General features: G+C 42.9%; 22 protein-coding genes and 1 pseudogene (1 of these 23 cut by a window edge). 4 read left to right on the top strand and 19 right to left on the bottom strand.

Going from position 1 to position 40,394, the window contains the following annotated elements; genetic code table 11:
• Window positions 1-121 precede the first annotated feature (121 nt).
• The 13 genes and pseudogenes from rbr to BACCELL_RS09120 form a co-directional block, all read right to left on the bottom strand.
• Window positions 122-700, bottom strand: a complete 579-nt coding sequence (gene rbr / locus BACCELL_RS09180; RefSeq protein ID WP_007211450.1) for a rubrerythrin — start codon at window positions 698-700, stop codon at window positions 122-124.
• 194 nt (window positions 701-894) lie between these two features.
• A complete protein-coding gene (locus BACCELL_RS27330) occupies window positions 895-2,514 on the bottom strand; it encodes a family 43 glycosylhydrolase (protein ID WP_369796088.1) in 1,620 nt (539 codons plus the stop codon).
• Window positions 2,515-3,462 (bottom strand): annotated as a pseudogene (locus BACCELL_RS27325) (glycoside hydrolase family 27 protein); the annotation flags it as partial.
• Between the two features lie 147 nt (window positions 3,463-3,609).
• Window positions 3,610-4,680, bottom strand: coding sequence for a glycoside hydrolase family 43 protein (locus BACCELL_RS09170; RefSeq protein ID WP_007211448.1), 1,071 nt, complete (start codon window positions 4,678-4,680; stop codon window positions 3,610-3,612).
• A 40-nt stretch (window positions 4,681-4,720) separates the two neighbouring features.
• The gene (locus tag BACCELL_RS09165) at window positions 4,721-6,754 is read right to left on the bottom strand and encodes an NPCBM/NEW2 domain-containing protein (protein WP_007211447.1); all 2,034 of its coding nucleotides are present in this window, start codon (window positions 6,752-6,754) and stop codon (window positions 4,721-4,723) included.
• 37 nt (window positions 6,755-6,791) lie between these two features.
• The gene (locus tag BACCELL_RS09160; protein WP_007211446.1) at window positions 6,792-9,413 is read right to left on the bottom strand and encodes a glycoside hydrolase family 31 protein; all 2,622 of its coding nucleotides are present in this window, start codon (window positions 9,411-9,413) and stop codon (window positions 6,792-6,794) included.
• A 15-nt stretch (window positions 9,414-9,428) separates the two neighbouring features.
• Window positions 9,429-10,790: a glycoside hydrolase family 43 protein gene (locus BACCELL_RS09155; protein ID WP_007211445.1), complete on the bottom strand. Its 1,362-nt coding sequence runs from the start codon at window positions 10,788-10,790 to the stop codon at window positions 9,429-9,431.
• A gap of 17 nt (window positions 10,791-10,807) precedes the next feature.
• Window positions 10,808-12,748: a glycoside hydrolase family 97 protein gene (locus BACCELL_RS09150; RefSeq protein ID WP_007211444.1), complete on the bottom strand. Its 1,941-nt coding sequence runs from the start codon at window positions 12,746-12,748 to the stop codon at window positions 10,808-10,810.
• Window positions 12,749-12,761: 13 nt separating this feature from the next.
• Complete coding sequence (locus BACCELL_RS09145; protein ID WP_007211443.1) at window positions 12,762-14,387, bottom strand: glycoside hydrolase family 43 protein; 1,626 nt, start codon at window positions 14,385-14,387, stop codon at window positions 12,762-12,764.
• Between the two features lie 39 nt (window positions 14,388-14,426).
• The gene (locus tag BACCELL_RS09140) at window positions 14,427-16,871 is read right to left on the bottom strand and encodes a glycoside hydrolase family 31 protein (protein ID WP_007211442.1); all 2,445 of its coding nucleotides are present in this window, start codon (window positions 16,869-16,871) and stop codon (window positions 14,427-14,429) included.
• Between the two features lie 130 nt (window positions 16,872-17,001).
• Window positions 17,002-20,097 (bottom strand): glycoside hydrolase family 2 TIM barrel-domain containing protein, encoded by a 3,096-nt coding sequence (locus BACCELL_RS09135; protein WP_044153732.1) that lies wholly within the window; start codon window positions 20,095-20,097, stop codon window positions 17,002-17,004.
• A 5-nt stretch (window positions 20,098-20,102) separates the two neighbouring features.
• Window positions 20,103-22,001, bottom strand: coding sequence for a glycoside hydrolase family 97 protein (locus tag BACCELL_RS09130; protein ID WP_007211439.1), 1,899 nt, complete (start codon window positions 21,999-22,001; stop codon window positions 20,103-20,105).
• A gap of 339 nt (window positions 22,002-22,340) precedes the next feature.
• Entirely contained in the window at window positions 22,341-24,758 is a 2,418-nt protein-coding gene (locus BACCELL_RS09120; RefSeq protein ID WP_007211437.1) for a glycoside hydrolase family 127 protein, read from the bottom strand.
• 270 nt (window positions 24,759-25,028) lie between these two features.
• On the opposite strand from BACCELL_RS09120, the gene BACCELL_RS09115 reads away from it, so the two are divergent.
• The 3 genes from BACCELL_RS09115 (at window position 25,029) to BACCELL_RS09105 (ending at window position 31,618) form a co-directional block, all read left to right on the top strand.
• On the top strand, window positions 25,029-26,948 hold the full coding sequence (locus BACCELL_RS09115; protein WP_044153729.1) for an alpha/beta hydrolase-fold protein: 1,920 nt from the start codon (window positions 25,029-25,031) through the stop codon (window positions 26,946-26,948).
• 194 nt (window positions 26,949-27,142) lie between these two features.
• Complete coding sequence (locus BACCELL_RS09110) at window positions 27,143-29,227, top strand: hypothetical protein (protein WP_007211435.1); 2,085 nt, start codon at window positions 27,143-27,145, stop codon at window positions 29,225-29,227.
• Window positions 29,228-29,245: 18 nt separating this feature from the next.
• On the top strand, window positions 29,246-31,618 hold the full coding sequence (locus BACCELL_RS09105; RefSeq protein WP_007211434.1) for a glycoside hydrolase family 127 protein: 2,373 nt from the start codon (window positions 29,246-29,248) through the stop codon (window positions 31,616-31,618).
• 8 nt (window positions 31,619-31,626) lie between these two features.
• Here BACCELL_RS09105 and BACCELL_RS09100 read toward each other — a convergent pair whose 3' ends face one another.
• The 4 genes from BACCELL_RS09100 to BACCELL_RS09085 all read right to left on the bottom strand — a co-directional run bounded on the left by BACCELL_RS09100 (window position 31,627) and on the right by BACCELL_RS09085 (window position 38,289).
• Window positions 31,627-33,534 carry a glycoside hydrolase family 97 protein gene (locus BACCELL_RS09100; RefSeq protein ID WP_007211433.1) on the bottom strand — a complete coding sequence of 636 codons (1,908 nt, stop codon included), beginning with the start codon at window positions 33,532-33,534 and terminating at the stop codon, window positions 31,627-31,629.
• A 17-nt stretch (window positions 33,535-33,551) separates the two neighbouring features.
• Window positions 33,552-36,659: a beta-galactosidase, LacZ type gene (gene lacZ, locus BACCELL_RS09095; RefSeq protein WP_007211432.1), complete on the bottom strand. Its 3,108-nt coding sequence runs from the start codon at window positions 36,657-36,659 to the stop codon at window positions 33,552-33,554.
• 129 nt (window positions 36,660-36,788) lie between these two features.
• Window positions 36,789-37,634, bottom strand: coding sequence for a DUF2059 domain-containing protein (locus BACCELL_RS09090; RefSeq protein ID WP_007211431.1), 846 nt, complete (start codon window positions 37,632-37,634; stop codon window positions 36,789-36,791).
• A gap of 433 nt (window positions 37,635-38,067) precedes the next feature.
• Window positions 38,068-38,289 (bottom strand): hypothetical protein, encoded by a 222-nt coding sequence (locus tag BACCELL_RS09085; protein ID WP_007211429.1) that lies wholly within the window; start codon window positions 38,287-38,289, stop codon window positions 38,068-38,070.
• Window positions 38,290-38,661: 372 nt separating this feature from the next.
• Here BACCELL_RS09085 and BACCELL_RS09080 point away from each other — a divergent pair, with 372 nt between their 5' ends.
• Window positions 38,662-39,042, top strand: a complete 381-nt coding sequence (locus BACCELL_RS09080; RefSeq protein WP_007211428.1) for an MmcQ/YjbR family DNA-binding protein — start codon at window positions 38,662-38,664, stop codon at window positions 39,040-39,042.
• 40 nt (window positions 39,043-39,082) lie between these two features.
• Here BACCELL_RS09080 and BACCELL_RS09075 read toward each other — a convergent pair whose 3' ends face one another.
• Window positions 39,083-40,165, bottom strand: a complete 1,083-nt coding sequence (locus BACCELL_RS09075; RefSeq protein WP_007211427.1) for a hypothetical protein — start codon at window positions 40,163-40,165, stop codon at window positions 39,083-39,085.
• Window positions 40,166-40,176: 11 nt separating this feature from the next.
• Window positions 40,177-40,394: the 3' portion of a hypothetical protein gene (locus BACCELL_RS09070; RefSeq protein WP_007211426.1), read on the bottom strand. The gene runs 190 nt beyond the window's last position; the window shows 218 of its 408 coding nt (coding positions 191-408); its start codon lies off the right edge, out of view — the gene reads right to left on this strand; the stop codon is at window positions 40,177-40,179.

The raw sequence follows: 40,394 nt of genomic DNA, 5'->3' as shown, positions 1-40,394 counted from the left end.
GCCAGAAAGAAAGTAATTCCGCCAACGGGTTAAGGAGTTATCTCCTTTATTAATGCCGAACGCCCGGATGTTTCTTCAAGCGAAACACCCGGGCGTTCTTTATCATAGAAATAAGAATTTCTTAATAGTTTTCTTTTTTCACTTCGAAATAAGCCTGCGGATGCAAACATGCCGGGCAAACTTCAGGAGCTTCTTTACCTGTGAAGATGAAACCGCAATTACGGCATTGCCATACTACTTCACCTTCTTTAGCGAATACTGTAGTATTCTCGATATTGTTTACGAAAGCCAGGTATCTTTCTTCATGACCCTTCTCGGCAATTGAAATGTTGCGGTACATAGCAGCGATTTCATAGAAACCTTCTTTTTCCGCTACGTCAGCAAAGTGGGGATAGTCCAAAGACCATTCTTCGTGTTCACCGGCAGCAGCTTCTTTCAGGTTATCCAGTGTGGTGCTGATAACACCGGCAGGATAGCTTGCTGTAATTTCTACCATACCACCTTCCAGATACTTGAACATACGTTTAGCGTGTTCTTTCTCCTGATCAGCCGTTTCAGTAAAGATAGCAGCAATTTGTTCGTAACCTTCCTTCTTAGCTACACTTGCAAAATAAGTGTAACGCATTCTTGCTTGTGATTCTCCTGCAAATGAGGTCAACAGATTCTTTTCTGTTTGAGTTCCCTTAACACTTTTAGCCATAGTTCTTTTTCTTATTTAGTTAGTAAATTACGTATCAATTGTCGTTAGTCATTCTTATTAACAACACAAAAGTAAGGATTTTGTTTGATATTTACACACTTTTTATTCATCGGATTTATCTATACAGACATAGATAACATCTATTTCCGATACAATCTATTCAAGCAATAATGAACTAAAGCCTTAACTGTCCGCTATCTGATAAACTTCCAACAGTCGAAGTTAAATAGCTCATCTTCGCCGCCTCTAAAGATGAAGTAAACATCGTGCACGCCTTTTACTTTATCAACCTGAGCCTGGAAAGTCTTCCAACTTTCCGGACCACCTGTATTGCCAATAACGCAGGTGCCGATCAGCGTACCTTCTTTGTCATCCAAACGAATTTCTATTTGCCCACCGGAAGAAGACGATGCAGCAACTGCTTCAAATGACTTCGCCCCTTTCTTGAAATCGACATTGCGCACACGAATATAATCCCCGTCGTGAATAGCCGTAACATACATACCTGCCTCGCTCTTTTCTGTCTTCAAACCCTCACTCCAGGCTATTGTCTCGGCTTCAACGCGACGGTAAGGATCGAGCTTGCCCACCGGATCTACGCCTTTTGCCGTCCAGAACGGAAGTTGCTGAATTGTGCCATCCGGATTAAAGGTCAGTTTCTCCACACAAATAGAGCGTCGCTCATAGTGCTGGGAAATCTTGGAAAAATGGATATCATAATTGAAGCCAAAGACATACGTATTCCCTTTATAGTCAATAATACCCGGATGATTGCCATTTGATCTTCTGTCACCTTCCATAATCATACCTTTATATACCCAGGGACCAGTTGGAGAGTCACTCATCGAATATCCCATGCCTTCGGGACAGCAGGTGGACGCGAACGCCATGTAATACTTATTCTTTCTCTTGTAAGCCCACGGCCCTTCTTCATATAAAGTGGGGCGTTTCTGATTCCCCTTCCGTTCGCCAAAAGCCTCATGTGTCATCTGCTCATGCACTACTTCACCATCACAGGAAATCATATCTTCATTCAACTTCACATAATATAAATCCGGATTTCCCCAATACATATAAGCCTGCCCATCATCATCAATCAGCACCGTAGGATCTATATCAGCATAACTGTTTTTCACTAATGGCTTTCCGATGGGATCTATAAACGGCCCATAAGGACTATCGGCAACCAGCACACCGATGCCTATCCCACCGGGCATCGGACAATACATATAGAATTTCCCGTTGCGTTCAATACACTGCGGTGCCCAGGCACCATTGTCATAAGGAACCCATTTGAAGTCTTTCAGCGAGGCAACCACTCCGTGATCTGTCCAATTCACCATATCAGTCGAAGTATAAAGTAACCATTCGCGCATAACAAAGCCTTTCGCATTGTCATCGTCGTGACTTGAATAAAGGAATACAGTATCATTGTGCACCATTGGTGCCGGATCGGCTGTATATTTAGTCTGAATAATCGGATTGTTAGTCTGTACTTTCAACTTTTTCGAGATCCTGTACAACCCTGCGCCGTGATAATTGATGACAGGTGAGAACTCCGTTCCTGAGAAATTGCCAAGATCCTGATTCCTCCAGATATCACGTACTTTGGCAGCTCCGCCAAATCCTAATTCTTTCAGATCTACAGTCACTTTCCGATTGGCAGGATGTGACTCCCGGGGTTCTTTCTGATCTACATAGAACAGTGCCAGATATTTATCTCCATTTCTGGGATCATCAGCTGTCCAGGCTATAACGCCATCTTTATTATACCATTGCTTGTTGTTTACAGAGTTCCTATGTACATAGAGCACTTCTTCATTCGTTATCAGCGAATTGGTGAATTTATCATTATCAGGTAAGTGCCCACCGAACATCAGCGGCGACTTGAACATAGCAAACAACGTCATAACCATATATTGTTCATCCCGCGTAAACTTACTCATACGGGCGTTACCTCGAAGATCAATATGCCCCAACGGCAACATATCGGCATCGGGCCATGCGCCACGACCTATATAAGGCGCCCATTTGGGACATACTTCAAACTGATGGTAAAGATGCGGCCAATTGTCCCAGAAATCATCTACTGTACGCCACATATTAGCATGCCCTACAGCGTGATCCGCCTTATTCACATCGGTTTCTCCCGGTGACATGCTCAATACAATCGGCCGTCCGGTACGGTCAATCGCCTTACGTATCATCTCTATTTCCGCCTGATGATAAGGGCGGGAAAGATCATCAATCTTAACAAAATCCACTCCCCATGAAGCATACAGATCGAAGATTGAATTATAATATTCCTGCGCTCCCGGTCTGTCGGCTACAATCGTGTAGTTATCTCCCAACCAGGGGCATTTCCAGTCGGTAGAATAAATATCAGCAGCCGTTACTCCACCGGCATCTTTCACCGGCAATTTCTTCTCTACGGCAAGTGTGGGTACACCGCGCATCAGATGGATACCAAACTTCAATCCCTTACTGTGGACATAGTCAGCAAGAGGCTTAAATCCATTTCCGTTGCCAGCTGATGGAAAACGGTTCACGGCAGGCATATAACGGCCGTATTCATCAAGCACATATTTAGGATCTTTGAAGTTATAGTAACCGGTAGTCTGATTTTCCACAAACCAGCGGATATCCACAACAATATACTCCCAACCGTAGTCTTTCAGGTGCTCCGCCATATAATCGGCATTGGCTTTCACTTCCGCCTCAGTAACATTAGCCCCAAAGCAATCCCAACTATTCCAACCCATAGGCGGTGTTTCTGCCCATTTATGGAAATCAGCGTTCCGATTTTGATTATTGTTCTGCGATTGTACCCCACAAACCGTTAAAAGGGTAATGAGAAATAAAGTTATTCTCTTGTTCATGATATATAATATTACTTGCTCAATTTACATTCAATTCGCTATTACTTCTTTTTCTACCACAACTTCTTTTTCGTCAGTGTATGGATTTACAATCTCAGCTACTTCGGCGGCAGTCTTCGGCTTCACAGTAATACCTTCTTTGGTCTGCTCAACATACGCCATACGTCCGTCAGGTAGATAATAAAGATAGTCAACGCACACGCTTCGGCGCCCTGTGGCACCCGATTTTCCATCTATGGTAAGTATTGCATTATGATAGAACAGATAGTTTTGTCCCTTGAATTCAATGATTCCCGGATGTATGGTAAAGCTATTTTCTGCCATTCCTGTCAAGACTCCACGATAGGTCCATGGACCTTCCATACTTGGTGCCGTGGCATAACTAATGGTTTCACGCCCCTTACCCATCGATGCATACGTCAGATAGTAAAGATTTTCACGCTTATGAATCCATGGCCCTTCCACAAATTTCGGCATTTTAAGAATCTCTATGTTTCCGTCCAGTTCTGTCATATTGGGTTTAAGTTTCACTAAGAAGCAGGTACCGTTACCCCAGCTCATCCATGGTGTGCCGTCATCATCCACAAAAACGGTCGGATCGATATCGTTCCACCATCCACGAGGACCGTTAGGAGTCATATCATCTGTAATAAGCGGTGTACCCCGAGCATCGATGAAAGGGCCTGTCGGACTATCCGACACTGCAACTCCTACCACCTTACTATTATATGGCGCACCCGCCTGTACCGTTGTATAATAATAGAATTTCCCGTCTTTCTCTACAACCTGGGAAGCCCATGCTTCGCCAACTCCCCACGAGAAATCGGTAGGCTTCAGCACACTTCCATGATCAGTCCATGTTTTCATATCTTTTGTTGAATAACACAGCCATTCGGTTATGTTAAAGTCCTGTCCTTCTTCAGCCTCATCGTGACCCACGTAGAGGTACAGTCTACCATTATGCACCATAGGTGCCGGATCAGCGGTAAACTTATCCGTCACTATCGGATTACTTTCCGAAATAAACTTCACTTCATTACTTTTCTCGCCGCAAGCGGATAAGATCAGATATAAACTAACAATAAAAAGAGTGTTTCTCATGATAAAAACAATTAAGTAAGTAATTCTATTTTTTTACATTTCATTGAACCGGTGTAAATTTATAAAGAAGTACACCATGTGCCGGAACATTGAGTGACAATGGCTTCCGTCCTGTATCCAAGGTTCTTATATCCTTTTGTCTCCAGAGATCACGCACAGTTTGTTTACCCGTAATATTCAGTTTATCAAAATTACGGAAAGAGATATCAGCCTTTTCCCGGTCGAAATTACAGAAACCAACCGCCTTACTGCCATCTTCTAGTTCTTTCACATAAATACGTAATTCCCCTATTGAATATACACATGTGGCCTGTTTACCCAAAGGATCCTGATTAACAGCTATTACCTCATTGTTAGTCAGCAGACTCAGGGTAAAATCATCCATTTTCTCCAAGTCACAACCTATCAGAAGCGGTGCAGAGAATAAACTCCAAAGACTGAAATGGAGATACTGCTCATCAGGTTTAAGCTTGGTTTGGTGAGGATTTCCCCAACCTACAATACCTAGAACCAGCATGTCCGGATCATTCCAGTTACCGGGTTTCGCCCATGCAGCTGCACGGTCCTGAGAAAGAGCGATGCCTTTTACACTTTCCCAAGTATCGGTGATATCGTTAGTCGTGCGCCAGCACTGGCCGCCAACGGCATCTCCCCATTTCCAGACATCTCCCATGCCATACTGACACAGGTTATAAACAATGTCCCTGGGCTGCTGACGCAAATAATCGCCCATAATCTTAAATGGCTTTCTACCGGCAATTGAATCCCCTCCCCCTTGAAACGCCAAGGAAGACACGCTGTAAGGATCCTTATCCAAATCACGGTCAAGTACTCCCCCGTAACTGCACCAGTCATATTTCAAATAATCAAGCCCCCATTCGCCATACATATCGGCATCTTGCTTTTCATAACCATAACTGCCTACGCAACCTCCGCAAGTCCACGGACCGGGTGAAGAATAAATACCCACTTTCAGTCCAAGTGAATGTATGTAGTCCGTTAACCCTTTCATATCAGGGAATTGGGCATTAGGTATAATATTACCCTGATCGTCACGCAACCGTCCACCTCTGGTCCGGTCGTTGGGATCTCTGTGATGTTGCCATGAATCATCTATATTGATATAAGTCCAGCCATAATTCACTAAACCACTTTCAATCATAGCTCTTGCCGCTTGTTTCACTTTCTCAGCCGAGACTTCGTGTCCGAAGCAGTTCCAACTGTTCCATCCCATCGGCGGAGTAAGAGCAATTCTGTCACCACACTCAATACGAAGTTTTCTTTCTGCCGTTCCTTTCACATTTTTCGCCTGTAAAACCACTTCAAATGTACCAGCCTTGGTTAGCTTACCCGTAATCAGACCCGTTTCCGGGTGAATCTCCAATCCTGCCGGTAATCCCTCCGCTGCAAATCTCATCGGACGATCTCCTGTAGCCGCTATCTGATATTGGAATGGCGAACCGGGACGCACTCCAAACACAGAGGCCCCATTAATTCTCGGCGTCGCGGGAGCGGGTGGAGTCAGTATATAAGGTTCCGTAGCAATGAATTTAAGTGTAGGAAAACTCTTCTTTCCTTTTGATATTATCTTTGCATCCGCCCAGTCGGCATGGTCATAGTAAGGCCCGTCACCACCATCAGCAACTATCAGCTCAAGCCTTTTGACTCCATCCAATGAAACCGAACATAATTTAGGCGCATCTCCTGCCTTTACAATCCCACTGGACCAAAGCCTGGCTCCATCTCCTATTACAATAAATTCGGCAGACGTTTTATGCTCGATGATCTCATCATCCAGCCCTACCTGAGCCGTAAATGATACGGCTTTGCCATCCAATTGAATTGCTATCTCACTGACTGAATGAGTACCTACTCCACGTTCAAACGTTTGTCCTCCGATTGTCAAGGTTTTGCCATCAACCGATTTATTTTTCATAGCTACTCCATTACCTTGAGTCATAGCTGTCAGATCCAAATCATCAAGCCACACAGTATGGGATTGACCACATCCTGTAGTAATGGACGCTATTACAAACCCTACGAGGGCCAAAAACGACTTCATATTATTCTTCATATTTTAAGATATTTCCAAATCATTGCCTCAAGAAACACTACAGTGATATCACCATTGACTTTCCCTCATAGACAATGCTCTTATTCACTTTTGACTGATAAATTCCAGTGCCTGACTCCGGCGTTACAATTACAATATTGAAGTCCATTCTTTCCTTCATTCCTGCAAACGAACCTTTTCTGTCACTGATAGTAAGTGTCTTATCCGAATCATTCCACTTCAGATCAAACGTGCAGAACTGACCTTTCTCATAATTGTAATTGATTCCTTCGTCTTCATAAACAGAATAAGAACCATCAGCTCCCGGATAAATACGGATTTCCCACGGTTGTTCCGTCTCCTCCGATGCATATTGCTTCTGAGGTCCCAACGGCAATATAGAACCCGCTTTCACAAATAAAGGAGTCTTCATAAGATCCACATTTACATCTGTGAATATACCTCCCTTATGAGGTGTGCCATTCCAGAAATCTACCCAGCCGGCCGAACATTCCGGAAGATAAACCTTCATCCGGTTAACACCACTTTCTACCACCGGAGCCACCAATATAGAAGGTCCGAACATGAACTGATAGTTTTGTTCCAGTGCAAAACGGTCTTCAGGGAAATCCATCACCAACGGACGCATCAAAGTAGAACCATTGAATGAAACCGCAGCATTTTGTGAATAGATATAAGGAAGAAGCCTATAACGTAAATCCAGATATCGGGCAATGATATGTTCCACCTTTTCTCCATATCGCCACGGCTCGGTATTACTCATATAACCATGCACACGCATCAGTGGGAAAAATGTTCCTGCCTGTATCCAGCGGATCAACTGTTCATGATATCCGGTATTTGTATACTGGTCGCCCGGACGGAAGAACCCACCTGCATCATAAGTCCACCAAGGCAGTCCTGTCGCCATCTGCCCCAATCCCCCTACGATTTGCCGACGTAAGGTTTCCCAGTCATGTCCTACGTCTCCCGACCATGTGGCGGCTGCATAACGTTGCATTCCTGAAAATCCACTGCGAGTAAAAATCATAGCTCGCCTGTCAGGATCATCCTGACGTAAACCTTCATAGATTGTCTTGCTAACATACATCGGATATACATTCCGGTACACCTCTCCCGGAGTTTGTTCACGATTAATGCGACGGTTCTGCAAATCATCATTCTCCGGTTCAGTAGCATCCTGCCACCAAGCATCAATACCATATTTCAATAATCCGGTACGGAAATTCTGCCAATAGAAAGCCGCCGCGTCCGGATTGAAAAAGTCAATCCAGTCACTGCCCGGTATGTAATATCCCTTTTCCTTGGCTTGTTTTCCCACTTCGGACTGAGCATCGATTTTAGACCATACAGAGATCATCAGACGCACATCCATCTCATGAAGTTCCTTCATCATACTTCCCGGATCAGGATATCTGTCTTCATCAAACTTCATGGCATTCCAACCATATTTTCCCCAATATTGCCAGTCCTGTACAATCATATCGATAGGCAATTTCCGTTCCCTGAATTCACGGGCATTCTCCAGCAATTCTGCTTGAGTATTATAACGCTCCCGACAATGTATATATCCCAGACTCCACAAAGGCATCATGGGGGCAGGTCCGGTCAGTTCCCGATAGCTGGCGATCACTTCATCTCCGTTACCAGCGAAAACCGTATAATCTAACATTTGGGCAACCGGAGAACGGAATACAGTCTCTTCTGAAACAGGACGCCAATATAACACAGGCTTATCATTACGTTCACCTTGTACTTCTATATCGTGCTTACCGGCTGTCAGCTCCACAATGGCAGAAGTAGTGGGAGGCAACCATAAATTATTGACATCCACAATCTTTTGTCCGTCAATAACCAGATAATATTTCCGTGCCATTCGCTGTCCCACATCCAGCAACAAAGAATAACTACCGGAGCGAGGTACATCCACCGAAGCTGTAAACGAATAGGTTTGTCTGGTTTCCCTTACATTTCCACTCGTACCGGTGGTATTTACCGTAACAGCCTCTCCACTTGCATTGGTGGGGGTCAACTCCACAAATTGATCTGCCGGATTGAAATCCGTCAATCCATAGTTGTTCCACAGCAACCCATAGCCTTTACTTGAAAGAATAAAAGGAATAGAAATCTGTGTATTCACCTGCGTCAAGCGCCGTGTCAACCCCCGGATATTTAGATAACCATCCTGAAACTGCCCTGTACCATATATGTATTCATCTTTCGGAGAAACAAAACGCTGTTCCACCTGATAGGTAGGTTCATTCTGTACAGAAGAAACCTTCATAAAACGTCCGCCAACTTTCTCTTGAAGAATGATACGCTTATTCGCATCTTTAAAAGTCAAGACTTCCGTACCTTTGTCGAATTCCACTGAAATTCCATCCAGAGATAAAACCAGCGATTGCTTATCTTCTGTAACTTCATATTCAGGAACAGGAAGTTTTTCTGTATAGATAAGCTCTTCCATAGGCGCCGAACCCGGTTGGGAAAACTGTACCCGGACAGCATTCTGATTTAATGGTATCAGCGAAAGTAATCCCTGTTTCAGTTCAAGAACGACTTTCTCTTTTTGCTTTGAAACACATGCCGTATTCAACAAAGCAACACAGAACAACAGGATGATTCCTGTTGTTCTGATATACTTCCTTTTATTCCTCATAGTATTTAGTACAAGTTATTTAGAAAACATCCAATAATCAAAATACATAAGATTGGTAGCAGGCCGCCCCTTTACTACAAAATACAAATCATGTACTCCTGTCACTTTTGTAATGTCAATAGTCCGTAAGTCCCAACGATCACTTCCTCCTGTACGCGGTACCTTCATTGTCCCTATCAGTTGCCCATCAACACCATCCAGACGGATTTCCAGATTTACGGGATCATTATGTGTAGTTCCTATTCTGGCACTGAACTTCGTTGCACCGGTTGCCTTGAAATCTACACCGCGAACACAAGTATAACTGCCATTCTTCATTGCCGTAACAAAAACACCCACCTGATCATTTTTGAAAGACTTGAACCCTTCAGAAAAAGCAATAGTCTCCGCTTCCGTTTTTACATACGGATTCAGTGTCGTAATCCCTTTTGTAATACCCTCAGTCATCTTCAGTTGAGGAATAGATCCGTCTTTGTTGAATTTAAGCTCTTCCACACATACTGAACGATTGAATCCACCACCTCCGGACAACTGTCCGTTATGATAGAAAAAGTAAGTTTTACCCTTGAAATCAATAACTCCCGGGTGAATGGTAAACGCTCCGCCACCGGCAGGCATCACTACTCCACCGTATTTCCACGGACCTGTAGGAGTATCGCTGGTTGAGTATCCGATATGCTCGGGCAGCGGACCTCCCGGCCAGAATAAATAATACTTCTTATCCCGCTTATAAAGCCAGGGACCTTCTTCATACAGAGTGGCTCTCTGAGCATCGCCTTCGCGTTTACCAAACGATTCCGCTACCAAAGGTACACGTACAATATCCCCACTATAAGAAATCATATCTTCATTCAACTTCACATAATACAGGTTGGGATTTCCCCAATACAAATAAGCCTGTCCGTCATCATCAATAAAAACAGTCGGATCAATGTCTCCCCATTCACTCTGGACCAGTGGTTTCCCAAGCGGATCATAAAAGGGCCCGTAAGGACTGTCAGCTACCGCCACACCGATTGCACCTCTGTTGTTTATATTCGAAATCATGGGTACGTACATATAAAACTTACCATCTCTCTCAATGCATTGTGGAGCCCATGCATCCCCTTTTGCCCAACTAAAATCAGTATATGATAACACAGCGCCATGATCCGTCCAGTTCACCATATCACTGGTCGTATACAAGCGCCAGTCGTTCATCGTAAACCAGGTAGAATTATCCTCATCATGGGTAGTATAAAGATATACTTTATCATTATATACCATTGGGGCCGGATCAGCCGTATAATTTGTCTGAATGATTGGATTTTGTGCCAATCCCGAAGTACTCACCACCACCAATAGCGATGAAAGGAATAAAGATTTCATTTTATCCATATTGCTTTTTAGTTTGATTATTCTACAATTAATATTCCACCATTGCAAGGAATTGCCAATTGTAACTCCTGTTTCTTATTTACCTTTATTTGTTTTACATTTCCTTGCAATTCTTCATTATCAGTAAATACCCTCACTTGATCACCAGGCATAAACATCGGTAAAGCAATCTTCAACTTTACGGTCTCTTTCTGCGCATTAACTCCTGCAACATACCATTTATCTCCATGCCTGCGTGCCATAACTACATATTTACCGGGATAGCCATCAATAAAGCGTACTTCATCCCACGTAGTGGGGACTTCTTTCATGAAGCCTATCGCCCATTCCGGAGCATCTGTCAGATTGTTCGGAGCCAAGGCAAAATGTTGTACCGGACTTTGGAACAATACCGCAGTAGCTAAAGCAAACACATCAGAAGTCATACGCCGGCTTCCGCGTGGAGCATTATCCGCATTATAATATTTATTCAGTGCACTGCCGCCAAAGTCCATGCTACCCACCGTATTACGAATAAATGGATGCAGACAGGCATTGAAAGCTTCATTGTCACAACTTCCCTGAGAGAAATGCAGGTTCTCACTGGCCAATACAGCTTCACTCGACGCAAAGTTAGGATACATACGTTCCCAACCGCGAGGCAAAGTACACCCGTGGAAAATCACCAGTAACCCATATTCATTGGCATCAGCAAGAATATCTTCGTACAGCTGCATGGTGACTTGCTTATCACCACCAAAGAAGTCAACCTTTATACCGCGTATTCCAATGCTTTGCATCCATTTCATCTCCTTGCGTCGGGCTATCGCATTGTCCATGATACCACGCGGTGATTGTGGGGCATCATTCCAATATCCATTAGAATTATACCACAGATAAAGCCCCACTCCTTTTTCCGCACCATACTTAGCCAGCTTTTCAACTTTGTCATAGCCTATTTGCGTATCCCACAATGCATCTACCAATACAGACTGGTATCCCATTGCCGCAGAGAAATCAATATAACGTAATTGCTCTTCATACTTCGTACTTCCATCCATACCAATAATCCAGCTCCAGGAACCTCTGCCGTATTCATATTTTCCGGATGCTTCATACAGTGGCTTTACAACATCAAAGGAAACTGTCGTTTCAACAATCGGAGCCAAAGTTTCACCCAAAGTGATCGTTCTCCAAGGCGTTTCTCCCGGCAGGGCAAGTCCGGGTGCAGTTGTACCATTTCCATTCATTTCACCCTCCTGAGGAAAACCGATTGTATACAAGCCATTTTCATGTCCCAGTAAGCGACTTCCACAATATTTGCTATCTACACCTGTTTCTGAAATAAGTATCCATCCCTTATCACCATTACGGAACAGACAAGGGAAAGTATAACCTTCACCCCATCCATTTTTGCCCATGGTATCATCTGCTTTATACGGTGTCTCATAACTGGGAGAAGTACGGGCAAATCCTCCCATAGGTTTGCTTTGCGGACACAAAAAAGTCGTACTCCCATCAGGAAGCACAAAACTTGTCGCCTCCTCTTTCACAATGCAGGATAAAGTATTCTTTTGAGGATACATTTTATACTTGAAAGCAACATCCCGGTCGCTTACACGAAATATAACATCGTAAATCATCTTACCTTGCTGACTAAACCGGTATACACCCTCTGTGGCTACATAGTGCACATTACTCTGCTTTATATTGGGCAATGTATAGGTCTCGTCAATTCTATTTGACTGAACATCGTGTTCCAAAGACATTTCCCGGGAAAAATCACCTATATTCGTAATAAGCCCCAAAGAAGAAGAATTGATAAAAGGAGTATCCTTATAATTGATGCGATAGGAAGGTTGTCCATTCTTATCAGAGATGGTTACTACTATTTTCCCATCCGGACTTGCTATCTGTTTTTCCTCCGCTTTTATTGTGGAGCAAATCAATAATGCCGTTATAACTAAAAAATATTTCATGAATATCAAGATATTATTTATTAATAGTCACCCTATCATTAGCCCTCTCGTAGTCAAAGTAATCAACGTCGACATAACCTCCCAACGATTTTGTTGCATAGTTAAAGATGGCAAACTTACTTCCCATAAACAGTTTTGTATAATCAAAACGCATTTTGAAATCCGTTCCGATCTTCTTCCATTCCTTATTGTCCAGGCTGTAATAGAAAGTAGCAATATCCCGCTTCGGAGTAAAATCACCTTCTATACGCAAATAAATGATATTCTGATTAAGTTCTACCTGTTCCTTTTCCTCTATATCCACACTTGCGATAGCTTTATTTGGAGTATTATCAAAGTTGACTACATTGGTAGACATTACAAGTCGTTTTGCATCTCCCTCCTTCACCACAGACAAAAGCCCGGAATGTCCATTGAATGCACTAAAACCTGCCACATCACCATCCTTCATATTCGAAATATCAAGCGAGACAGTAGCCTTACATTTCGGTCCCTCCATACGCTGCGTAATTGTATTCGGAGCAAGATACAGATTATCAACCACCCGGCTGGTTTCTAAACGTAAATATCCCGGCCGTTCTGTGAGCGACCACTTATCATCCACCGGGTTGTGATTCCATTGCCAATAGAGTGAAAGTTTCTCTCCGTTGAAATCATCACTTCCAAGTATTCCTTTGGTATTTTCAGTCGGATATATCTCTTTTTCCATCGTCAAGGGCACATGTCCATTTTCATCTCCCAGCATCGGCCATCCGTCTACCCAACGGCAGGGCATAAGAGTAGGTACACGGCCTATTCCTCCGCGGTCTTGAAAAATAACCCCATACCAGTCTCCTTCTTCCGAGTCAATAATACAACCTTGACCTACTCCTCCATAACCATCAAAATCATGCTCCAGGATAACCTTCTTCTCATAAGGCCCTGTTATCTTGTCTGCACGATAACATACTTCCCTGCGTACCCGACCGGGGATACTCCAATCCATGGAAATCATCAACAAATAATACTTTCCGTTATGTTTCACAACCTGGCTTCCTTCCAGCAAGCCCTGTTCATCAGCATCCCGTTCAAAAATCTTCATACTGACTCCATCGGGTTTCACATCCGACAAGTCACTCTTCAACTCCTTCAGCTCACCGGTTCCATAGAATACATATACTCGGCCGTCATCATCAAAAAACAAAGAGGCATCATGAAAATGCTGTGTTCTTGATAATAGTTCCCACTTCCCTGCCGGATCTTCCGCCGTGAATATATACGACCGATAGGGTACATCGTTTGGCGAGAACAATACATAGAATTTCCCATTATGATAACGTATGGAAGATGCCCATTGTCCGCGTCCATAAACAGTTCCACCAATCAAGTCATACTTTGAGTTATCAGTCAGCTTATCGAAGACATAGCTCACTGTTTCCCAATTCACCAAGTCTTTTGATCTCATAACAGGTCCACCGGGCATTAAATGCATAGTGGTACTTATCATATAATAGTACTCTCCTGCACGCGTAACAGACATATCCGGTACATCAGCATAAATTACAGGATTACGATACGTCCCCTTCACCGACGTTTCCGAACCGGAACACCCCATCAGTAATGAAGCAACAGTCAGCCATGTTAACATCATCTTTTTCATGATACTCTTAGTCTTTAAAATCTATATTTCCAAATAACACTAGAATTTCACACTAACTCTTTTCCCTTTGTAGTCAACAACTTTCCGAGTTCCGTCTTGAAGTACGATTGTGAACTTTCTATTATTTAACATTCCCTTGTATGCACCTTTTCGAGCTCCTATGATCAACTGGCGTGATGCATCATTCCATACGACAGGAATCTCTGTATATGCTCCCTGCTCATAATTATAATTATCAAATTCATCCTCATACAGAACAAAAGAACCATTGGCACCGGCATATACTCTCAATTCAAGATTATCCCACGGTTTCTCCGTTGCATACTGCACTTTAGGCCCCATTGGAATAATACTACCAGCTTTGACATACAAAGGAATGACATCAATAGTCGTTTCCTTTTCTATTTCTTGTCCACCGTCATACTTCTCATTCGTCCAGAAATCATACCAGGTAGTACCCGCCGGTAAATATACCTTTGCAGACTTAGCCTGCATAAAGTCTACCGGAGCTTTATTCTCAAACTTCTGAACGTTATTCTTATCCCAACCATCATTTTCTTTTAGTTTTACCAGCTTCTCCTGAGTATATTGCGCATTAACTATCGGTGCTACCAAAATGGATTTACCGAACATATACTGGTCTTTTATATCCCATACTTTCTTGTCAGCAGCAAAGTCCATCACCAACGCACGCATAAAGCTCGACTGTCGCTCGGTCACTTCCCATGAAGTGGAATAGATGTAGGGCAACAATGCATAGCGCAGATGAATCATTTTTTCAATAGCATCATATATTGATTCGCCTTTTTTCCCGAATTGATAAATCTCCCTCGGTGTATCAGCCCCATGTGAACGCATCATCGGCGTAAACGTACCGAATTGCAGCCAACGCACATACAGTTCCTGATACATCGGATTCTTGGGGGCACTTCCGTCATTCCAACTCTTATTATAGTTTCCGGCAAAGAAGCCACCAATATCTGAATTGAAGTTAGGATTTCCGGTAAGAGTAAAATTCAAGCCTGCCGGAATCTGATTGCGCAGTGATTCCCAAGAAGAACCGATATCTCCCGACCATACATTGGCTCCGTAACGTTGCTGTCCGGCAAAAACAGAACGTGTAAGAATAAAGACGCGTTTATCTGAAGTTACGGCACGCTGATTATCATAAACGCCACCCACCGTCAACAACGGATAAGCATTACGCACCTTGCGGAATGACCCCAAATAGGTCTTCGTATCAAAATCCTCCGGCTTCCAATCGAAATGGTCAGGTTCCGTAGAATCCATCCACCAGCCGTCCATACCCAACTTGAAGATACCTTCATTCAGATATTTCCAATAGATATCACGGGCTTTCGGATTATAGGCATCGTATACGCGTACTCCGGAAGGATATTCCATATTGGGCGGCCAAGTATCGAGTCCCGACTGGGGCCATGTAGAAAAGTTAAACAGCATACCATTCTTGTCCAATTCCCTGTAAGGCTTGGTCATGGGTCCAAACGAAGACCAGATAGAAATCAGCATATGCGCATTCATTCCATGCACATCATCAATCATCTTTTTAGGATCGCTGAACGAAGGGTTCTTAAAGTCCATAGCATTCCACAAATAGTTGTGTCCCCAGTATTGCCAATCCTGAATGATTCCATCAAGAGGCACACCTAATTCACGGTATTTCCGTACCACTCCCACCGTCTCTTCTTGGCTCTTATAACGTTCCTTACTTTGGAAATAACCGTAAGTCCAGAGGGGGAACATGGGAACCTGTCCGGTCAGTGCACGCATTTGCGCAACTACACCATCGGCATCTCCACCGTACATGAAATAATAGTCGATGCAATCTCCCACTTCAGACTGGAAAGAGGTTCCTTCCGGTTTATCGGCAAAATTGGTTGGTGAATAGTTATCCCAGAAAAGACCGTATCCTTTCACGGACTGCACAAATGGAACCACGTCTTCCACATTGCCCTGTACAAGACGTTTAGTCTGATTACGTTGCGACATCTTTCCATTCTGGAGAATGCCCAACCCATAAAGAGGCTCATCCTTATCTAAAAGAAACGTTTGCTTAACAGTGAACGTTTTTGTGCCTGCATCATTAAAATCGGTAAACTCCGGCTTTCCATTTTCACTGAGCAACGGCTCTCCTTTCGCATTAAAGAAAGACACAACACCAGATTCCAAATTAAGAGCAACCCCCATTTCACTACTTTTCAGGCTTACAATATTGCCTTCCTGAGTAACGGCAGTCTTCACCTTCTGAGGAGTTTCTATTACAGAAAGACTCTCCTTTGTATACTTCCACCCATTAGGAGATTTTAGTATTCTTACAATTGACGGAGTATAGAATTGTAATTCTACATCTACAGAATTAATGGTCGCCTTAATTCCCTCAGGAACTTGCTGATAATCTTGCCCTGTAAGCGGGATACAACAACACAGCGCCATTAATATAAATACACTTTTAATTGGTTTCATGGTACTTATTACATTTAATGATTAAAACTCGCATTCCATAACTTTGCACGATACAAAAATAGCTGCATATCTTTTACACCTTTTTCAATATTAGATATTTGACTTTCAATATTAGATAAATAAATGGCTATCAATCAGAATATTCCATCAAATAACCATAATAATAAGCTTGATTGCCATCCATTGTATATTCATCCAATGTTCTTGCTCCCCAAGAATCAGCACCTCCTACGCCATGAATATTCAAATCAATATTCACATTCACATAATCGCGTACGGGTAGTTCATAAGCATGCCTGTTCTTTTCCAAATCTTCCTCACCATACGGCCACACACGAAAGCAGAGCGGTTGCAAACCTGTCACTTTTATCGTTCGACCCTCCTTATCATTCAGTGAAAACCAACGGACATCACATCTGTTTGCATTATCCTGTGGAAAAGCATAATCCGTGACAAAACTATTGAGATCCGTTGCATAACAACCGACTAAAGTAGCCGTTTTCCTATCCGGATAGTTCTCAAATTCACCACGACCATACCATTTGACATAATCCATGAAAGAAGATAAACGCATCCTCATTCCAAACTTAGGCATTAATGGAATCTTTTCTTTTTCCGGTTTATAGAAAGCTTCAACTTGTATTTTTCCGCTCCCATTTACAGTATAGCGCAATTGATAAGCAGCACCTACCACAGGCAACGACATACTAACCTCCACTACAGCCAGCCCATTCTTCACAGAATAATCCACACCTTCGACTACACGTTCACCAGCAGCGTTTCTCCATATTCCTAAACGGTTATTATAACCATTATTCATCTGATTACTGTTCGCCGGTTTCCAGAAATAAGGTTCCAAAGGGGCATATAGAATTTCCGTTCCACCATTTTTCCAACTTGTCAAAGCACCGGATTTCACATCTACAATGAAACAATTCAATCCAGCCATTATCTCAATAGCAACCGGTGACGCATTCACTTCAACACTTCCCCCTTCCGAAGCAATAGACTCCGGTTTGGCCATATTCACCAAAAATTGCTCCTTACTAATAACAAAGCCTTTTTCAGCCCAGCATGTACTCTGTTTCAGCTTGGCAAATACATTCAGGAAAAGCTCACCCGATCCCGTGAAAGCGGGAATATCCAAATGATCTCCAGCTACAAGCGGTACTTCTCCCGACTTTACAAGTTCACCATTCTGCAACCATTCATACTCATAATCGAACTCATCCAAAGCCGTAAATTCATACTTATTGGTGAGACGTACCTTATTCGGCCCTTCAAGTGAAAAACCAATATTCTGATACACTTTCTGAACCTGATAATAGTGTGGGTGAGGAACACGGTCAGCCCCAATTAAACCATTAAAACAGAAATCCCCATTATTAGGAAAATCACCGAAATCTCCTCCATAAGCCCAGAATTCACCTTCCTTCAATAGCAAAGAACCTGAATTCTCCACTCCTTTCTTATATCCCGGATTTATCTTCTTTGCAATTCCCTGATCGACCCAATCCCAAATAGCCGCACCTGAAACGTGGTCATTAACCTCAATGACATCCCAATACTCCTGCAAATTGCCTACTGAATTTCCCATGGCATGAGCATACTCACGCATAAAGATAGGTTTATCACGTTTTTCCCGGGCATATTCCTTAAACTTTCCGGGAGTATAATAAGAAGGATCATTAAAAGCCGATACAGAAAGATCGGTATCGCTAAAAATAATACGTGAAGCATCTATGGCCTGTATTGTATCTGCCATAGCCTGCATATTGCGTCCGGCACCTCCTTCATTACCCAAAGACCAAAAGACCACACAAGGGTGATTCTTATCTCGTTGTACCAATGCAAGTGCCCTGTCTACATGCGCTAACGTCCATTCCGGGTTATCACCAAGTATTTTATTACCTAAACCATAATCATGACTTTCCTGATTAGCCTCATCCATCACATAGAAACCATATCTGTCACACAATTCATAAAACAACGGGGAATTAGGATAGTGTGCAGTACGGATCATATTAATATTGGCTTGTTTCATCAGTCTCAAATCCTTTTCCATAGTCTCCCTGTCCACAAGTCGGCCGGTGCGTGGATGATGTTCATGGCGATTCACTCCCTTCAATTTAACAGGCTGTCCATTAAACTTAAATACATTTCCATCAATCTCGCATTTCCATATTCCTATATGTGATTGAAACTCCTCAACCACCTTCTTACCATCGTAAAGCCTAATTTCAACATCATACAAGTTTGGCTTTTCCGCCGACCATAGCTTCGGATTTTCCACAACAGATGACAAAGTATAGCAGCCTGCGGATGTTGCCGGCAAATTCTTTACAGGAGTGATTAACCGTTTCACAAATCTCTCCTCATTCCGATTCTTCCCTTTTAATAGAACCTCAAGACTCAGTTTTCCCGATTTACTGTCCGACAAGTTTCTTAACCAGACTTTTGCCTTAAAACCGGCAGACGAAAAATCATCTGCCAGATCGGTAGTCAGCGAATAGTCTTTTATATGGATTTTAGGGCGTACCCATAACTCTACCGGGCGATAAATCCCACTAAAACGCCACATATCCTGATCTTCCAGATAGCTGCCATCCGACCAACGGTATACCTCTACCGCCAGACGGTTTTGCCCCTCATTTACATATCCGGTAATATCAAACTCCGCCGGAGCCATGGAATTCTGGCTATATCCTACTTTTTTCCCGTTAATCCATACATACATAGCCGACTTAACTCCTTCGAAGTGCAGATACAATTGCTTATCTTTCATATCCTCCGAAACATCAAAAGTTGTCACATAAGACCCCACCGGATTGCGATTCTCATAACTAAAAAAATGCTTGGGAGGTTCTCCTGTCACTTTTGGTTGGTCTTTCTTAAAAGGATATGTCCAATTGGTATAAATAGGTTTTCCATAGCCTTGTAACTGCCATGTCCCCGGTACAGAAATGTTATCCCAGCCACTCACATCAAAATTATTTTTATAAAAGTCCGACGGCCTACTTTGCGGATCGGGAGACCAGTAAAACTTCCACCTCCCGTTCAAAGACACAATCTCTTCACACGAGGATTTCCCGGACGGCAACGTCAATGTACTGTGATACTCCTCTTTATTGATACCTACTACGCGAGGATTTTCCCAATCAGGCACTTGCTGTGCACGCATCTGAAAGGTAAAACAAACAGTTAACAGAAATATATAAATTCTCATACTCATCATTTTATAACAGCTACAAATCCTCCACGCGGCAAACATTTTATTTCCAAAGTCATTTCGTCTTCTGACAAAGGAAGATTTTCTTCAATAGCAAAGCTTCTGTCATCTGTACCATCCTCAAATAAAGTTATCTTCTTACCGGCAACGGAAAGGTCTTTCAGCGAAAAACAAAGGGTTCTCGGTTCATTGGTTCCATTAATCCCTGCAATATACCATACATCCCCTTTGCGCCGTGCCATAACAACCTCCATACCCGGATAGCCGGTCAAAAGCTTCGTATCATCCCAGGCTGCCGGCAAATCCGATAATAACTTCTTTACAGGTTCCGGCATATCATAGTAAACCGAAGGCCTGTCTGGCATATGCTGCAAGGCCGACTCAAAAATTACCGGTAATGCCAATTCATGACCGTAAGAGGTGATATGCGGATGCTGAGAATCAGAGAAAGTGCCCGGAGTATAATCCATTGGACCTACGACATTTCTCGTAAAAGGTAAGGTAGCATTGTGTTCCGCAGCCCGATTCGTCAAAACCGGAGTGTTATTGTACCATTCCGCCCCATATACTCCCTCCACCGACATCATGTGAGGATACGTACGTTGCCATCCGCGAGGAATAGTGGCACCATGAAAGTTAAGCATCAATTTATACTTCACGGCATCTTCAAGCAGATCTATATAATAATTCATTGTAGAAACACTATCACCCGAGAAGAAGTCAACTTTAATGCCGGCAACTCCCATATCGCTTAACCATTTATATTCCTTTTCCCTGTCTGCCTTTTTATTCAGACGAAAGAGAGGACCGGGACCTATCCAATTCGTGCTCGAATTATACCAGACCAAAGGTTTAACACCTTGACTCAAAGCATATTTCACGGCATCTTGGATATTTCCCCCATTTCTCATTACATCCCATTCCCAATCGATCAGATCATAAGGCCACTTCATCTTGACTGCCAGGTCAATGTATTCCTTCACGATTTGATAATCTTGAGAACCATGGTTGTATGCCCAATAAATCCATGACACCATTCCGGGTTTTATCCATTCCGTATCCTCCACCTTAGAAGGGTCAGACACATCCGTCACCAGTGTAGACTCAGTAATATCAGCTAAAGAACCAGCAATAAGCAATCGCCATGGAGACTCCCACACACCGCTAAAAGCAAGTTTTTTATCCCCCAATCGCACCTGATAATTATCGCGATTATCCCCATTATACAGAAAAGAGCCACAATGCCCCCGTCTGATATTAGCCTCCGTAATCAGCACAAACACAGAATCCCGTGGCTCTATAAGCGCCGGATATCCCCAAAGGTCAACCTCTGGGCGATTGGCAAGCTTACCATCAGTAGACAGCGGGAAAAACTTTTCATAACCCGGATCATATTGTTGTATCCATCTTTTACTCCCTTGTGGCAAGGCGTACGCCGTATATTCATTAATGATATGTTCTTCATCCGAAATAGCCTTAAGCCCATACTTAAATGCAATCCCATCGTTATACACCCTAAACGTTACCTCCAAAGTTTGCCCTTTATCGTTTTCCAGAGAATAAACCCGTTCGGAAGCCTCATTCACACAATGGCTCCGTTTTCCCGTAATCATCCTATAATCATCAATCACGGATTTCGGTTCCGAAACTGATTTCAGTCTTAAGTTACCGGCAAACTTTTGCGCATCTGTTTCCAATCCCAGTTCGGAACGAAAAAGAATACTATCTCCCTTGTAATGCACAACGAAAGCGGCTTTTCCATAATCGCCATCCTTTGTTGTCACTACACCAACCTTTAAGGTTCCGTCAGGAGAAATAATATCAAATGTTGCCGAGTGACACGAACTGATTATAACAGCTATTACAATCCCCCATGTTTTTCTAAGTAAGTTCATAAACATACATATTTAGTTAGTACAACGACCCTTATTTTGTTAACCCAACAAAAGTAGGGAAATACCTCTGTACATATTTGCAATTTTAGATAATCCATTTGTGATTTTAGATAATATCGTCCTTCTATCCCACTGTAAAGCAAGAAAAGCCCGAAGCATATTTCTATCGCTTCGAGCTTTTCAATCATTTGTTATTCCTTTCCCAAAAACTATTTACCATTAAATTCCTATCAAAATAAATGCAAAATTTAACCTCTAACTTTATCTAACTTAATTTTTTCCTACCACTAATTCACTGCATTTTGAAATACAGCGATATTATATCCTCTGATGTCATGCGACCATTTATTTATCCATTACCATTGATTCGGGAACCAACAATCGTACTGCAAAAATTCCTCCTGCTGTAGTATCCGGCTTACTCTGGAACCTAACCGTAATTTTATCTTTCGATTTCAGCAAAGTGGCCGGAATATTATATTCCACATTACAGAACAAGTCTTTCTTCCATTTCCCGACAATATTTTCCGTAACGATAGTTTGACCGTCAACCAGAATATCAAAGCTCCTGCTACCAGACTCAGCTCCCCAATAACGGACCATCAATGAGAGATTCTCATTCCCTTTCGTGGTCAGTGTATATTCGAAATATCCCCCATTACGGGCATCACGCCAAGCCTCACCGGCATGTACTCCACGATGTGAATCCTGAGTTTTCATTGCATGATCCGACTCAGGTTGTTGCTCACCCGATGATACCATATCCACAGTACGCTTGTCGAGTATCATTCTCCCACGTTCTTCAGCTTCCACAGCTTGTTTATATTCCCTGAATGCGGGCTCGGACATTGATAACCAATACATCATATAGCGGCTATCATGAATTCCATAGAATGGTTCAAGTATCAGATTCTTATATTTTTCCTGAGTAAACAAACCGGGAACAGTAAAACTAAAAGATTTTCCTTCGACAGGCCTCATATTATTCAATTTATTCAGAATATCACTTCTTTCCCCTATAATATAAGGTGCGTCAAAAAGTGAAACCAGCGATCCGTGCGCAATATGCTCCCAACGCCCGTCTCCGGCAATTAATCCGGGCATATTTTCCGTTCCCGTCCTCGCACCTAACAAAATAGGGCCACGCATGATCGAGATAGCGTTAGGTACATTGGGCAGTTCTTCAATTTTCACGGTCATCGGAGTCTTTACTTCTACCACATCTCCTTTTGACCATTGGCGATCAATGGCTATATAAGAGCCTGGCTGCGCACTTTTTGCATAATCAACCCCGTTGCAGACCACCTGCATTTTTCCCTGCTCCACCCACGATGGATAACGTATCAGCAGTTTAAACTGTGTTGCTTTGGAAGGATTAACAGTCAGCGTAGTCCCCTCTTCATTCGGAAAGTCCGTTTCTTGTACAATCTTAATCTTCTTCTCTTTCCAGTTCAATTCAGAAGGTATAAAAAGATTCACATACAGAGCATTATCCGCCATATCATGGGTATAAATAAACTGCCCGTATTTACCATGATTCTCCATACCGGTACCCACACAACACCACATTGCTTTTCCCGGTGCCGAATAAACACGATAATGCGAGGGGCAAGCAGGTGTGAAATATACATATCCCCCATGTTCAGGATGCTGAGTAGAAAGGATATGATTATACATAGCACGTTCATAAAAATCGGCATATTCCACTTTGGGATGCATACGGAACAGACCTTCGGTAAGTTTCAGCATATTGTTAGTATTACACGACTCCGGTCCCTGACGTTCGTGCATATAATCGGAACATTTTCCTGCTTCGGGAAAATGCTCACCCCGACTGTTTCCGCCTAATGACAAAGAGCGATGAGAAACTACAGTCTCCCAGAAAAATTCAGCAGCAGTCATAAAATCATTGTAATCCGGAGCGATTTTCGAATTAAGTTCAGCCACACGCTGATATCCCACGGCTTTAGGCACTTGCGTATTGGCATGCTTGTTATCCAGATTATCAATGCGCCTTGCCATACTGTCGAAAATCTGCTTATGTGAGAAGCGTTTCGCCGTATCGAGGTATTTGGGATTGCCGGTCATTTGCCAGGCATCCGCATATACTTCATTCATACCGCCGAATTCATTATCCAGCATACGCTCCATTTGCCGGTCGTCTAAATTAGAAATAACGTCGACGCCCCAGTCACAAAACTTCAGGAAGATCTTTTTCGCTTTTTCATTTTTACCGTAAAGCCAGGCATCCCGCAGTCCGGCATAGGTTTTATGCATATTATACCAGGCAACCCAATAGTTCCATACAATGCCTACATTCCCTTTTCTTATTTCTTCTGCAAACTTTTTACTGTTTGGAAAACCGCAAATAGAGCCGTCACCATTAGCCTGCTGTACACGTGCAAATTCAGAAACCATATAATCCATGCGTTTTTTGCATTCCAGATTACCTGTAGCGGCATAATGAATGGCTAAAGCAGTCAGATAGTGCCCACCGATATGCCCGTCAAGACCGTCTTTTTCCCAATTACCATACGTTTCCGCTTTCTTAGGTAATCCTGCTTCACGCAGGAAAGGAGCCAGCAAACGATCGGTATCATACTGAAGCAGAACCTTAACGTTCAAATCACAAGCATGCTTAAAAGGACCTGCGGTTATTCTCACATCTCCCAGAGGGAAAGTGTTCGGATAAAGCGCGTCCTGCGCAGTAAGGCTTGTAAAACTAATCGTTATCAGTAACAATAGAATCCATTTTTTCTTCATTTCCTAATCCTTGATTTATTTCCACTTATAATCATACTTTCATATGATCTGACACAATGCAAAAATAGGCCTATTATGTTATAGTCATTGTCAATTTCAGACATTTGATTTTAGATTTCAGATAAAACTTCTTTCGTAGCCTCACCGCAACTCTACCGTACTTACTCCGTACATTTTTCAAAAGATGTAACATCATGAAAGAAACGTGTAACATCATTATTGGGCTGAGAAAACAGAATGCCGTATGTTTGCGACATAAAATTCAGAACCATGAGAAACATTGCAATCATCTTAGTATGCGCATTGGCGTATTGCTTCGGGGTACAGGCACAAAGTAGTATCCCCCACTCCCAGGCTGGTTTCGACGTAGAAAAAACAGGAATAGCCCAAGGGAAAATAGAAACGGTGACTTATAACTCTAAAACCGTCGGTACGAAGCGGAAAGCATTGGTTTATACCCCTCCCGGCTTCAGCAAAAGCAAGAAATACCCCGTACTTTATCTTCTGCATGGTATCGGTGGCGATGAACAGGAGTGGTTCAATAATGGCAAACCGCAAGTCATTCTCGATAACCTGTATGCCGAAGGCAAACTAACGCCGATGATCGTAGTACTCCCCAACGGAAGGGCCATAAAAGATGACCGCGCTACGGGCAATATCATGGCTCCGGATAAAGTAGAAGGCTTCGCCATTTTTGAAAAAGATCTGTTGAACGACCTGATTCCCTTTATTGAAAAGACATATCCTGTAATCAAGAATCGAGAGAGCAGAGCCATCGCAGGCCTGTCAATGGGTGGCGGGCAATCTCTAAACTTTGGTCTGGGAAATCTGGATAAATTCGCCTGGGTAGGAGGATTCTCATCCGCTCCCAACACCAAAGCACCCGAAGTGCTTGTCCCGAATCCGGAAACTACCAAACAGCAACTGAAACTGTTGTGGATATCCTGCGGAGATAATGACAACCTAATGTCCTTCAGCGAGCGTACTCACCTCTACCTGCAACAGCATCGGATTCCCCACATCTTCTATGTGGAGCCCGGAGGCCACGACTTCAATGTATGGAAAAACGACCTCTACCTGTTCTCTCAATTGCTATTCAAGCCTGTAGATACATCAAGCTTCGATAAATACGGCCTTCACGGGACACGCGCGGAATCCAACGTACGGAATTCCAAATATCCGCAACTGACAGCAGACCACCGCGCTATTTTTCGCATAAAAGCCCCGGATGCACAGAAAGTACAGATAGACCTAGGACGGAAATATGATATGGTCAGACAGGAAGGGGGCATCTGGGAAACGGTAACCGATTCTTTGGGTGAAGGTTTCCATTACTATTCACTATTGATTGACGGAGTGGCGGTAGCCGATCCCGGAAGTGAAACTTTCTATGGCATGGGACGCATGGCAAGCGGCATTGAAGTTCCTTTCAAAGGTGGAGAATATTATGCACTGAAGGATGTGCCGCACGGTGATATCCGCATGAAACGTTACTACTCGGAAGTAAGCCGTTCGTGGAGACGCTTCTTTGTATATACGCCTGCCGGATATGACACCCACACGACTGAAAAATATCCTGTTTTATATCTGCTGCATGGTGGTGGAGAAGATGAACGCGGCTGGGCTACGCAAGGTAAAACGGACCTGATAATGGACAACCTGATCGCTGAGGGAAAGGCTAAACCGATGTTGATAATAATGCTAGACGGCAATATGGCTTCTGCCGGATTCAATGCCGGTGCCTTGAAAGCATTCGAAGCCGAGCTGATGCAGGCTGTCATTCCATTTGTAGAAAAGAACTATCGCGTCAGAAAAGAACCGGACAGCCGCGCACTTGCAGGCCTCTCTATGGGAGGCATACAGACACTTTATGCCGGCCTATACCATACAGATATGTTCGCTCATCTCGGTGTATTCAGTTCCGGATGGCTACCTTTCTACCAGAAAATCGCAGATGACCAATACGAGTTTATCAGCAAGAATAAAGCAGCGATAGACTCTCAACTCAGATTACTCTGGATTGCCATGGGAGGTAAAGAAGATATAGCCTATCAGAACTGTCAGAATATGCTTAAAGAGTTTGATACGCTAAAACTGAAGTATACATATTCCGAATACCCGGGTGGACACACCTGGCCGGTATGGAGGAATAATCTGTATCATTTTGCACAATTGTTATTCAACAAATGACAAAAGACACATTAGAAAACAATCTATCTTCTTACTCAATACTTACAAGGATTATCACAAATATATCTGATTTTGAAATTCAAATATCTAATATCAAAAGCCACTCATCCTTCGATAGCTTACTTTTGTCGCATGGTGTCTTATTGAACAAATAATAACATAAATATTTACGTATAAAAAAGATTAGATTGGTTATGAAAAGAATTCAAGTCGTTTTATTATTGTTTGCTATTGTCCCTATGTTTGCAATAACAAAAGCAATAGCCGGTAATAATAATCAGCCCAAAACGTCCAAGTTTGTTTATCATGGAGCCGGTAATCCGTATCTACCGTTATGGGAACATTTGCCGGACGGAGAACCCCGTGTTTTTGAAGATCCCGACAATCCGGGAAAATTTCGCGCTTACATCATCGGTTCGCACGATGTCCGCTTCGGCAGTTATTGCGGGCCGGACATCAGAATGTGGTCGGCACCCGTAGAAGATTTATCAAGTTGGCGTGACGAAGGGCCTATCTTTACCTATCAGGTAGAAGGACAATGGGATGTGATGTACGCTCCCGACCTTGTTGAAGTGAAAAGGAAGGACGGCACAAAAGAATATTATCTGTACCCGCATAGCCGCGGTAGAGACAGAGAAGCGATGGTTGCCAAAGGAAGCCGCCCCGACGGACCCTTTACCCCCATCAACCTGACTGCTGATGGTACAAAAACTCTGCCCGGAAGTATTCTGGGATTCGACCCATCAGTATATATCGAATATATTACGGATCCGAACGATCCGGATTATGAAATCGGATTCAGAGCCTATGGATACTGGGGATTCCAACGTTCATTAGCCGCTCAACTGGACCAAAACACCATGTATTCCGTACGCCCGGGAACAGAGGTTATTCCTTATTTCATGCCGGCAGGCGTTCGCAGAGGTAACAATCGCGGTCCGAAGAATATTTCATATCCGCATATCTTTCCCGGAGAGGACCTCGAAGCATTCAACTTCTTTGAAGCTTCATCCATACGTAAGATCGGAAACAAATACGTGACCATCTATAGCGGACATTCAGGTCCCGACTATGGATTGGGCAGTTCCAACTCCACTTTGCGTTACGCTTATGGTGATTCTCCACTGGGTCCATGGAAAAGCGGCGGCGTTCTGGTCGATTCGCGTGCCCCGGTGTTAAATCAGGATGGTTCACACCTGCAAACAACTAATGCAGGACACAATACACACGGAAGTATAGAACTCATTAACGGACAATGGTATGTATTCTATCACCGTCCGCCACGGGGATTCGGCAACGCACGCCAGTCAATGGTAGCCCCAATCCATGTAGAATGGGATAAGAAACCGGTGTCGGAAGGCGGTAAAGTTTCCATCAGAGCCTACGATCCGTATGCAAAAAATAAAATCTGGACAGCCAAAGACAGCCAAGGAAATGAATACAAAGGAGCAGAAGTAACCTCGGAAGGATTCCATATATTCGGCCTTGATCCCTATCAGTATTATTCCGCGGGATTTGCATGTTATCTCTCCGACGGACGTATCCAGCAGGATTCATGGGACATCTGGGATAATCATGCCCCCATCACAAACGTGAAAAACGGCAATATAATAGGATATAAATACTTCGGCTTCGGCGGATTGAATAAAGACAAACTGGGTTTGAAAGCTTTCGAAGGAACCAAAAAGGGAAACCAAACAGCCTTCAACCTCTTCCTTACACCCAAAACATCAAAAACGTTTAAAGTGAACGTTTGGTTAGATGGTCCGTGGGATAACGAAACCTGGAAAGGGACGAAGATAGGCGAAATTGTTGTTCCCGCCAACTCGGCGCAGAAAACGGAACAGTTTACAATTGATGTATCGAAGTTTGTTGACCACCTGGACAAGAAACATGCAATCTATCTCGTTGCTGAAAGCGAAGAAACGGGCAATCTTTTCGATTTAGCCGGCTTGGGATTCAGCTCAAACAAGAAGAAGATCACTCGCCCTATTGTCCCCAAAGTAAATATAGAGGTCAATGGAAAAGCAATCGAAGTACCGGCAACTCCTGTACGCTCTACTGAAAGCAATGGTATTACCGGCTATGACATCTATGAAGCTGTTTACAAACTTCCGGCCGGAACTACCGGAACCCCTACTGTATCGGCATCAGCGACTGATAAGAATGTGAAAGTAGAGATTATCCAGGCAACATCGGTTTCCGGAACTGCTATTGTGAAATTCGATTATAAAGGGGTAGTTAAAACATATAAGGTTGTGTTTACTCCTCTTGCATAAGAATATCAGAATGTAACCATGAAAAAAACATTTACTATTCTATTATTTATATGTGCAGCCACAGGGATAAATGCACAAGATAAATTGTATTCCAACGAGTTTCCGCTCTCACAAATAACACTCCTCGAAGGGCCGTTGAAACATGCCCGGGACTTGAATATCGAGACATTGCTCAAGTACGACTGTGACCGTTTGATGGCTCCCTATCGAAAAGAGGCAGGGCTGACACCCAAAGCTAAATGTTATCCCAACTGGGACGGATTAGACGGACACGTCGGAGGACATTACCTCACAGCTATGGCCATCAATGCAGCCACCGGCAATGAAGAATGTCGCAAGCGTATGGAGTACATTATCAGTGAAATTGCCGAATGTGCCGAAGCCAATTCCAAGAATCATCCCCAATGGGGTATTGGCTACATGGGCGGAATGCCTAACAGCCAGAATATTTGGAATGGCTTTAAAGACGGAGACTTCCGCGTATACAGTGGCTCATGGGCACCGTTCTACAATTTGCATAAGATGTATGCCGGCTTACGCGACGCATGGCTATATTGCGGCAATGAACAGGCAAAGAGTCTTTTTCTACAGTTTTGCAATTGGGCAATCCACATCACATCAGGATTGTCGGATGAACAGATGGAACGGATGCTTGGCAACGAGCATGGCGGCATGAACGAAGTACTTGCTGATGCGTATGCCATTACTCATGAGCAAAAGTACCTTGACTGCGCAAAGCGTTTCTCCCACAAACGGTTATTTACTCCTATGTCGCAGCGGCAAGACTGCCTCGACAATATGCACGCCAATACGCAAGTACCCAAAGTTATCGGCTTTGAGCGTATATCAGAGCTGTCGGGAAATGAGGATTATCATGTGGCAAGTTCATTCTTCTGGGATATCGTAACCGGCGAGCGCAGCCTTGCATTTGGCGGAAACAGCCGTCGTGAGCATTTCCCTGCTAAGGATGCTTGTATGGACTTCATCAACGACATTGACGGTCCTGAGAGCTGTAACACCAACAATATGTTGAAACTTACAGAAGACCTCCACCGTCGTAATCCGGAAGCGCGGTATGCCGACTACTACGAGCTTGCCACATTCAACCACATACTCTCCACCCAGCACCCGGAACATGGAGGCTACGTCTATTTTACGCCTGCCCGTCCCCGCCACTATCGCAACTACTCCGCTCCTAATGAAGCAATGTGGTGTTGTGTCGGCACCGGTATGGAGAACCATGGCAAGTACGGACAGTTCATCTACACCCATGCAGGTGATGCCCTTTTTGTGAATCTATATGCGGCTTCACAGCTCGACTGGAAGGAACGCGGCATCACGTTACGTCAGGAGACGGCTTTCCCTTATTCTGAAAACAGTACTATTACTATTGCGGAAGGTAAAGGCACATTCAATCTCATGGTGCGCTATCCGGGATGGGTACATCCGGGCGAATTCAAGGTCAGTGTAAACGGAAAGCCTGTCGACATCATTACAGGCCCGTCATCCTACGTCAGCATCAATCGCAAATGGAAAAAAGGCGATGTAGTAAACATCAATTTCCCAATGCACTCATCCCTGCGCTATCTACCCAACGAACCGCAGTACGTTGCTCTCATGCATGGACCTATCCTTCTCGGAATGAAAACCGGTACAGAGTCGATGGCTTCACTTATAGCGGATGATAGCCGCTTCGGGCAGTATGCAGGTGGTCCAAAGCAGCCTATTGATAAAGCTCCAATCCTCATCAACAATGACATTACCAGTATCCCGTCACAGCTCACTCCTGTGTCTGGCAAACCGCTGCACTTCACACTCAGCACCCGCACGGAGAACAAGATTGAAGGAGAGTTGCAACCATTCTTCGAAATTCATGACTCTCGTTACATGATATATTGGCTTGCCCTCACCGAAGGTAGCTACAAGCAGTATATCGATAACATTGCCAAGCAGGAACAGGAGCGTCAGGCACTCGAAGCAAGCACTGTCGACAAAGTGCAGCCAGGCGAACAGCAACCGGAGACCGACCACCAGATGGAGACCGACGAGTCATACACCGGTAACACAAATAATGTCTTCTATCGCGATGCCCGCAACGGACATTATTTTAGCTACCTCATGCAAACCGATGGTCTGACTAACCTCAAGCTGCGACTCAAGTATTGGGGAGTGGGCGAATGGAAAAGCCATGAATTCGATATCTATATTGATGATGTGCTTCTCCGTTCCATCAACAACACCGGCAAATATCGCATATCAGAGTTCAAGGCAGAAACCTATGACATTCCGGCTACTCTTTTGCAGGATAAGAAACAAGTACGCGTCAAGTTTGTGGCAAAACCCAACAAGCAAATAGGTGAAATATATGAAGTAAGATTAATAAAACAGTAGCTGGATAGCTACTGTTTTATTTCTTTTCCAATACGGATACAAGCTCCGCCACCCGGCGCTAACTTTATATTCAGAACTTCATTCCGCGTTACTTTCTTTTTCGAAACCTTAATCGTTTCTCTGTTACTCAAATAATGGGCATTCTCCCCATCTTCTACAATTTCCGCTTCATAGTCTCCTTTACCTAAGAAAGACAGCGGCACACGTAAAGTTCTACTTTCTTCGTTAGTTGCAGCTCCTACCAAGAATGCTCCATCTTCCGCTTGACGCATCATTACGATATATTCCCCTATTTCGCCATCCAAAGTCTTACTTTCCAGCCAAGGCATCTTCTGTGCAGACAAAAAGCGGAGTAAAGCAGGATATTTACGATAATATTCAGGAATATCCGGAATAATCGTTGCGCCGGAGAAAGTGATCAATGTTCGTGCAGCTTCCGATACCACCGTTGAAGGTACCTCCTGATTATTATCCGAACGCGTCGTTTTCCCCTGTCGCAAGTCAAACATACCATTATTCATATCAATCGGGCCGGCTATCATATTCACAAATACCGAAGTAACAAAGGTCTTGGGATAGAAAATCTCATGGCCGTCCAATTGAGCCTTGCAATATTCACGTGTCACAGCATTGGGCCACGTCCGCATCTGCCCATAGGGATGCACCGGATAATCATGAAAATCTACCAATAATTTATACCGTGCACACATTTCAGTTATACTCTTCGTTCTGGTATTCTTCTCTTCGCCATCTCCAGCCATAAAACCATACTTCACCCCGGCAGCTCCCCATGCGCCATATTGCTTCAAGGTTTCCTCCAACGGATAATTACGTCCTCCTACATCATTCAGATACAGCCAAATGCCTACTCCTTTCTGTTTTCCATATTGAATCAACTTTCGTACATCCCTGGCCTTATCTCCCTTTACAGGATCTGAGCCTTGCTCAAACTCAGGTCCATACCAGTTGGCATCAAGAACCAGATAGGCAAAACCCTGTTCGGCGGCAAAATCAACCATTCTTTCCCAAGAAGGATAAGACATTGTATAATGAAATCCTTCCCATTGAGCACCATTGATACGCCAGTCCCACAATGCAACTCCCGGCTTTACCCATGAAAAATCATAATCTCCGGAAGGTTCCGGATTCAATAATTCCAAGAGATGAGAATCTACCAGATCGCCCGGACGATTGCCGCAAAGAACCACACGCCATGCCGATTGATACCCCGCATGAAGCAAATGCGGCTTTACAGACACAGAAAACAAACATTGCCCTTTTTCCGACTTTAGTTTCAAAGGTTCCCCTTCATCCAGACAAGCTTCATGGACAGCCAGATATAAATCATCCGCAGCCTTCACCGTCATCACAGGCAAGCGCTCACCATCAGTTTCCGTCAATCGTTCCGGACCGATATTATGCCTTTCACCATTATAAAACCATGCAGTATAATCGCCTGCAAAATTAAAAGTAGTAAGTTCCAATGCAGAACCTGCATCTTGAGGCGACACATAGCGAAAAGCCACACCTTCATTATAAGCCCGTGCCACTACTTCCAAAGCATCCGATGATTTCGCTTCATTCACAAAAGACAGCTTCATCTCATTGTATTTATCGGGTACCACGGCACGCTTTCCCCACAAAGGCTTCCAAACAGAATTCACTTTGTTACGAGTAACCTTTCCCATTTTCCATCCCCGGAAAGGAAAAGTCAGCCCATCTTCCGTTTTAAACCCCAATGCAGAAGCATCAATCACTTGTTTACGCTTCACGGATAATTGATAAGTCAGCTCACCGGCATCCGTTTGAATAATCGCTAACTGTATCTTTCCGTCAGGCGAATCAACCGTATATTTTCTTTCACCGGCATAACAATAGGTTCCTATCAATAAGAACAACAAACACAATCTTCTCATAATCCGATTTTATCACATCAATAAACTTTATTAAATACCGGCTTCATTATAAAACTGAATTCATAATTACCGTACGGCAAGCGGTATTGCGGATAAGCGATAGCTCCCCAACTATTTTCACAAGCCAGCCCCAATTGAGCCTTGTCTATGCAAAGATTCGTATAATCCACCGGGATTACTTCCGGCGAATGACGCTGATCTTTATTCAATCCGTCGTCCAAAGATTCAATCGTATAATTCAGAGCCGATGCCGAGAACGGTGCTTCCGCAACAAATTGCAACCCGGACCCCGCTTCATTCAGTTGTCTCCACCAACGTATATCAGTCTTAGTACCCGTTTCTTGCGGACGGATATATGGATAGAATTGTTCAGCCACCGTCTGACGATAAATTCCCAAATCCGTTGCATGATTACGGTCCGAATAGTTTTCCACAGGACCTCTGCCATAATAGTTGATTCTATAGAACTCGTCAGGCATCTGCATCTGCATGCCGAAGCGGAACATATCGGGCACTTTCTCTGCTTCACCGGCAACCATTTTCTGGGTAACTTTTATCTCACCTGTATTATTTATCACATAAGTCAGATATAATTTAGCAGATACATCAGGCATTTCATATCCGGCCTCAACTACAATCGTTCCATTTTCCTGCTTATTGGTAAATGAAGTTCTTTTCAGTTTTGGATTCAACCATACTCTGTATTTATGCTGCAACCTGGCACCATAATCGTTGTCAGTAGGCGCACGCCAGAAATTAGGCACGAGTTGTCCGCCATCATTCATTAATTCTTTGCCTGCAACCTTATATCTGCTCAGGAAACCATTGTTCTTCGCAAACTCGATAATGAAATCCTCACCTTCAATGATCAGATAATTGCCATCATTATTATTCACGGAAGGAGCAAGCGATTCTATATTCGCTTTCTTCACATTCACTAATGCCATATCGGGTGCTTTATAGGGAATGACGGACATTTGAGCTTTTGCAACAGTAAATCCGGGAGATAATAAGGTTTCAGCCTTTTTAAGTTTATAAGACACATTCAGTAATAGTTCTTTATCTTTATACGAATTTACATCGGAGATGTCCAGTTTTAGTTTCGCCTTTTGTTGAGGAGCAACATTCAGATTGCTAACAGTGCCGGCTTCTACCAATTCACCATCTGCCAATAACTGCCAATCCAGATAATAAGCGGAAAGATCACGGAAGAAATTCTCATTAAAGATTTCTATTTCTCCATTTTGCAGGTTGACGGGATGTGTCCAAATGGACTGATAAAAGTAACCCACTTCGTACATGTGCGGATTCGGTACCCTGTCAGGGCTTATCAGACCATTATCACAGAAATTATTGTCAGAACCATCGTACTTATTAAAATCTCCGCCATACGCATATATTTCAATACCATCTTTATTTTTCCAACGCACAGACTGGTCAACAAAGTCCCAAATAAACCCACCCTGGAATTTCGGATATTTACGTATCAGGTCCCAATATTCTTTGAATCCACCCATAGAATTACCCATAGCATGCGCATATTCACACTGTATAAGCGGCTTAGTAGCATTACTCTTGGCATAATCCTCACACGCACTGTACCACAAATACATTGGGCAGAAAATATCGGTATAATAATCATGACCGGCCTGTTCATACTGCACGGGGCGTGTCGCATCTTCCGCTTTTATCCAACGGTAGCAAGCCTCAAAGTTAGGGCCGGGACCAGTTTCGTTGCCCAATGACCAAATAATAACCGAAGGATGATTGTAACTGCGCTGCACATTACGCTGGTTACGTTCCAGATGTGCTTTGGCAAAAGAAGCATGTTTAGAAAGCTGATTATTAGTATATAACATTCCGTGCGCCTCTACATTAGCCTCAGCTACGACATACAAACCATACTCATCGCACAATTCATACCAAAGATTATCGTCAGGATAATGACACGTACGCACAGCATTAATATTGAATTGTTTCATAATCCGAATGTCCTGCAACATACGCTCCCGTGAAACAACATATCCATAATCGGGATCCATTTCATGGCGGTTGGCACCTTTAATAAGTACAGGCTGTCCGTTCACAAGCAGCTGAGCATCCTTAATCTCCACTTTACGGAACCCCACTTTTACCGGAATAACTTCTAAAATATCATTGCCATTCTTTAAAGTAGCGGTCAGGCAATAAAGATTGGGCATTTCCGCACTCCATTTAAGAGGATTCTTAACCTCCATAACAGTCGAAAGACTGCCCGAACCATTCAACCGGGTGTTTGCAACCACATTGCCTTTCGCATCCGACAGTTCTAACTCTACGGTACCCCGTCCTTTCACCTGGAGAGCAATGTCCAGTGATCCGTTGGTGTATTGCTGATCCAAATCGGGAGTAACTCTTATGTCCTGTATACAAGTCTTGTTGCGAGTATATAAATAGCAATCACGTCCCACACCCGAAAAGCGGAAGAAATCCTGATCTTCAAGATATGACCCGTCACACCAACGGAACACCTGAAATGCAATCAGATTTTTTCCCGGTTTGAGATAACCCGACAAATCAAACTCCGCTTCCAGTTTGCTGTCTTCACTATACCCAACATACTTACCATTTACCCACAAATAGATATTAGAAGTGACAGAACCAAAATGCACAAAGATTTGCTTATTCTTCCATTCCGCCGGTATGACAATCTCTTTTCGATAGGATCCTACATGATTGTTGGCTACAGGTATTTTCGGAGGATCAGTTCTGAATTGGTTCTTCCATGGGTACCCTACATTGACATAAATAGGATCACCATAACCATTTAACTCCCATACAGCAGGTACTTTCAGTTCATCCCACGCACTATCATTATAACCCAACTGATAAAAATCATCCGGACGCTGGTCAGCATTCCTTACCCAATTAAATTTCCACATCCCATTCAGAGACAGAAAATTATCAGATTCTTCCTTAACACCTGTACGGGCAGCATCGTATGATTCATAAGCAAAATAATTAGCGTGCATCGGAGCACGATTCACAGCATTTACCTCCGGATCTCTCCACTCATTCTTTTGGGATAAAGCAACCGTTTGCAATCCAATAGCCAACGCAAATAGGCTGAATAGTCTCTTCTTCATATCATTATTATTTGAAATTATCCTATAGGATACAAATGTAGAGCTTAACCTGCCCACAGACTTTCAAAATTAAATATATGATTTTTAAAATTAGATATATCTCAGACTCCTTCCTCCTATTTATAGCTTTTAATAATATATCTTCTTGCCTCTCTTATTGGAGAAGGAAAGATAATCTTTTACCTTTACATCATAGTATGACTTTGCAATTCCATCATCATTGGAAGGCAATTTGTCTTTTTCATGCGGCAACTCAAGAATATCAATTACCTCTACACTCTTTTTCAGTTTAGGGAAAAGCAGACTGACATAGATATATTTGGAGTTAAAACCTTCCACAGTCAATAATCGATCTTGGGGAGCTCCTCCGTCATATCCTCTCACATGGTATTCATCACCCGTTTTTCTGTCTATTATCACAAAACCGGGACTGTAATACAACCATTGCCAATCAAAGTAAATAGGTTGAAGAAACGTTACTTTCGTGTCTTTTGCTCTTCTTTCAATGGAATATAATAAAGGTTTTGTTCCTGTTGCTCTGTTATAGGGTCTGTCAGCAACCTCAATGCTATCTTTAGGAAGCGCATAGGCTGCATCATATATTTCCTGATCCCGATTTCTTGTTTGATCCACTACCTCCGTACTCCTGCCAATTTCCGGATGCAATTCCTTTCCCATATCCATCTGTAGCCTATTAACCAACAGCGGCATGGCTTCGCGCATAATCCCCATTGCCGACTCTTTATACCGCTCGCCCAAAGGAGATTCAAATTCAGACACATTCATCTTTGCCACAGACAGAGTATACGATAGAACCTCATCAATAGAAGCCGACGCGCCGGTAACTTCCATCAACTTTTTCAAAGATACTTCGTACTCATTCGTCTTATCAGGCTGCTGCGCAGAAACCGGCAGAATGAAAGTCGACAATATGATTATACACATCACTACTCTAAAAATAGTTTTGTTTCCCATGATATCATTTTTAAATAGTTCATTATATTTATTGCATAGATAGTGTTTTTATATGAGAAAAACTAATTAAAAGCGGAAATCACATACTGTCGAGTTTACATCAATCTTTCCTACATCCTACACCAACTATCATTTTCATTTGATTATCAAACAGATAGGCGGTGTAGGAAGTGGTGTAGGAAGTGGTGTAGGAAGTGGTGTAGGAAAGTGTAGAAAAGTTCCATCCTACACCCAAAAACAGATAAAAAAGATGTTTTTTAAGTTTGTAATACACTAGTTTTCAAAATCTTAATACGTACAATACAAACTTTACCAAAATTCATACATATACCTCCTTTTTAGCCTGAATTATTCATCGAAAGAGTTAAAAGAGATCACTTCGTTAGAAATTAAAGAATTAAACTACATAATCCCATCATCATAGAAAGCTGAATTACAGAGGAGAAACTTGATATGCTACTTCCTTTTTACTATAAAGTATTAAAAATAATGTCATTATGCTATAAGCAAAATCTTGTTTTTCAGTTGTGGGCTGTGTAGCCCGCAATTGCGGGATGAACAGCCCACAATTGGCAAACGTAGAGCCCGCAACTGTAGGACGAAGTTTTGCTACAGGCAAAAGAACAAAAACAATAAAGCAAAGTGTAGTTTTCATACTACCTTCTAGCTATTCTGCTCATTGTTCCTAAGTATTCTGTTGCCTAATATCATAAAAAGGATCAGAAGTTTTTTTGAAAAAATAATGCAAAGATCTCCTCTATTTCTTATTTAAGTTTCACATATAACCTGAAAGGCTCTCATTTTATAGCATAGGGCATCGCCCTACGCTATAGAATAAAAGGCTTACGATTCCAAACGTCGTCGTTATCATCACTCAATAAACATGCCTTCTTCAGGAGGCTCTCATGATTGTGTTCTGCAACAGAAAAGATAAAATATTCACACATCAGATATATTAGGTATTTAATCAGAATTTACCCTAAAAGTGCTATATTTGCCTTCGCATACTGTTTCAAAATCTATCAAAATGAATATTGAAGAATTTAGAGAATATTGCCTGTCATTAAAAGGTGTTCGTGAGAAAATGCCGTTTCTAAATGTTTCTGATAAATACAGTCGTGATGTTTTATGTTTTTATGTAGTGGATAAATGGTTCTGCTTTGTAAATATCGAAGTCTTTGACTTTTGCTGTATCAAATGCAATCCGGAAGAATCAGGAGAATTACAAACCACGTATATAGGAATAAAGCCCGGATGGCACATGAATAAAAAATACTGGATCAGTGTTTACTTTAATCAGGATGTACCTGACGAGAAAATTAAAGAACTCGTAAGCAAGTCTTATGACATTGTTGTCAAAAGCCTGACAAAGAAAGAACGGGAGATGCTACTATCAAGTGGTGAGTAGCATTCCCGGCATTAATATGATATATATGAATTCTACAGAGTTATGAAAGCTTTCTATATAGTCTCCAACAGTATCCACCAATAAGCAATATCAGTAATAATGTAATGCCAAAAGCCCAATAATTAACTACACGGGATTCGGCAACAAGCATATAATCACTGTCCAAAAGACGAAAAGCATCTACTTTCCAAATGAGTGACTCATCTTTTTGCATGGCTGCATTGGTAGAAACCACTCTACCCGGCATGGATAACTCAAACTGCACAGCATAACCAAACAATTCTGCAATCCGCCCTTTTTCCTCAAACAGATCATCCATTGGCTTTTTATTGTCCGCATATAAACTTGAGAAATATTTCGTTTGACTCAATTCATCCAGATAATTGCATACCTCTTCGGGCGATCCGTCATCACCGGTATCTTTTCCGGAAAAGTACTTCCCATAAACCGGTTCCTTCAGATCTGCCAACTGATGTACAAAGCCCGTATCTCCTTTTATCGTAATGAAATGAAGAATTACTTCACAACTCAGTTCATACTGACTACGGTTATACCATTTCCAGAATTTGGCTTCAATGTCATCCAACCTATTATTCTGTTCAATACCATTTAATCCGATCAAAGCCTCTTGATCTCCCCGAAACCATATCCGCTGCTCTTCTTTATTCATATAATTTTCGAGAGGTACCGGACCTTTATCGGGTAATTCACCGTAGGTAGCCGTATACTGATAATATGTATAGAACCAGCGGAAGCTTTTCCGGAGTTTTTCGACCGGAACTACCAGAGGAAGACTGTATTCCTTTCCATCCAAAGTACTGAAGCTATCGGAACCTACCGTTGGATAAGTCCGGCAAACTTTCACATTCAGTTTGTCTTCATCTCCCCAGCAGTTGAATTTAACAACAGAGTCCAGATTACTCACTTCCCATCCCGAATCTATTCGGAATAAAAACGGATTATGATTCCTGTCTCCTGCAAGGAAAGCAGAGTCGCCATAAGCATATACCTCTCTGTGCATGCTACCATCACTATTTACCTGAGAAACCATTCGGTAATAGGTACCGCAAGAAGTCATACCGAGCAGCAAAACAATGGCTGCCATCCATTTATACGTTCTCATAATGATATAATTTAATAAGTTTTCTTTGTAAGTTCCATTACTCTCTTTTGCCTGAGTTTCTTATACTGCACGTACTGTCCGGACAGGTAATCGCTCTTTTCAGAAAGCCTCATCCTCTCCCAGCCTTCCGGTAGGGAATAAGCACTGTTTTCCTGGAAACGATATTCCTCTTCTACTCTGACACCATCGGGAACCGGACTAAGAAGAGTCTCACTCACCAACAAGCACA

Source organism: Bacteroides cellulosilyticus DSM 14838, assembly GCF_000158035.1.
In the GTDB taxonomy this organism is placed as follows: domain Bacteria; phylum Bacteroidota; class Bacteroidia; order Bacteroidales; family Bacteroidaceae; genus Bacteroides; species Bacteroides cellulosilyticus.
Note: the sequence above shows the minus strand (reverse complement) of the source record. Positions and strands in the feature narration are given on the sequence as shown.

Bases quoted from the DNA above. Each gene is read 5' to 3' on its own strand.
- rbr (WP_007211450.1), bottom strand. From the start codon at position 700: ATGGCTAAAAGTGTTAAGGGAACTCAAACAGAAAAGAATCTGTTGACC.
- BACCELL_RS09105 (WP_007211434.1), top strand. From the start codon at position 29,246: ATGAAAAAAACATTTACTATTCTATTATTTATATGTGCAGCCACAGGG.
- BACCELL_RS09100 (WP_007211433.1), bottom strand. From the start codon at position 33,534: ATGAGAAGATTGTGTTTGTTGTTCTTATTGATAGGAACCTATTGTTAT.
- BACCELL_RS09155 (WP_007211445.1), bottom strand. From the start codon at position 10,790: ATGGATAAAATGAAATCTTTATTCCTTTCATCGCTATTGGTGGTGGTG.
- BACCELL_RS09075 (WP_007211427.1), bottom strand. From the start codon at position 40,165: ATGAGAACGTATAAATGGATGGCAGCCATTGTTTTGCTGCTCGGTATG.
- BACCELL_RS09130 (WP_007211439.1), bottom strand. From the start codon at position 22,001: ATGTTTATGAACTTACTTAGAAAAACATGGGGGATTGTAATAGCTGTT.
- BACCELL_RS09140 (WP_007211442.1), bottom strand. From the start codon at position 16,871: ATGAAACCAATTAAAAGTGTATTTATATTAATGGCGCTGTGTTGTTGT.
- BACCELL_RS09160 (WP_007211446.1), bottom strand. From the start codon at position 9,413: ATGAGGAATAAAAGGAAGTATATCAGAACAACAGGAATCATCCTGTTG.
- lacZ (WP_007211432.1), bottom strand. From the start codon at position 36,659: ATGAAGAAGAGACTATTCAGCCTATTTGCGTTGGCTATTGGATTGCAA.
- BACCELL_RS09120 (WP_007211437.1), bottom strand. From the start codon at position 24,758: ATGAAGAAAAAATGGATTCTATTGTTACTGATAACGATTAGTTTTACA.
- BACCELL_RS09115 (WP_044153729.1), top strand. From the start codon at position 25,029: ATGAGAAACATTGCAATCATCTTAGTATGCGCATTGGCGTATTGCTTC.
- BACCELL_RS09085 (WP_007211429.1), bottom strand. From the start codon at position 38,289: ATGAAAACTACACTTTGCTTTATTGTTTTTGTTCTTTTGCCTGTAGCA.
- BACCELL_RS09090 (WP_007211431.1), bottom strand. From the start codon at position 37,634: ATGGGAAACAAAACTATTTTTAGAGTAGTGATGTGTATAATCATATTG.
- BACCELL_RS09080 (WP_007211428.1), top strand. From the start codon at position 38,662: ATGAATATTGAAGAATTTAGAGAATATTGCCTGTCATTAAAAGGTGTT.
- BACCELL_RS09145 (WP_007211443.1), bottom strand. From the start codon at position 14,387: ATGAAAAAGATGATGTTAACATGGCTGACTGTTGCTTCATTACTGATG.
- BACCELL_RS09110 (WP_007211435.1), top strand. From the start codon at position 27,143: ATGAAAAGAATTCAAGTCGTTTTATTATTGTTTGCTATTGTCCCTATG.
- BACCELL_RS09150 (WP_007211444.1), bottom strand. From the start codon at position 12,748: ATGAAATATTTTTTAGTTATAACGGCATTATTGATTTGCTCCACAATA.
- BACCELL_RS09135 (WP_044153732.1), bottom strand. From the start codon at position 20,097: ATGAGAATTTATATATTTCTGTTAACTGTTTGTTTTACCTTTCAGATG.
- BACCELL_RS09165 (WP_007211447.1), bottom strand. From the start codon at position 6,754: ATGAAGAATAATATGAAGTCGTTTTTGGCCCTCGTAGGGTTTGTAATA.
- BACCELL_RS09170 (WP_007211448.1), bottom strand. From the start codon at position 4,680: ATGAGAAACACTCTTTTTATTGTTAGTTTATATCTGATCTTATCCGCT.